This window comes from Erythrobacter sp. JB3-1 (assembly GCF_057364995.1).
The window spans coordinates 1,555,930-1,612,296 of the sequence record NZ_CP200289.1 but is presented as its reverse complement, the minus strand read 5'-3'; the positions used below and the strand labels follow the sequence as shown (position 1 = coordinate 1,612,296).

Sequence of the window (56,367 nt, the reverse complement as noted above, 5' to 3'; positions counted from 1 at the left end):
TGCGAAATTTCCGGCCACAGGAAGCCAAGGGCACCGCGGTCAATGTAGTTGATAACTGTCGCAATAGCGACGAGCACAACGATGACATATCTCAAATTGCCTTTGAGCATGATCAGTTCCCCTCACCCAAAAATCTTCGCGTAGCGGGCTGAATGTGTCGATCAGAACACCCGCATCCAGGCACACTGCACCATGATCGAGATTCGGCGCGATATAGAAGCAGTCACCCGCCTCAAGCACCCGCTTCTCGCCGTCGATGAACACTTCGAACTTACCGCTTTCAACATAGCTCGATTGGCTATGCGGGTGCGCGTGGACCTGGCCCACGGCGCCTTCATCAAACCACACCCGAACGATCATGATCTCTGGACCATAGCCTAGAATCTGACGGGAAATCCCATCTCCCAGATCCTCTTTGGGTGTATCCTTTGCGACTACAAAGGGCGGGCTTGCCGCGTTCATCACACTTGCCATGTCTAGCTTTCCTCTCCCTTGAGAGCGATCACGGCGGCGAACCCGCTCCATGCGATCGTCTCTCCGTCAAGAACGACCGAGTGGGCCGCCTGTGCATCTTCGTTGTGTGAGACAGCGATCGCGAACCGCTGTCCGTTTTTAAGAGTGATCTCGACCACGTCTTTCCCCTCGACGTGAGCATGCTGCATGTCGGCGATGCGGCTGCGACTGGCAACGGTTTGTTCCGCCGCACCGTCATAGCTGCCGTGGCTTTCCAGCAGCGCAGCTATGTTCACAGAACCAGCGGCACGGTTCGCGCGCAGCATGATCAACGGTTCTCGGCGCAGGTTGAAACTGGGGTCATTCGCCCCGCTCTCACCCAGCACCACGTCGAGCGCTCCATCCGCAGCAAAACGGTAAGTGTAGAACCGGCCATCGAGCAACCAAGTCAGCGCGCCCTTGCCATCACGCTCTTCAGCAATCGCATCGGCCCAAATGTGCTGATAGCCATTGGCCCCTCCCAGCACCGGGCGCTCTGCCGTAAAATTGCGCGCCGCAAGATCATGCTCAATAATGTGCCCGCTGTAATGCAGCGGCAGATCATAGAGATGCGGTTCGCTGCTCTCGCCGCGCGTCAAATCGAGCACAATCGGAGCTTCGAGCCCGGGAATATCCGGCATCACAATGGTGCGTGTAAGTGTGACACCATCGTAAGCGGTATCGATACTGGCACTGCTAACCTGCAGGCCGGGCGTATCGGAGAAATAGAGCTGGGTCGGCGCGTTCTGATTGCCGATCTTTACCTTGCCATCAAAATGGCTGCGCTGGTCAACGACCACAGTGTTGTGCGCGACGGTGGATTTCGCCCAGCTGGTGTTTTCCGGCAGATAGCGTCCGCCTTCTTTCGCCTCGATATTGAGGAAGCGCGCCGCGCCGTAATCGCGGATCACTTCATTGCCATTGTCGTAGAGCTGCCAACCGAGCTTGTCGAAATGGCCGTGCCCCAGACCTTGCGAAGTATTCTTCGCGATCAGCACGGTTGATGGCTCGCCATTGGCGTTCATCGGACCTTGGCGCAGGATCGCCAGAGCGCCATCATCGCCCTCTGGCCCATCACCGAACAGCATGGAGCGGAACGGGAATGGCTTGGCCTTACCCGCGGCAAGATCGCGCGCCACCAGACGTCCGTTTTTGCTCAGGATTGTGCGGTTTTGAAACTCGGCAATCGACAGCAGTGATGGATCACCGGTCTGCGCATAAGCAATGGCAACCCCGTGATAGAGTTCATCGGTCTTCAAACTCTTATCGCGGATCGCATCATTGAAGGGGAAGAAGAACCCGCCATAGCTGAGCTGCACAGTCGTACGCAGAGCCTTTAGCAGGATGCCGTCGCGGTGCTCCCAGATGCCTTGCTCGGGGTCATTGCGCTCAATCGCGTCGGCAAAGACCATAAACGGCATCAGCGCATAACGCTGATAATATGGACCCTCATTGTAATAGCCCTCGGGCGAGAACAGCAGCTCTGTCTGACGCAGAAAGCCGACCTTGCCGCTCTTGTCTGAGCCCTTAAGCGCGCGTTCGACCATATCCTGATCGCCGAGCAGATAACCGGTCATGCCGACGCCAGCGGTCGCCCAGGTCGCATGATTATGAATGCGGTCAAAGGTCGCTTGCGATTCAACCGATAGGAAATAGGCTGCGCGCCGGAACACGTCATTATCGATCCGCTCACGATCAGCATCGCTCAGCGTGTCGCGGATATCGCCGTAACCTTGAACCGAGTGCACCAGCCACACAGCGTCGTTGAGCACTTGCCAGAAAATCCGGCCAGGCCCCTGATTTTTCCGCGCTGGATGCTCGCCAAGCGTTGGATAGAGGTCCGCATAACCAAGCAGCATATCGCGGGCGTAATCAGCATAGGCTTGCTCGCCCGTGATCTGAAACAATTGCCCCGCGAGATAGATCGCCTTGTAATTACGCTTGTGCTGTTCGTGGGTGTAGCCGCCGCCGGGATCCTTCGGCTGAGGCAAGACCACGCCTTGCTCCATCATTTGATCGACGAAGCTGCGCGCACGGTCCAGTTCGGCCCTGTAAAGCGGCGGCAAGTCCGAGACCGCCGCAGCTCCCCCAAGCGCGGCGGTCTCGTCGTGGGCAGCCGCAAAAGCCGGCTGCGATAGCGTGGTGCAAGCAACAGCTGCGGCTAGGAAAAGGGCGCGCTTCATTCGCTGCCCCCTGCATCAAAGATATTGCCAGTGAGCGTGGCACGGTGGTCGCCTTCAAAATTGAGTTCTTCCAGAACCAATTGAGGCGTGTTCGAAAACGCGTTCTCAGTGATCGCGGTCTTCGGCGTGCCGACTGTGTGAACCACTCGGAACGGCGCAGATCCATCGACCACGTTTCGGGACACATCGGCAATCTGCACACCGTGCAAATTGACCGCCGCTCCCGAGCCATTGGTGACGGCCCTGCCTACGTTCATCAGGTTGTTGCTGGAGATATTGACGAACGGGCCAAACGTGCTCTCGTCACGGCCACCACGATAGACATCGGCAATCGAGCCGCCAACATTGGCAAAATTGCTGTTCGTAATGTCGAGATATTCGACGTTATACTGCCCGAAATCCTCGGTCTCCGCTGCGGCGGAGACGACCGTACCCGTGATGTCAGCAAAGTTGCTGTTGCGGATCGTCACGCGGTCGGCGAGCGAGCTTTTGCCAAGGGTCAGAACATTGAACGATTTGTTCACCACCAACCCGCGTACAGACACGCCGTCCATCTCAATCCGCATGTTCGATTGGATCGGGAAGGTGGTGGTGCGGATGACAGAATTGCCAACCGAGTCTGGGGCAAGCTCACCATCAATCACAAGATTGCTGAGTTGCAGATTGCCGCCTTCGCGAAGCTCAATCAAAGATGGCCGCGTGAACAGGATACGTGGCGGCTCTGCACCTTCATCAAATGCACCGCGAATGGCGATTGTTTTGCCAACCGGAATAGAGCGATCGACGGTGTAGTCGCCGCTGCTCAGCCGCAAGACATCGCCGTCTTCCGCGGCCATTGCGGCCTCTGCGAGGCTTCCCTCGCCCGGCTGCACCTCGATCACGCGGCCAGAGGAACCAAACGCGAGCTCATCACCCGGCTTTGGATACCATTTCGCGCCAACCTGATCGAGCGCTACGACCTTGAGATCGCGCGGCGCGCCCAGCGCCATCAGCTCTGGATCGGCAGGATAGAGCAAGCCGTTTTCGGCGCGCTTCATTGCAACCGGGGCGCGGTCGAGTTTCTCCGCCAATTGCTCTTCGACTTCGCCTTGGACAACGCGGTTGCCGCTGAACGCAATGCCGGAGATATCGTCGTAGACCTCAAGGAATGACTGCCCATCAAGACCGCTCAGCAGATTGTTTGCAAAGGTGGAATTGCTGGGCGCAGCCGAACGCTCTTCATCCGCCCCGACATTGAAACCAACCCGCGCACTATCGACGATCGTGTTGTTCTCGATCCGTGCGCCCTCGACCTCGACATAGCGATTGACCGGCGAATTGGGCACTCCGTTCATAATCGCGAGCGCGCTGGAAAATGCCGTTCCGCGCAGCCCCTCCATGTAATTGCCGCGCACCGTCTGGCCGCGATTGATCACGCGGATACCGCCGGTGTAATCTTTGCCGCGACCTATGAAGACATTGCCCTCAACGACATTGTTGTCTCCATGCCTGAGCGTCAGCGTGCCGCGCGAGCGCAAAAACAGATTGCCGCGAAAGGTATTACCGCCCGACTTCGACGAGATGATCTCCACCTCTCCATCAGTGCGATCGAACACATTGTAGGCAACCAATGTGTTGGAATTGAACATCGAGTATTTGCTGGTTCCGATGCGCAGCGTTTCACCGCCATTCGATCCAAGAACCGGGCGCGGGCCGAAGTAATTGTATTCGATCCGGTGATCGTTCTCGCGGCTCTCCTCGCTGTCGAGCCTTACCGCCAGGGTCACACCCTTGTTGGTTTTGCCAACCATGTGGTTGTGATCGAAGCGGTTGTTGGAACCGTAAATGCCAACCCAATAATCGGATTCGTACCGGTCCGGCTTACTGAAATTGTCGATCACAACTTCGGTGACGCGGCTGTTGCGGGAGACGTCCTGTTTGGTGCGGCGGAACGAAATCACCTCGCCGCGCGGGCTATAGCCGTCTTTGAAAACGAGGCCAGTGACCAGGATATGCTCGCCGCCAATGCGCAGACTGGATTGGCCGGTGAGGAATACCTTGCCCGCCTCTTCAGAGATCACGGTAATGGGCTTGCCCGGCTTACCCTTTCCGGTGATCACCAGCTCAAAGTCGCGCCATTCGCCATTGGCCAGAATGATGACATCGCCTGCCTCAATATCTTTGAGCGCATGGGCATATTCGTTTTGATTTCGGACAAAGTGGTTTTCTGACAGTGCAGGGACTGATCCCAAGCACACAGCACAAGCCACAAGGCATAGCCTCGACAACATCCCCAATACTCTCCCGTCCTCTTATTGCTAGCGACTATAAGGAGAGTCGAACGCCTGTCAATCAATCTGGCATGTTAGATTTAGATTTTTTGTAATACCAATTGGTTTAGCCGATTTTGGCTGAAGCAAGAAAGCGCTCGCGGCTTTGATTGGCCTGCTGCTGCACTTCTTCCAAGGCCTGCCTTTCGGTGGCTTCAAGCATCGCCTCCAGCAGGCGGTGGAAGTGCTCTCGCATCGCTGCCCGCGCGCGCGCAGAATCGCGATCTTTTAGCGCATCGAACACAGCGCGGTGTTCCTCTGTGCGCGACTCCGCATCGTGCACACATACAGCTTCATAGGTGGATTTAACCGCAGGAATTTCCTGACGCATCCGCCACAATGACGTGATAGTATGGACCATAGCCGCGTTGTTCGAAGCCTCTGCGATGGTCAGGTGGAATTGTTCATCCGCCTCATTCGCTTCGTCTTCGCTGCCATGGCGCATTTGCTCAATGAGCACGCCCAGCTTTGCGATACCCTCGTCCGAAATATTATGCGCAGCGAGCGCGGCAGATTCGGATTCGACCAACAACCGCGCCTCAGTGACCTCAAAGGCACTGGCATTCGGTAGAGCATCCCCCAAAGCGGGTGGATTCTCGCTGACATAGACGCCCGAACCGGTCTTAATCTCCAGCTTGCCAATGGCTTGCAGCGCGATCTCAGCTTCGCGAATGGTCACCCTGCTAACACCAAGCTTTTCAGCCAGTTCACGCTCCCCAGGCAACCGAGTTCCGGGCGGGTATGCGCCCTCGTCAATTAGCTCTGCGATTTGCTCCGCAACGGCTTGAAAAAGTCTTTTGCTGCTCATTGGTGCTGGTTACTCCGCGAATGACGGGACAGTTCTATACCAATTTCCCTAGTCGATATGCCTTCCTAATTGCAATTGGAGTGCCGGCCGCCGAATTATTGCTCCAATTATCGGCGGCCGGCAAAGCTTAGAACTTGAAACGAACGCCCGCGAAATAGCGCGGTCCGTAAACAAGAACCTGACCAAGATCATCCGGTGCACCGCGGAAATCAGTGCGTGGCTCATTGAACAGGTTAAGACCTTCAAGCGTGAAGGTAACATTGCTGTTCAAGTCGAACGATACACGTGCCTCAAAGACTTCGACATCTTCAACGTTACGAATGCGGCCCGGCGTTCCAACAAACTGCTGGAAGTAGCTGCTGCGGTATTTGTACACGCCCTGGAAGTCGAATGGCCCGATCTCATAGTAAGCCTGAGCAGACAGAACATGCTTGGAAAAGCCGAACAGGTTCGTCGGTGGAATGATTCCCGGCTGACTGACAAATGTCTCGCCAGTAACCTCATCTACCGCCAGAATTTCACCAAGCGTATCATCTTCGAACTCAAAATTTGAGTCAGCGTAGTTGTAGCTCAGCTTAAAGCCGAGGCCATCGAACGGCGCTGGAAGATAGCTAAACCTGTGTGCTGCGGTAACCTCCAAGCCAAAGATCCGGCTGGTCTCTTCACTCACATTGTTAGTGGTGACCAAGACGTCGATATTTTCTCCGCTGACGTTGAAAGTCTCAAACTGTCCAACGGTTTCAAAACCACCATCAAAGCTCTTGTAATAGGCATTAAAGGCAAGGATCGTATCGTCGTTTGGATACCATTCCAAGCCCACATCGACATTCCACGAAAGCAGTGGATCGATAAACGGGTTACCTGTTGCGGTTGCCGTACCAACCAATTCCGAAATCGACGTAACATCATCCGTTTCGTCGGTCGCACCAGTAAAGAAGCGGCCAAAACTCAAATCGGATGGATCAGGACGCGACAGCGAACGATAGACCGCAAACCGACCCAGCAAATCTGGCTGAATGTCTGCCACTAGGTTAAAGCTAGGCAGGAACTCAGTGTAAGAATTACCGCCGGTGACAGACAGCAAAGAACTGGTGTCTTCAACAATGGAGATTGTCAGGTCATCCGGATCAGTTACAGCCGTCAATGTCCCGCGGAAACCGGTCGACTGGACGTCTGTGCCGACGATACGCAGGCCGACATTACCGCGAATAGGCAAGCTACCCAGATCACTGTCGAAGTTTGCTTGAGCATAGACAGCCCAACTGCGCTCTTCGACATTGGTATTCTGGATCGAGTCAAAATCGCCCGTTGGGAAAATGACGTTGCCATTCTCATCGAAATTGATGAGGTCCGACGGATCTTCGCGGTCAAGGACCTGCACAATACAACGTGCATCGAACGTAGCAAAGCTGTTCGCAGTCCCGATGACATTACCAGCGTCATCGACATTGGTAATCAGAGCATTGCCGCCAGAAATAGAGCTCAAAAAGCCCGTGGTCGGGAAGCTCGTCCGGCACTCTTGGTTGGCAACAGCCAAAGCGCCCACACCGTCTTCATCATCGAAGTTCACTTCGAAACGGCTGGTGCCATTAGCAGCACCTGGGACATCGCGGTATGTGAGTTGCTGATAGCGCGCGCCAGCCATCAAGTTCGTAAAGAACCCATCCAACGCGTAGTCAACATCACCGCGAACTGCCCAAACTTCGTTGAAGCGGTCCTGCTCCAAATCAGCTCGCACGCGAGGATCATTGGCAAACAGACTATGGTCGGTGACATCAAAGTTCTGAACGATAAAGTTCAAGCCCTGAGACCCGTTTTGGAAAATCTGAGTTAGAGTTTCAACACGGTCATTGTTGATGTCGCCATTATCCTCGGTCACCAGCGGGAAAAATGGATTACCGTCCGCATCGGTGTTGCCGAAGATAGATTCGCCATCCTCGGTACGAAAACGCACCTGCACAGCTTCTTCGATACGCTGCGTACGCGAGTAAGAAGCATCGAGCGAAACCTTCACACGATCAGAGACCTGCGCCTCTACCGACAGACCACCGCCGTAATACTCTTCTTCGCGCTCAAGATACTCACTGACAGCCTCGATACGCGTCTCATTGGTGAACAGACGAAGCGCACCACTATCTGTGGTCACCAGAATATCGCCTAGGCCAAGATCAGCCCCGATGTTGTTGAGGTCCCCGTCCGGCGTAATGCGCCGCCCTTCAGAGAAGTTAAGGTCACTACGCTGCTCGCGGAAAATACGACGCGAATATTGAAAGTCCGCATTAATATCTACGTCAGGCGACGGCTTGAACTGCACCGCGCCAAAGAACGCATCACGATTATCGTCGGTGATATTCGTTCTGAATGCGTAGCTGTTGCGCGCAATCGCGAACGGCTCCTCACCAGCCAAAATAGCACCAAGAGCATTGATACCGCCCGTGTCGGTATCGCAGTTATCCTCGTGGATAATGCCGTCATTTTCAGCATCTAGCGCTGGATCAAACGAGCAAGCACGAATTGTGTTTGAAGCAAACGCCTCTTGCTCAGGATTGTTTGAATCGCGCCGCTCATAGCCGAGTGAAATGCCGAGTTCAGCATCCCCCAGAGTGAACTGGTCGATATAGCTGAGCGAACCACGGTACCCAAATTTATTGAAACGCTGATCCGCATCAATATCGAGGTTATCCGGATTGATCTCCGCCTTGATCTGACCTTGGAAGCGCTGCTTACCAAAATCAAGCGGACGTACGGTCTCGAGAACGATTTGACCGGCCACACCGCCCTCAATGTAGCTTGCCGCCTGCGTTTTATAGATACCAACCTTGCTGAAAAGCTCGGAAGGGAACTGACTGAAGTTAACAGAGCGGTCACCGCTGCCGTTGGTAGCGATGCGGCCATTGATGACAGTAGAACCCAGGAAAGGCCCAAGACCGCGGATAGAGATCTCGGTCGCGCCGCCTTGCTCACGGTGAGAACCAGCGCCGGTCAGCGTTTCAAGCGCCTCACCGATGGAGAGCGCCGGGATGTCACCAATCTCGTCTGCGGAAAGCGCGTCGAACACTTCGATGGAATTGCGTTTTTCCTCAATCGAGCCCTGAATGGTCGCCCGAATGCCGGAAACGATGATCTCACCTTCACCCTCTTCAACCACTTCAGGCTCATCAGCGTCCTGAGCGATTGCCGGAACCGAAGCCAAAGCCGTGCCCGCAAGCAGTGTTGCAACTGTAAATGAAGTGCGCAGTGAGCTGCGCGAGATGTTCTCACGTAGTGCCAAGATACCCCTCCCAAGGTTGTAAGTTGTGCGAAGAAATTAGAACGATGAACCGCTATGTCAACCGTTAGTTCAGACCATTTTGCAATTATCTGTCATACCAGTTGTGTTGCGTTGCATACAGGCCACACCATGCAAATCAGGCGCCACCGGGGAGACGGTGACGCCTGTTGTGCCTAGACCACCTTCTTCAGGTTGATCTGCAAGCTGCCCCCGTTGGCCAGTCCAGATGCCAATAAAGAGTGGCATCTGCGGTCCAGCCCAAAGAAGCTTTGGTAAGCCCAGCCGTTACAGCTTCAGCGTCGCACCAAATGTGATCCGGCGATCTGGCAGACCTTGGAAGCACAGGAGCGCCCCTTCGTTCACGCAGCGCTGCTCGATCTTGGACTTCGTCAAGTTAACGCCCTCTACCCCAATGTTCAGATAGTCGGTCACATCGTATGTAATGCTGGCGTTAAGCTGCCCCCGCGCCTCCGTCACCGTGGGGAAACCGAGCGTCGAGTGAGCGACGCACCACCTGCCGTATCGAGCGTGCGGAAGGCGTCACGCCACATGTGGCGCGCGCGGGCCGAGATGCCATATTTCTCGTAATAGAGCGTCGCGTTGTAAGCATGCCCTGAGAAGTCCAGCAGACCTTGAACCGCTGTGACTGGTACAACGATGTTTGGATTGATCGCCTAGAAGATATCTTCGCCGCGGCCCGAGTTTTCGTTGGTCGCCTCGCCGCCACCAAAGTCTTGGTGGGTGTAGTTGGCAAGGATGCCATAGCCAGATGCGAAGCCCAAGGTGTCCTCAAATTGCGAGAGGTCATATTGGAACGCGATCTCAACGCCGGTTTGCGTGGTGTTTGCCGTATCGTTGATGATAGTTTGTAGCGGCACACACAAGCCGTTGCCAGGCACTGGCGACAGAACGTTGCGATCCGGAACCGGGTTGAAAATACCGCCACCTTCACATGGGTCAGTGATGTCACGGAAGCCGTTTGCATCTTCAACCGCATCCTCCACTTGGGTCACGAACAGGTTCGTGCGGTCCTTATGGAAGAAGCCGAAGTTGATCAGCGATGATGGTGCAAAATACCACGACAGCGAGGCGTCAAACGACTGCACCGTCTCTGGCGCAAGGTTCGGATTGCCCAATGCCGCAGCATTGTTTGGCCCGGTTGGGAATGACACTGAAGGCGATAGATCGCTAAAGTCAGGACGATTGATGTCCTCAGTGTAACTGGCGCGGAACACCAGCTCATCGGTGAGATCAGCGATCACATTCACACGCGGCAGAATCTCATTGTAATTGCCTGAGGATGTAACCGGAGAAGCAACCCCGCCTGCAACCGTATTGCCGAAAGAGTCGATCTGAGTATCGACCCAGCGCAGGCCGACATTGCCGCGAACCACACCAAATTCGAAATTGGCCTGAGCATAGAAGGCATGCGTTTGTTCTTCGATGCGGAACGATGCAGCCAGATTGCTAGAAGCAGCCGGATCAAGATCGCTTAGCAAGCGGCCACCGCCGGCGATTGCCGCTTGCCCGCCCGGGGTCGCATCAAGCGCGGCTTGCAATTGGGCAAACACTGCCTCGCGATCAGAGAACGAGCGATCTGGGTCAATCAACACAAAGTTGCGGAACGCCAGCTCACGGCCGTCGAACGCGCCAAAATTGTTTGGCCCAGGGACGATAATATCCGCGAACGTTGAGCCACTTGGACTGTTAGCAATTGCACCCGTGCCGAAGGTAGAGCGCAGCTGGTCAAACTGGGTTGAGCTGTCATTGTAGCGATAGCCCGCATCCACCGATGCGATGAAGCCGATGACATCTTCCAGATCAAGCGTAGTGTCGATTCGGAATGCGTCTTCTTTATTCTGCGTGCGGTCGTTGCTGTTCGTAACCGCATCGAGAACCGTGTTGGCCGGGTCGAGCAATTGCTCAACGGTCGGCGCAAAGGGAGAAGCAAAATCAATCCCGAATGTCAGCGCTCCATTGCGCAGATCATAGATGAACGGAACGCTGTTATCGTTGCTGCTTCCGTCGAGCGGAGTTAGCGGATTGGGGTTGATGAAGTTGAGCGTGGTGCTCAAACTCGGGCTCGAGGAATCCGAAGTAGAGCGAGACAATTCCACCCGCGTGTTAAGGCGGCCGGTTTCGAACTCGGTGCTGAAGCGATAGAGCTCACTCTTAGTAACCCGTGCGCCGGTATCACTGGAAAAGCGCAGGTTCGGATCATCATCATCTTGCGCGAGGTTTGGCTGAATTGTGCCAAACAGAGCCGCCTCAATGCTACCCGGGGCAACACCATCGAGCGATCCGAAATTGACAGTCTCAAAACCATCGGGGACGTTGACAGTGTCGACCGCGCTCACACCAGAGGCCTGAATACGCGAGCTATCCTGACGACGCTCCTGATCGTTATAGATCGTGTCGAAGAAGAACATCAAATTGTCGCTCGGCCCCCATTCCAGAGAGCCAGCAAAGTTGATTGTCTCAAACTCAAAGTTCTCAAGCTCCTGATTGAGGAACTGAATGTTGAGAAAGGGGAAATCCGGACCAGCAGCACCCGCTGCGGTGACGGCTTGGCCTGCAGTGATCAGGTTATCGCGCTCGACGCGCGGACGGAAGCTCAAGATGCGGTCAGAGATATCGAGCGGGCGGATGGTGCGCAGATTGACCGTACCGCCAACAGAGCCCTCAATCGTGTCTGCGGTTGGAGCCTTGATAGCCTCAACCCAAGCGATGATCGCTGAACCAGCCATCAAACCTGCAAAAGCTGTGATTTTTTTTGAAGACCGCCCCTCGGCGGCAAGCCGATAACCCATAACTCTCTCCCATGAATTCTTCTGGTTATTGGCTTCGAGTTTATATTGACATGAACTGATGCCGCCCGATTGGACAAGCCTTTGGCCGATACTCTGTCACACCAATTTGGTATAGTGACTCGAGCAGGCTTAACTTGGCACAGCGCTTCACAGCCAATAGGCGTGGTTTTAGAGGAATTTGCGAGTGTTTTTGTGGAGATTGGTCGCTAGTCCAGCGTTACTCAACTAAAGATGCAAAGCACACATATTTTGCGCAAACGCATCTTGAATTGTTATAAAACTAAAGTGGTGGTGCCGCTTAGAGGACTCGAACCTCTGACCCCATCATTACGAATGATGTGCTCTACCACCTGAGCTAAAGCGGCGCCGGCGGGTGATAGTGGTGAACCACCCGAATGTGCATCTTTCCAAGAGAAAGATGGAGGCCCGAGCCGGAATCGAACCGGCGTACACGGATTTGCAATCCGCTGCGTCACCACTCCGCCATCGGGCCAACCCTTTTGATCTTACGACCTGCGGAGCGCGCGCACTAGCGATTCGTGGAGGCAAAGGCAATGCGCCTTGTGCCCCTAATGCAAAGCCATCGACTTTCCGTAAGGGCAATCTGGACGCAGCCGCTTTCGCGCGGCACAGATGAGCGCCATGACTATTGCCAGCCTTCTTGAACCGATCACCGGCAAGCCCGGCCCCGCCCGCTTGGAACATGCCAGCGACTGGATGCAGGGGCGTACCCTATATGGCGGCGCATCGGCGCTGGTGGGATACACTATGGCGGTGCGCGCTTTTCCTGATCTGCCACCGCTGAGGGCCGCGCAAATCGGCTTTGTTGCGCCGATTGGCGAAGAGGTTGAGCTAAAGGCGGAAATCGTCCGTCAGGGGCGCAATGTCACTCAGGTGCGCAGCGAGATTTTGAGCGACGGAAAGGTGGCGCTAACGGGGTTCTGGCTGTTCGGCACCAGCCGCGATCCCAATGCCCAGCGCCCCTCCAGCTCGCCCGACAATTGGCCCGGCGCGCCAGAAAAAGCCGCGCAGGCCATGACTGGGCAGGCGCCGGCCTTCATCCAGAACAGTTTCGATGTACGCTTTGGCCAAGCCAAAGGCGAAGACCAAGGCGCGACCGTGCGCCGGTGGGCCCGGCTGACCGAAGACCACAGCCTCGATACGGTCAGTCAATTGGTGCTGATGGGGGATGTGATGCCGCCTGGCGCGATGCGGATTATGCAGCGTATGGGGCCGATCAGCTCGATCAACTGGTCTTTCAATGTGCTGGAGCCAGAGGCGAGCAATTCTGATGGTTGGTATCTGGCCGAAAACGCCAGCCAGCACGCCGACAACGGCTATTCCTCAGAGCGCCTGCGGATGTGGAACAGCGAAGGCCGACAGATGCTCGACGGGCTGCAATGCGTCGCCGTGTTTGGCTAGCGAAGGAGGCGGGTTAAGCCGCCGCCAACCTCAAACGTCATCGAAATTGGCTTTGCGTTTTTCCATGCCGGCCATCACTGCCTCAACCTGATTTTTGGTGCGCATGATCCCGTGCTGCTCGATGCTTTCCTCCATAAGGATCGTATCGGTGTCGCTTTCCAACATGCCCGCTTGCAGACGCTTGGCCGCGCGAATCGCATGGGGATTGCGACCCGCAATCTCGCTCGCGATCAGAGTAGCGCGCGCAACCGGATCCTCGTCAACGTGGGTAGCGAGGCCAAGCTCATGCGCCTCCGCCCCAGAAAACTCGCGATTGGTGTAGATCAGTTCGCGCAGAACATCGTCGCGGACCAGCCCCCGCCACAAGGCATAGCCGCCCATGTCCGGCACCAACCCCCATTTCATCTCCATGATGGCCATGCGCGTATCGGGGTGAACCACGCGCATATCCGCCCCGCTGGCAATTTGCAGGCCGCCGCCAAAGCACACGCCGTGGACCGCCGCGATCACTGGCACCGGCAGCTTGCGCCATTGCATCGCCACCTGCTGAAACTTGTTGGCATTGCCATAGGTCCGCTCGGTCAGCTCCGGCTCATCAGGACTGGGCTTGCGCGAGAAATTGGATAGGTCGAGCCCGGCACAAAACGCGCGGCCTTCGCCCGAAAGAACAACCGCCCGAAGGCCCTTCATCCGCTGCAACTGGCTGCTGGCCTCAATGATCCGCTGAAACATCTCTGGATCAAGCGCATTCATTTTGTCGCCGCGGGTAAAACGCACCTGCGCCACCCCATCATCACCAAGTTCAATCGCAATGCGATCATTGGAAGTCATTACAGCAGCTTCGGACATTGTCTTTTCCCTCATGGCCTTGGACGTGGCTTAGGCAGGGCATTCCGCCTCATCTGTGAAAAGACTGCCGCAAGGCGCCCCTCGAGTCCAGATAAGCCTTAGCGTTTGTCGCTGACTTCGCTTTCGTCCTGGCTTTCGACCTCGGCTTCAGCGGGCTCGGCTGTCTCTTTGGAAAACTTAAACACGCCCGGATCGGCGGGGACATCGAGAAAATAGCCACCGTTATCATCCGTCACCAAAATATGCGCCAGATCGAAGCCAGCCAGTTTAGCCCGGACACGCGCGACGTGAACGGCGACGCTGTTGGTCTCTGGCTCGTACATTATGCGCCAAACATCGGCGAGCAATTGCTCGCGCGATAATGTCACTCGCGGCTCTTCGGCAAGCCGCCAAAGCAGCTCAAATTCACGCGGATGTAGGCCCAGCCAGCGATCCTCTACGCGTCCATCGCGGTGGAATAAGTCCAGCGTGAGGTCACCTGCTTCCCGAAACCGCGGGATCAGCGCGTCGCCATCAGGCACCAAATTATAGGCTGCGATCGAGCTCACGGCCCCCTCCACGATGCAGTAGGATGTATCGCACGGTCACGCGTGGTTGGGTGAGCGCACGGCAAAGGCGAAGTGTAAACGCCATCAACCATTTCCTGATGTGTTCAATTTTATGCATCTAAAAGGAACATGAGATCAATTCGTTCCCACTTTCAATTGATTATTCTTCAAATCCTATTTCATTCAATCACTTAGATATAAATGAATATGCAGTATTCTTCACAAGATAATGACCATTCTACTATAACCGCACAGTGTAGCATGCTCCAAACTAGTCGGAACTTCGAATAGCAATCGAGTAACTCAACATTAGAATCCAACGTCCATGACATCGCTGAGTGCTTGCGCGGCGTTGAGAGCCAAAATTACAGCCAAAAGAACGCCAAAGGCGATCCCCACAACCGCGGCCAGGCGAGCGAGCACACCATAGCGCCCATCGAAAAGCCCGAGTGAAACCTTATACTTGCCAGCTCCGGGAAAACCCAATTGTTCGGGAAATTGAACGGGACCAATAAATGGCCGCATTTCAGGGCTTGCCTTAGCCTGCACCGCTTCAGAGTTCTTAGGCTTTATGGCGCGATACTTCTCAACCAGCTCGTTCAGGCTGCCGGCTTCATAGACGTCTTTCAGCGCCCTGATATGTTGGTTGATCCGGGTCTCCGAAACGCCGAGCTCTTGGGCGATAACCTTGATCGGCACACGCCGATCAATCCGCTCGATCACGTCACGCTGCCGGTCGGTTAATGGCCTTTGGTCGGCGGGTGGCATATGCCCCTCCCTAACTCAGCAGTGCTCATACGAACAACGCTCGCCAAGCCGTTCCGCTCCGAACCAAGCGTAATAATTCTGCTCCGACCCATAATCATTCTTAAGATGCGCCAGTGTTGAGACCAAGTGAGGCAAAATATTTCTTAATGTTTCGAGCCGCTTGCCGCAGCCTCTGCTCATTTTCGACCATCGCAATACGAACGAATCCTTCACCTTCCTCACCGTAACCAACACCTGGTGCGACAGCGACTTCGGCCTCGGTCAGCAGTTTCTTCGAAAACTCAAGACTGCCCATTTCCGCCAGCGCTGGCGGCAAAGGGGCCCAAGCAAACATCGAAGCCGAGGGGGATGGAATATCCCACCCCGCACGGCCAAACGCCTCCACCATCACATCGCGGCGTTTGCGATAGAGGTTGCGATTGCTCTCGACGATGTCCTGCGGGCCATTGAGAGCCGCGCAGGCCGCCGCCTGGATCGGCGTAAAGGCGCCGTAATCAAGATAGGACTTCACCCGGGTCAAAGCGGCGATCAGTTGCTTATTGCCGACCGCAAAGCCCATCCGCCAGCCAGCCATCGAATAGGTCTTGGACATGCTGGTAAATTCTACCGCGACGTCTTTCGCTCCCTTCACCTGCATGATCGAAGGTGTTGGGTTGCCGTCATAATAAAGCTCTGAATAGGCAAGGTCGGACAAGATCCACACCTTGTTCTCGCGCGCCCAGGCGACAAGCCGCTCGTAAAACGCGAGGTCAACGACTTCAGCGGTTGGGTTGGAAGGATAGCTCACCACCAGCACGCTGGGGCGCGGGACGGTGAAGTTCATCGCGCTTTCGAGCGAGCGCCAATAACCCTCGTCCGGCGTCGTCGGGATCGCGCGGATCGTCGCGCCGGCAATGATGAAACCAAAGGTGTGGATTGGATAGGATGGATTGGGCGCCAGCACCACGTCACCCGGCGCAGTGATCGCATTTGCGAGGCTGCCCAGCCCCTCTTTGGAGCCCATGGTGACTACGACTTCGCTCTCTGGATCAAGATCGACCCCAAAGCGGCGGCCATAATAATTCGCCTGAGCCTTGCGCAGGCCCGGAATGCCCTTTGACTGCGAATAGCCATGCGCGTTGGGTTTCGCGGCAACTTCGCACAATTTGTCGATTACGTGCTGGGGCGGAGGCTGATCGGGATTGCCCATGCCCAAATCAATAATGTCTTTACCCGCCGAGCGCGCCTCGTGACGCATCGCGTTAACTTCGGCGATTACGTACGGTGGCAGCCGCTTCATACGGTAAAATTGGTCGTTCATTGCGATTCCTACCCAGTTTTGCGCAATCATCATAGCAAAAGGCGCACGAATCAGTTTAGGCGATTAACAGTCGAAGTGGGAAGGCAATTTCGCTATTCTGCTGGGGAACCTCGAAAAACCCCGTGTATTGGGTAGGGTAAACGGAGCACAAACGGCCATGTCAAAAGATGATCCCACCAACCCATTACTGGGAGGCGGTGAGCCATTCCGCGCCTTTTTCGACATGCAAGGCGAAGCAATGAAAGAGATGTTTTCGCAAGGGGCTGGTGGCGGTGCGCCCGGCGCAGACAGCGATGGCAGTGAGGCAGCCAGCGACTTTTTTGGCAAAGTGCCCTCCGCCGGCGAACTCGCCGAATGGGGCAAAGCCAGTGCAGAGCTGCAAAAGATGTGGCTCGAGTTTGCCGCCTATCAAGCCAGTGAAACTGCAAAGCAGGTGCCCCAAGGCAGCAACCCGCTGGACCCGGCGCAGTGGATGCTGATGACGCAAAGCCTGCTAAAACAAGCGCCGATCAATCCGCTGGAGGCCCCGGCCAAGCTAGCGCAGGAATCGCTGCAATTGTGGCAGGGCGTGCTCGGCCGCTTCGTTGCCCCTATGGCAGGCGACGGCGCGGACGCCTCTGAAGGCGAGCTGCAACTGCCGCGCAAAGACCGCCGCTTTGCCGATCCAGCGTGGAGCGAGCATCCCGCCTTTGCGCTGCTGCACCAAACCTATCTGATGCTGGCGGAGCATTTCCAAACTTCCGTCAAATCAATGAAAGGCGTCGACAAGGAAAAACGCCGCCAATTGGAATTCGCAGTCACCACTTTGGCGGAGGCGATGAGCCCGGACAATTTCCTGCTCACCAACCCCGTTGTGATGAAACGCACGGTTGAGACACGCGGGCAAAATCTGGTGCGCGGGATGAAGCACCTCATCACCGATCTCAAACGCGGCCAGCTCACCCATACCGACGCCAACGCCTTTACTCTGGGCGAGAACTTGGCGGCGAGCCCCGGCAAGGTCGTGCATGAAACCGAACTGTTTCAACTGATTCAATACAGTCCATCAACGAAAGACGTCTATGACGTGCCGCTGGTGATCTTCCCGCCGTGGATCAACCGGTTTTATATCCTCGATCTGACGCCGGAGAAGAGCTTCATCAAATGGGCCGTCGATCAGGGCATCACGGTGTTTGTTGTCAGCTGGAAGTCTGCTGATGAAAGCATGGGCGAGGTTGTGTGGGACGATTACATCCGCTCGCAGATGCAGGCGATTGATTTGGTAAGAGAGCGCCTGTCCGTTCCCGCCGTGCACGCGATCGGTTACTGCGTGGCGGGCACAACGCTGGCCGCGACATTGGCGATGCTGGAACGCCGGGGCGAGGCGGATAAGGTCAAGTCAGCGACATTCTTCACCGCGCAAGTGGACTTTGAGAAAAGCGGTGAGCTTAAGCACTTTATCAAAGAGAGCCATTTGGAGATGATCGATACGCTCTCACCCAAGGGCTATCTTGATGGGCGTTATCTCGCCGCGACGTTCAACGCGCTGCGCGGCAAGGATCTGATCTGGAACTACGTCGTCAACAATTACCTGCTCGGCGAGGACTATCCTGCCTTTGACCTGCTGCATTGGAACGGAGATGTCACCAATCTGCCGTCCAAATGGCACAATGATTACCTGCGCGATCTTTACCGCGACAACAGACTGGTGGTGCCCAACGCCCTATCAGCGGACGGCACGCCGATTGATCTGACGCAGGTAAAAACGCCCAGTTTCGTCCAGGCGGGCAAAGAGGATCACATCGCGCCTGCGGAAAGCGTGTGGCGCCTGACCGAGCATTTCAGCGGCCCGCTGGAATTCCTGCTCGCAGGCTCCGGCCATATCGCGGGCGTGGTGAACCCACCAGCGGCGCGCAAATACCAATATTGGCTGGGCGATAGCAAAGCGGGTTCACTCAAAGCCTTTGTCGAGAGCGCAGAAGAGCATCCGGGCGGCTGGTGGCCGCATTGGCACAACTGGCTGGAGCAGCAGGCGCCGGAAAAAGTACCCGTAAAAGGCAAGCGCAAGCCCGGCGGGCGCGGTGACACGGTCATCGAAGATGCACCGGGACGCTATGTCAAAACCCGCTAAATATCTGTTTTAAAGCCATTTAGTCGCTTATTGTGCACTGCACAAAAAATGCTTGACTTCGCAGTTGCAATCACTATTTTGTGCAGTGCAACATAAAGCGAGGTTATTATGGCTACCAACGCCCCATCTAAGATTGATGCTGCTGCTGAGAAGGCATATGCCGAAGCTGCTACACAGAAAACTGTAAGTGAAAAGGCTGTAGAAAAAGCAGTCGACGCCGACGCGCCGAAGCCTGCCGCAAAGGCAGCCGCCGTGAAAAAAGCGGTCGCAGCTCCTGCTGCTAAGAAGACCGCCGCTAAAAAGGCACCTGCCAAGAAGAAGGCAGTCGCCAAGAAAGCCGCTGCAAAGAAGAAGCCAGCGGCGCGCAAGGCAGCCCCAAAGAAGGTTGCTGCTAAAAAGACCGCTGCGAAGAAGCCTGCTGCAAAGAAGGCACCAACAAAAGCCGCAGCGAAGACCACAGACACCAATCCAGTCATCAAACTGAAGGATACGATCATGGCCACTGCCAAGAACACCGATATCACTGCGACTGCCAAGGAATTGGCTGCTGACGTACAGACCCGCGTGAAGACCGCCGCTGCTAAGGGCACTGAGCTCGCAAGCGAAGTTGGCGATTTCAACAAAGCCAACGTCGATGCCGTCGTTGAATCAGGCAAGATCCTGTTCGCTGGCATGCAAGACATGGGCCGTGAGCAAGTCGAAACCGGCAAGACCGTTGTTGAAACCGTCACCGCAGACGTGAAGAAAATGGTTTCCGTTAAGTCACCAACCGAACTGGTCCAGATGCAAGGCGAATTGGCTCGTCGCAACTTTGACGCGGTTGTGTCTTACGGCTCCAAGAGCACAGAAGCATGGGTGAAGCTTTACAACGAAGCATTCGCACCAATTTCGAACCGCGTTAGCGTAGCTACTGAGAAAGTCTCGAAGGCTGCCTAATCCGAATATTCGAATTTGAATACAGAGCTTTTCAGAGCCGGCCTCTCCACTCTCCCAACTGGCTCTCGAAAACGCGCGAAAGCGCAGGGCCGGATAGACCATTATGGTTTGTCTGGCCCCTTTGTTTTTGGACCAATAATTGGCAAGCCAGCACCGCGAATACGCCGAAACTGCGCTGCAATCAGGCAAATCGCCTTGGTAAAACCTTAAGGTTGCGCATGGCATCTTGCAGATGGGCCAACCTTTCCGATATTGCACACCATGATGACTGACACTCTGCTTCTCACCCACAGCGATGCGACCACACCTTTATGGCTGCCGCCATTGTCGGCTGGCCATGACGGTGCAGACGGCAATGACTGCGATGATGGGTCGGACAGCGAAGTTGGTGTCGCGACCAAGACCCGCACAAAACCGAAAAAGCCCAGTCAGTACAAAGTGCTGTTGCTGAATGATGACTACACCCCGATGGAATTTGTGGTGATGGTGCTGAAGCGGTTCTTCTCGATGGATTTGGAGCAGGCGACGCGCGTGATGCTGCATGTCCATCAAAAGGGCGTCGGCTTGTGCGGGATCTTCCCCTATGAAGTCGCCGAGACGAAGGTCAATCAGGTGATGGATTTTGCCAAGCAGAACCAGCACCCGCTGCAATGCACACTCGAAAAAGCGTGAGTTCTGCGCAGACCTTTAGACGCGCGGCCCGCTAAGCCAGTGCGGCAGCCCCACCATCCGCAGCCCGATCCTGTCGGCGAAAATCAGGAAAGCGTGTGGGATTACCCGCGCCCGGCGATTGCCGAGCCAACCACCCGCCGGATCGCTATCATGCATCGCGGCGTCACATTGGCCGATACGATAACCGCGTTTCGCACGCTCGAGACCAGTCACCCGCCGACCTATTATCTGCCGCAAGCAGACATTGCGATGGAGCATTTCAGCCCCAATCCGCGCCGCTCTCTATGCGAGTGGAAGGGGCAAGCGAACTACTGGGATGTCGCCATCGGCGATGAGCGCTTGGAGGCGGCGGCGTGGTCTTACCCCTCGCCCAGGCCCGCATTTGAGACAATTGCTGGCTACCTTGCATTCTATCCCGACTTCTTCGACCAATGCCTGGTCGATGGCGAACAGATCACGCCGCAGCCCGGCGGATTTTATGGCGGCTGGATCAGTCAATATGAGGCGGGCCCGTTCAAAGGCATCCCCGGTAGCCGCTTTTGGTGAGCCTGCCTTTATTGCAGCAGTCCGCGCAACCGCCACCGTCCAGTCAGAAACCATACATCCACCGCGCTTAGGCATACGGCAGATGACCCGGGTGAAAAACCTCGCTATGGGCCTTGATAAGACACCGCTTCGCCTGGGTGATTGCCCCGGCGAATACGCCGCGCAACCTTTGGATGTGAAAGCCAGCTAAGCTCCCGTGCTCAACGCTTTTCCCAGTATTGACCGATATATCTTCCGGCTAGTGATATTTCCAATGCTGGGCGTGTTTGCCCTCGCCGCCTCGCTGCTGATGCTCGACAAAATGTTGCGCCTGTTCGACTTCGTAGCGGTAGAAGGCGGCCCGATTGGCGTTGTTTTCAAGATGCTGGGCGCGCTGATCCCGGAATATGCCAGCCTTGCCATCCCATTGGGCTTGCTGCTCGGCATTTTGCTCGCTTTCAGAAAGCTCGCGACCTCCAGTGAGCTCGATGTGATGCGCGCTGTCGGCCTCAGCTATTGGCGGCTGCTGCGCGTTCCCTATGCGATCACATGCGTGCTGGTGGCGATCAATGTCGCGCTGGTGTTCTATGTCCAGCCGATCAGTCGGTATTATTACGAGCAGATGGAGTTTGAGCTGCGCTCTGGCGCACTGGGCGCATCGATCAAGGTCGGCGAATTCAACACTCTGGCCGACCGTATGGCCTTGCGAATTGAGGAAAGCGAAGACGAAGGGCGGCGTTTGATCGGCATCTTTGCCCGCGTCTCCAACTCGCAGGATCAAGTTCTGTCGATCAGCGCGCGTGAAGGCGCATTTTTGGCCACCAGCGATGATCCCAACACCATCATATTGCGCCTGTCCGAAGGTACTATCGTGCAAGACACAGGCAACGAGACCCCGCGTGTCCTATCCTTCAGTCGGCATGATCTGCCGATAGACCTGCCCGCGATTGAGGAATTTCGCGCGCGCGGCGATGCGGAGCGAGAGTATATCCTGCCCGAATTGCTCAGGATCGGGTGGTCGGATGACAATGTCGCAGAGCTTGAGCGCGATGCCAGCCAAGCAAGCTTTCACTTCCGATTGGTAGAAGTGGTTATGATGCTGCTAATGCCGCTGTTGGCGGTGGCATTGGCGATCCCGCCCAAACGATCAACCAGCGCACTGGGCGTGTTCGTCTCGATTGTGATGGTGGTCGCTTATCACAAGATCAATCAATATGGCGAAGACATCGCGACATTGGGCCGGATCGATCCCATCATCGCCTTGTGGGGCCCGTTTGTGGTGTTCGCCGCGCTGATCCTATGGATGTATTACCGTGTCGCCCACGTTCCCGGCGGGCAAGCGATTGGCGCGCTGGAAACCGGCACAGCCAAAATCGGCAAGGGACTGCGCAAGCTGTTTGACCGGCGCAAGCCGCACCGGCTGCGCGGGCCCGATCCTGACCCGCAACCATCGCCAGCGGAATAGGCAGGGTATAGCCTCACCATGCAGCTCGACTTTTTCCCTTCGCGCACCCTTACGCTCTATCTGGCGAAGATGTTCATCGTGCGGATCCTTGCGGTCCTAGTGATGCTGGTGCTGGTCCTAATGATGCTCGACCTGCTGTCGAACAGCGGCGACATTCTGGCGGTGCCCGGCAATGGCGATAGCGAGGTTTGGAAATATGCCAGCCTGCGCATTCCTCAGCTCATATCGCGCTTCCTTCCCTATTCGGTGCTGCTCGCGACGCTGATCACCTTGGTCACGCTCAACCAGAACAGCGAGGTCGTGGCGATGAAGGCCGCCGGCCTCTCAGCGCACCAAGTCCTCTCGCCGCTGCTGCTCACAGCCGCACTGGTTTCGCTCATCAGCTTCGGCTTTCACGACCGCGTCGTGACCCGCGCAACCGCAACTCTCAAGGCATGGGAGGCGGCCGATTATGGCCCGGTCCCAGAGGCCTCCAACGTGAAGGCCAACGTCTACCTCACCGACGGCTCCAGCATTTTGTCAGCCGCCAGCCTCAGCGGCACGGGCGAGCAAATCACCATGACCAATGTCACGTGGTATGAACGCGCGCCCGGCGGCATCATCCGCCAGCAGGTCCGCGCACCCCGCGCCGTCTATGCGAGCCCCGGCTGGAAGCTGGAAAACCCGGTTCGTTTTGAAGTCGGAAGCGCAGACAGCCAACCGCTCGACAGCCTGACTGTCGGGGCAGGCATCTCGCCGGAAAGGATTGGCTTGGAATCGGTCGATCCAGAAGCGCTGTCTTTCTTTGAGCTGTCCGAGACAATCGACGCCTATGAGGCCGCTGGTCGGCGCACTTCAGAGATGAAGGCCAAGTGGTGGCACAAATTGTCCGGGCCTTTGTCCGCTTTCCTGATGCCGCTGCTAGGCGCAATCGCCGCCTTTGGTCTCGCCCGGTCAGGGCAATTGTTCGTGCGCGCGATCATCGGCATGGGTCTGGGCTTTGCTTATTTCGTGGTCGACAATGCCGCGCTGGCGATGGGCAGCTTTGGCGGGTACCCCCGTTCCTCGCCGCCTGGGCGCCGTTCTTCCTGTTCTTCCTTGTGGGTGAGACTGTCCTCATTCGGACCGAGGAATGAGCGATTGGTCCTTGCGCCTCGCGCGCGCTGATGACGCCGAGGCAATGCCCCCGATTGAGCTGGCCGCATCCGTTCTGTTCAAAGACGATCCTGATCTGGTTAGCCTCGATTTTGACGACCATTGGCAGCCGAATGAGCTGCGCCGTCTGATCCGCAAGGGACATTGTCTGGTCAGCCATGTCGACGAGGAAATGGTCGGTTTCCTAGTGACCCAGCCTTTTCAGCGCGAACTGCACATTTGGGAAATGGACGTATTGCCGGTGCACCAAGGCAAAGGCATTGGCGCAGGCATGGTCCGCGCGTGCCAGATTGACGCGCGCAATTCCGGCTTCAAGGCCATCACGCTTACCACATTTCGCGATTTGCCATGGAACGCGCCATTCTACGCCCGGCTCGGCTTTGAGCAGGTGACCGCCTTGGACGCGCACCCCCGGCTGGCCGGAGAGCTTGCCAATGAAGCGGATGATGGACTGCCAGCAGAACGCCGCTGCGCGATGATCCATTTCCTCGATTGATTGCCCGCGCAGTGGCGCATGAACCCTCGCAGCAACGCTTTGCCGCAAGCTGGTTTGAACACCTCCGCCTTCGCGCCTAGGCTGCGCGCCTAGGTTTGGGAGGACAAATATGAAGTGCATTCAACTCATCGGCGCATTGGGCGCGGTCGCGCTGCTGTCAGCCTGCGGCAATCGCAGCGATGAAACCGCCGAGGCTTCACGCGAATTGATCCCGCTTGAGGAAATCGATGCACCCACCGATGAAGAGCTGGCCCTCGGCGCCAGCGCAGAGGATGCGGTGGATGGAAGCGAAGGAAGCGGCAATGGCGCGGCCTCTGGCCTCAATATTACCAGCGGACCAGATTACGGCGGGGACGCAGCGAGCGGTTCTGACACAATGATCCGCGGCGAAAGCTCGCAAGCCATCGACCCCAAAGCATCCAAATTGATCAAGGCTGACCCAGCGCAATAGGCTGAGCGAAGTCCGCTCAGTGCATCATAGTGCTGCGCGCGATCCGGCCCACCAGCGGCAGCAGGCCGGGATGGTTGGCGCCGGAATAGGTTGAGCCTGCACCAAACTCAGCGGCCAAACGCCGGTGCGCCTCTGGCAGATCGTGATAGGGCATGGATGGCATCAAGTGGTGCAGCGCGTGATAACGCAGACCAACAGGGGCCCAAACCTCTGCCATTGGACCGGGCGGCGGGACATTCACGCTATCGAGGAACTGGGCGGTCACCGTCATCGGCTCGCCCTCATTCTCCCACAAATGCGCCACCAATGTGCGCAGCTGATTGAGAACTGCCGTCAGCGACAGAATGGCCAGCGCGATCAGCAGTGGTCGCCAGCCCAAAAACTGGGTGCTGGCGAGCAGCGCCCATGACCAGACGAACACGCCCGCCTCTTGCCATTTCACTTGGCGAGACAGCTCACCGTTGGGCGGCTTGCGGCGGAAGTCGGGATTGATCGACAGCGCAGAGAACCGCTCCCACACAAAAGTACGAACCGGCGGGATGATCGCGCCCAATGGCACGAGGATCGCCGCGCGCACGATCAGAGCAATCGGCGCCAGAAACGCGACCAGCACAAAGGCGGGCAAGCTCCACGGCTTCATCAGCGCCAGTGGCAGATATTCGGGATCTTCGATCGTGCCGTAGCGCGTTCGAGTGTGGTGGATTGTATGCACGCCCTCATACATGAAGCTGGGGGTCAGCAGCGGGATGCCGACCAGCAAGTTCCAGCCCTTACGGAAGCCCGGCAGTGCATCGCGGTGAATATGGGTGAGCTCGTGAATGAACATCAGCGAGCGGTAAAGCGCCAAGGCCGCGACCAAGCCGAACACGATTGAAAGCGCCAAATTGCCCGACAGAATAGCGCCCGCAATGCCCGCATATCCGACACCAGTCGAAATCAGCATGTCGGGCCAATAAATCCCGGCGCGTGCTTCGCCCAAATCCTTGGTCAGATCGCGCGCGGCGCGCAGCATATCTTTATCGTCGCTCGTCTGAAACTGTGCACGCGTGGGCACACCAGCGGCTTCGCCGGGCGCGCCCTTTGCAGGGATCAGAGGTTGCTCAATCATCGTCATTACGGTGCTTTCAATTCCGCCATTTAGGCGATCTTACCGGCGAGGACAAACGCATCCTGTTGGCAAGAGTGATCGATTCTCTTGCGCGTTGGCCGCTGCCGGGACAAACAGACGCCTTGGCAATGGGCTGAACAAGGCGACCTGCGTGACCAATGCGCAAATAAGCATCGAAGCGGTAACCGACAAGCGCGGACGCGCGCAATTCGTTGACTTGGGGCGTGAATTTGCCGCATCTGTGGCGCACCATGTCCCGCAATTGCGCTCTGAATTGCTGGAACTGATCAACCCGGACAAGAACCCGTTTTTCAAGCATGGCAAAGCGCAATTGTTCATCGCGCACCGTGATGGAAAAATGGTCGGGCGCATTTCCGCGCAGATCGATGAGCTGGCGCTGGCTATGCCTGCCGAGCAGGGCTTTGGCCCGGGAACCGGCATGTTCGGATATTTCGATGCGGCCGACGAACAGGTCGCACAGGCGCTGCTGGAAAAGGCGCAAAGCTGGCTGGCGGATCAAGGCATGACGCGCGTACTTGGCCCAATCTCTATGGCCATGTGGGAGGAGCCCGGGCTGTTGGTAAGCGGCCATGACCATTCGCCGATGATCATGATGGGCCATCACCCCGCGCATTATCAAAGCTGGATCGAAGGCGCAGGCTACACCCGAGCCAAGACGCTCTACACCTATGATCTCGACATCACGAAAGACTTCCCGCCGCTGGTGCAGCGGATCGTGAAATCGGGCAAGCGCAACGAGCGGATCACTATTCGCCGCGTCGACAAATCCAATTGGGATCGGGATGCAGGGATCGTGCTGTCAATCCTCAATGATGCCTGGTCGGACAATTGGGGCTTCACCCCCTTCACTCCTGAAGAGGTCGCCTATGCGGGCAAGAAGCTGAAGACGATCATCTTTGAGCCGCTGAATATGATTGCGGAGGTCGAGGGCAAACCGGTTGCCTTCATGCTGACCTTCCCAGACATCAACGATGTGCTTGCAAAGATTGATGGCAAGCTGTTGCCGTTTGGCTGGTTCCACATGCTGCGCTGGCTGCGCGGGCCGCGTGGTTCGGGTATGCGAGTTCCGCTGATGGGCGTTTTGAAAGAGGTGCAAAACTCGCGGCTGGCGAGCCAGCTGGCCTTTATGATGATTAACGAGATCCGCGACAGCGCCAACACCACTTTCGCCTCAAAGCGGGCTGAGATCGGCTGGATCCTTGAAGACAATCAGGGAATGGTAGCGATTGCCGACACGATCCAAGCTCAGATCAACCGCGAATATGCGATCTATGAAAAGCCGCTAGCCTAGCTCGCCGCCTCGTCACACCTTGCAGACTGTAACGGATGCACCATTCCATTCGTAAGACCAATTGTCGTTACGTCGTTCAGCGAAGGGGGACGCATGCTCTTATTTAGCAAAGACAAATCCGCGCCTGCCCGCCTGCCCCGTCGGGTTTTGGTGGTTGAAGATCATGCCGAACATGGCCGCGTGCTAGAAGAAGCCTTGATCGACGAAGGCGTGGACGAGGTGAATATTTGCCCTTCGACGGCATGCTCGCTGGAGCGGCTGCGCTCTGGATCGTTCGATGCGATCATCCTCGATGTGCATCTGGCAGACAGCGACATGGGCTGGGAAGTTGCGGAATTGGTCGATGCGGTGGGCGGCGATGCCACCCGCATCATTTTTCAAACCGATGATCCCGCTGAAATCCCGCCAGCGATCCAGAAACTCGGTCCTGTCCTTACCAAACCCTATGGCCCGGACGAGCTCATCGCGATGCTGAAGACGGCGCCGCGCAAAGGCATGTTCGATCGGTTCCGCCGCAAGAGCTGATCCCAGCAAGGCTCTGGCGCGATACGAAAAAAGGCCTCCACTCGGGTGAGTGAAGGCCTTGGGATCGTATCACCAACCGCTTGGACGGGAGGGGGTCTCGGCGGTGATACAGACAAAATGCACCGCCAAAGCTCTGGTTCCCGCTGACTTCAAAATTTTTTCGATTATTTGACTCCATTTCGGAGCAAACCGAGGTTGGCCTTTGCCTGGGCTGCCCTGACAAGGTGCTCAGCATCTGCATGACGCCCGTTGCAACCAAGCATAGACGCGCCGCGTAACTGCAACGAAGCTATAGAATAGGCGCTCCAAATCGTTATAGGGGTGCGCACATCATTGAATGGATGCGAACACATGCCACTTGGCCAAGACATTGCTACCAATCTTCCATACTTACGCCGCTACGCCCGGGCGTTGACCGGCGCGCAGGCCACAGGCGATGCGTTCGTGCGCGCCACATTGGAAGCAGCGCTGGCCGATGAGACCCTGAAGAAATCGCTCGAAGGCGGACGGGTCGCTCTATACGCGGCGTTCAACAAGGTCTGGTCGAGCGCCTATATGGAAGTCGCGAATGACGAAGCGCCTGCTGGCGAGCATGAGGCAGCGGCCAACGCGCGGCTGGATGCGATCACGCCGCTCAACCGTCAGGCCTTGCTGCTCACCACTCTGGAAGATTTCACCCCTGCGCAAGCGGCTCAGATCATGGAGCTGGAGCCAGCCGACGTTGAAAAGCTGGTGCAAGAGGCGGTGAGCGAGATCGACCGCGAGACCAGCACGGACGTGCTGATCATCGAAGACGAGCCGCTGATCTCGATGCAGCTTGAGGATCTCGTCAAATCGCTGGGTCACACAATCTGCGGAACTGCCGCCACGCGCACGCAGGCGCGCGAGATTATAGCGGAAAAGACGCCAGGATTGGTGCTGGCCGATATTCAATTGGCCGATGGCTCATCGGGTCTCGATGCTGTCGATGACATTCTCGCGATTGGCGATGTGCCAGTGATCTTCATCACCGCCTATCCAGAGCGCCTCTTGACCGGCGACCGGCCAGAGCCGACCTATCTGGTGACCAAGCCATTTGAGGAACGAACCGTCAGCGCTGCGGTCAGCCAGGCTTTGTTCTTCGGCTCCAGCAAGCCGCTGGACTGATTTCCTAGAGACGGCAGGCGGGCAATTAGGCCTCTGGTTGATCGCGCAATTGAAACTCGCCCGCGGGGCGCACTGGCACGCGCAGGGCGCAGCGCACCCCAGCGGTGTCGAACTGCAAATCAACCGGATGGCGCAATTCGTGCGCGACGATCTTTTGAATGAGCTCCGTGCCAAATCCGCGCCCGCGCGCCTCGCTCACCTCTGGTCCGCCCGCCTCCAGCCATTCAACCTCGGCCAAGTTCGGCTCAACCAATGACCATGTAATCGACACGCGGCCATTATCAGCGCTGAGCGCGCCATATTTAGCCGCATTGGTGGCAAGCTCGTGAATCGCCTGACCAAACGTCAGCGCATCATTCGGGGCAAGCTCCACATCCGGCCCCTCGATCTCAATTTCGTGCTCTCTCGCCGCACTGACATGAGCCAGCTCAGCTTTGACGACGGAGGCAATCGGCGTGGTTCCCCATTCCGAATTGGTCAGCAAATCATGCGTGGCCGACAGAGCTCTGATCCGGCCAGCCAGCCCTTCCGCAAAATCATCGAGATTGTCCGCCCGGCGCCGCGTCAGCGACAGCAGCGAGAGGACATTTGCAAGCGTGTTTTTGACCCGGTGATTAAGCTCCCGGGTGAGCGAATTGCGGATTGAGTGCTGCTCTTCAAAGAATTCAAGGCGCGCATTGTCCTTGGCCATTTGCCGGGTCAGGATCCCGGCGAGCGCAGCCAACAAAGCAGCCACGGATAGGCCAAGCAGCAGAGTGACCACAGATAATGGGGTCATTAAGGCAGGTGTCGGCGCGGCCACCTCCAAACGCATGGTGCGGCGGACGATCTGGACCGGGTACTGGGTCGTATTGGCGGTTGAAACGATGGACGGCCGCTCTGCCAGCAAGGCGGCCTGATCACCCATTCCATCGAACAGTCGAACAGTCAGATCATTTTCAACCGCCGGATCCAGTGCCGATGAAAGAAACATTTTCGCGTCAAACGCGCGGTGGAGGAAGCCATTGAGCGCATCCCCATCCATCACTGGCATGGCAATTAGAAAGGCGGGAACTTTACCGCCCTCAGAGCCAGCGATCATCAACCTGCCAGAGACCGAAGGGGCCCCATTGGCCTGGACCGCCGCCAGTGTTTCTCGAAGCATCGGGCTGGCTTTCTCATCGCCATCTTCGGCGCCAGTCAGCGGCATCCAACCCATCGGCCCCGCCCCCGGCACTTCGAAATCGCCCTCCATCTCCGCGCTGAATTGCTGAAGCAGATCCGGCGTGGCCCGCCTACTACTCGACAGCACCACCGCACCTGCGTGCATGTAAGACACGGCAATATTGGCCTCATGGCTCAGTTCAGAGGCGATGGACGAGGCGATCTTACGAGTTTTTATGCTCTCGCTATTGCGCGCGCCCGCCTCAATCGCGAACACGCTGAGCAAGGTGACCGTAGAAATAGCAATAAAAATAAATGCAGGCACGGCGCTCGGATAGGCAATCAGCCATTGCCGAATTCCTCCGAGTGATACCGTGTCTTTTTGTTTAGATGCCTTTGCGTGCATCAGTCCAAGCTCTTATGTGTCAGTGGCAAGGGAACAATACATAGGCCGTATCGTTCCCAAATTGATACGTAGTAATGCCGCCGATATGGCGGAACATGCCGGTGCCTTTCGCCTGCTGTGGAGTATATCAAGATCAATTATGGCCTCGGGTAAAGAAACATTGCCGACTGACGCAGCGGCGCAAAAATCAAAAAGCGCGAAAGCCGCGGACCAGCCGCAATGGGCCGACGGGCTGAAGCGAGCTGTACGATTCCGTGGTCGAAGAACCGCTGCCTGACAGCTTTAAAGACCTGCTGTCTCAGCCGGACGACGTCGGCACGGACGACGCCAACCAAAATGGGGATGGCTGATGTCGGCTGAGACCCGCAGCGCGTCTGAAAAAGCCGACTTTAAGCGCGAGCTAACCGAAGTTGTGCCGCATTTGCGCGCCTTTGCGCGCGGCCTTTGCGGCCGTCCCGACATGGCGGATGATCTGGTTCAGGAAACGCTGTTGAAGGCATGGGCCGCGCAGGAACGGTTTGAGCCGGGCACATCCATGCGCGCCTGGACTTTTGTGATCCTGCGCAATGCCTATCTCACCGATATGCGTCGCAACCGTTTTCGCGGTGACTATGATGAGACGGTGGCAGAACGGATTTTAACAGCGCCAGCCGGGCAGGAGGAACCGATCCACCTGTCTGACATGCACCGCGCGTTGCTGACGCTGCCGCCGGAACGGCGCGAGGCCTTGCTATTGGTCGGCGCGGGCGGGTTCTCTTACGAGGAAGCTGCGCAAATATGCGGCTGCGCCGTCGGCACGATTAAGAGCCGGGTGGGCCGCGCCCGCTCAACGCTTAATGACATGCTGGCGGAGGGCAATATTCCGCAACGCTCGATCGAAGATGAGACAGCACACCGCGCCATCCTAGAAGAATTGGACGATGTCGCCGCTGGCAACGGCGAGACCGCGAAGGTCGACTGATTCAGGCATATTGCTTGCGCTTGCCTCACGCGTGTCTTGCCGCCTAAAATCTCAAGTTCGCGCGTCAGCCGCTTGGCGCGGCTTTGCAGTCCTGCAATAAGGCCAGCCTCCAGCTAGAATTGCCTGACATGACGAGCGAAACACCCGACCCAAACGCGAGCGAGCCAAGCGCCATCCCCGCCTCCAGCAGGCGGCTGGCATTTGCTGAGCAGGAAGTGCGTCTGGTGTCGGCGCTGGTCTTGCTAATCGGGATCGGCCTGTTCCTCGCCCTGCCGTTTGTTCTGTCGATTGGGTCGGTGGTGTTCCTGCCGCTGGTCACAGCGATCTTGCTCACCATCCTGCTGTCACCGCTAGCCGATAGACTGGCGCGGATCGGGCTGCCCAATGTGCTCGCATCTTTGGGCTCATTGTTAGCGTTTTTGGCAGTCGTGCTGCTCGCGCTTGCGTTGGTGCTTCAGCCTGCCCTCGCCCTGTTCGACACTCTGCCTGCCATTACCCAGCAAGTGGGCGCGCGCTTTGCGGAGCTGCGCGATCAGTTCGAATGGCTCGCCATCATCAACCGCGAGCTGGGCGAAATATTGGGCGAATCCGGCACCCGCGAAGTTGTGCTCGCCACCCCGAGCCTGCTCGAACAGATCGCTTGGTCGACGCCGAGCGTCCTGATCGAGGTCTTGATCACGCTGCTGATGACGTTCTTCATGATCGAGGCGCGCGTGCGGCTGAGGCGGCATTTGCTGTTTGATCGCTCCAGCTTCGGCTCCAGCGTGAAGGCCGCGCGAGTGCTACGCGAGGTGCAGGACCGGGTCGCCGCCTATATTCTCACCGTCGGCTTCATCAACGCCTGTGTCGGCGTGGTGGTCGCGCTCGGTGCATGGGCGCTGGGTGTGGAGGCGCCGATCATGTGGGGCGGGCTCGCCGCGATCCTCAATTTCGTGCCCTATATCGGGCCAATCGCCATGGCCGCCCTGCTCGGCATGTTCGGCATCGGGACGGCGGACACAGTGTTCCTCGGACTGGTCCCGGTCACGGCTTACATCGTGCTGCACACGGTTGAAGCGAATGTTGTCACCCCATCAATTCTGGGCGCGCGCTTCACGATGAACCCGGTGATGATCTTGATCGCCCTGTCCTATTTCACATGGATCTGGGGTGTGCCGGGCGCGCTGCTATCGGTGCCAATCCTACTGACGCTCACCGCTCTGTTCGACCATATCGGTCGCCCCAATCTGATCGGCTTTGTGTTTGGTGAGCCCCTGTTTGCCAGCGAGCTGTTCAACCGCGGCCTCGAAGAGGAAGCCGGCCCAGCGGGCTAGCCTCGCAAGCCCTCAATCCTTGGAACGGTCCACCGTGCTGGTCACCGCCACATTCATTGTGACATTCGCCAATGTGCGCATGATATCGGGCAGCATTTCCACCGCCACCAGCAAGGCCAGCGGCTCTATCGGCACGCCCATAGCCAGCGCAATCGGACCGATCGACACCACAAAGCTGATTGATCCCGGCAGGCTGACCGAACCTATCGAGATAATCACCGCCACGCCAATACCGATTAGCATCAGCGGCCAGGACACCTCGATTCCCGCAAGGCTCGCGACATACAGCGCCACCGCCATGTTCATCGCCACACTAGTCGCGCGAAAAATCGCCACCGCCAGCGGCAGCACAAACTCGCTGGTTTCCTCGCGCAGGTTAAGCCGCGCTGCGCTGTCGAGCATGGCTGGCAGGCTGGCGAGCGAGCTTTGCGTTGAGACCGCAACCGCCTGGGCAGGCAGCACCGCTTTCGCAAAGCGCAGCGGGCTGACCCCGACCAGCGCCCACGCCATCAGATAGGCGAGCACCAGGATGAAACCGCCCATTGCGGAGACGACCAGAATGTAATGTGCCAGCGTCGCAAACGCGCCGCCGCCGCTTTTCAGGCCCACGCCAAAAGCGAGCGCAAACACGCCAAGCGGCGCGATCCACAGCACCCAACCGATGATCATCAGCATGGTGTTGGCCAGCGCATGGAAAAAGCCGAGCATCCGCTCGCTCTGATCCTTGGGCAGGCGCGTCACTGCGACCGCAAACAGAGCGAAGAATATGGTGAGCGGCAACATCGCCGTTTCCGCCGCGGCGGCGATGATATTAGGCGCGATGAGCGAGGCGAGGAAATCGAGCACGCCGGGCACTTGCTGTTCGCCATCCGGGACAGCGGCCAGAAACCCGCTCGCGCTATCGGGAATCGGCAAGGCGCCAAGCACTACCGGCATCATCAGGGCGGTGAACAATCCGCCCGCAATCAGCACCGCGAAGACAAGGGCCAAGAACCGCCGCGCCGCCGCGCCAGCCCGCGCCGCCTCGGCCATTTGCGCAATGCCCAGCACCAGTAATGCCGCGACCAGCGGGATGATCGTCATCTGCAGCGCCCGCAGCCACAAGCTGCCGGTCAGCGCGATAATCTGCTGAAGCCAGTCAGCGATCCCGCCGCCCGCCAGCACCATGCCCAGCAGCAAGCCTGCGACCAGCCCGGCAAATGTCAGCGCCACTGGCAGACGGATAGAGGCCAGCTCGTAACGCTGCCCGCTCGTGGCTGCTGCGCTTTGGCCTTCAACTTCGCTCAAATTCTGTCCCCTTTGGGCCTTGCGCCCTTCCATTCGTGCGATAACCGCGCCAGAAGCGCCTGACAAATCGGCTTTTGCCCCGCGCACATTCGCAGCGGCGCTTTCATGGAGAGAACAGAAACAGCCATGGCACGCAAATTCTTTGGCACAGACGGCATCCGTGGCCGCACGAACAGCGATGTGATGACATCGCAAATGGCGATGAAAGTGGGACAGGCAGCGGGCGCTCACTTCATGCGCGGGAAGCACCGCCACCGGGTCGTAATCGGCAAGGACACGCGCCTGTCCGGCTATATGATTGAAAGCGCGCTGGTCGCAGGCTTCACCAGTGTCGGCATGGATGTGATCATGACCGGCCCGATCCCGACCCCGGCGATTGCGCTGCTCACGCGCGAAATGCGCGCCGATCTGGGTGTGATGATTTCCGCTAGCCACAACCCTTACGAAGACAATGGCGTCAAACTGTTCGGCCCAGACGGCTTTAAGCTGTCCGATGAAGACGAAATGCAGATTGAAGAGTTGCTGGATATGGAACCGGCGCTGGTCGATGCCCCCCAAATTGGGCGCGCGCGGCGGATCGAGGATGCGCGCGGGCGCTATATCCACGCGGTCAAGCAATCGGTCTCTGACGAGGTCAGCTTTGACGGACTGAAGGTTGTGGTCGATTGCGCCAATGGCGCGGCGTATGAAGTGGCTCCATCGGCGATTTGGGAACTCGGCGCGCAGGTCATCACGGTCGGCGTTGACCCCAATGGCACCAATATCAATGACGGCGTTGGCTCCACCGCAATCGAAGCGTTGCAAGCCAAGGTCGTTGAAGAGCAAGCGCATATCGGCATTGCTTTGGATGGCGATGCAGACCGGCTGATCATCGTTGATGAGAAAGGCCGCGCGGTCGATGGCGACCAGATTATGGCTCTCATCGCAACCCGCATGCACGAAAAAGGCGCGCTGACCGGCGGCGGCGTGGTCGCCACGGTGATGTCCAACCTAGGACTGGAGCGGCACCTCCGGTCACATGGCCTCACGCTGGAGCGGACCAAGGTCGGCGATCGCTATGTGCTGGAGCGTATGAAACAGGGCGGCTTTAACGTCGGCGGGGAGCAATCAGGGCATATGATCCTGCTCGATCACGCCACCACCGGCGATGGCACGGTGGCCGCGCTGCGCGTGCTTTCCAGTCTGGTACGCTCTGATAAACCCGCCAGCGAGTTGCTGCATGTGTTCGATCCAGTCCCGCAATTGCTCAAGAATGTGCGCTATTCCGGCGGAAAGCCGTTGGAGAACGACGCCGTCAAACAGGTGATCAGCGACGCTGAAGCAGAGCTGGAAGGCAAAGGTCGCTTGGTCATCCGCCCATCCGGCACCGAGCCGGTGATCCGCGTGATGGCTGAGGGCGATGACAGCGCCCAAGTTGAGGCAGTGGTGGACCGCATTTGCGACGCCGTGCGCGCCGCCGCATAGGCCTCAGCCGAGAGGGAAAAGACCATGCTGGAAATGCGCCCCGATTGCGAAAAATGCGGCACCGATCTGCCCGCCGAGGCACCCGGCGCGTTTATCTGCAGCTTTGAATGCACATTCTGCGCCGAATGCGCGGACGCGCAGGATGACCAATGCCCCAATTGCGGCGGCGAATTGATGGACCGCCCTACCCGCTCCAAGGCTCTGCAAGAGAAATTTCCGCCCAGCACGCAGCGTAATTTTAAAGGATGAGTGAGAACACACCGCCTGCTCCGCCGCGCATTCTGGCGATTGCCGGGTCCGATTCCTCCGGCGGCGCTGGCATTCAGGCCGACATCAAAACCATCACCATGCTGGGCGGCTATGCGATGACCGCCATCACCGCCGCGACCGCGCAGAACAGCCAAGGTGTGCAGGCAATCACGCCGCTGTCTGGGGACTTCGTCGCCAAGCAGATCACCGGCTGCATCAACGACATTGGCGTCGATGCGATCAAGATCGGCATGCTGCATGATGCCGATATTATCGCCCATGTGGCGGACGCGTTGGAACTGGTCGACAGCTTGGTTCCCGTGGTGCTGGACCCGGTGATGGTCGCGACGTCGGGGGCGACTCTGATCGCGGATGAGGCGATTGAGATCATGCGTGAACGGCTGTTCCCGCGTGCGGCGATAATCACTCCGAACCTGCCGGAGCTAGAGCATCTGGTCCGCCGTAACCTTGGCGACACGCGCCTGATCGAAGGTGCCGCCGAGGAGCTGATCCGGGCCCATGGCTGCGATGTGCTGGCCAAAGGTGGACACACAGAGGATGCGCGCATCATCGATATTCTGGTGCGACCTGGCGAAGTGCCCAAACACTTTGCTCAAGCCAAGATCGACACGCGCCACACGCACGGCACCGGCTGCACCCTCTCATCCGCCATTGCAGTGCTGCTAGGCCACGGTCAGCCGCTCGAAAACGCAGTCCGACTCGGCCAGAGCTTTGTCCGTCAAGCAATCGCAGCGGCGCCGGGGTACGGCCTTGGCAATGGGCCGCTCGGCCATCAGGCGGTACGCAGCCTATGATGGAGCCGGTCATCCGAGTGGATGGCCGCGAAGCCGACCCAATGCGGGGCCGCGTGCGGATCGATTGGCCAAAGGCTCTTTGGAACACTGGCATGCTTGGCGGAACATTGGCTGCGCTCTTTGTTGCTAGCTTACCCGCCATCGCACTGTTCCTTGCGCTCACCTATTTTACGCTGCTGATCGGCCACAGCGTTGGCATGCACCGAATGATGATCCATCGGACGTTTAAAACGCCCAAATGGCTCGCCAGAGCTCTGATTTACATCGGCACAATCGTCGGCGTTTCTGGCCCATCCGGGATCATCCGCATTCATGACACCAGAGATTGGGCGCAGCGCGAGCCGCGCTGCCACGACTTCTTCGCGCATCGCCGCTCTCTGGTTCAGGATCTCGCGTGGAACCTGTTTTGCAAGTTTGAATTTGAGCGCCCACCCAAGGTAACAATCGAGCCGGTAATCGCTGAAGATCGCTTCTACAAAATGCTCGATGCGACGTGGCGATGGCACCAAATTCCGCTCGCTATCGCCCTCTATTGGATTGGCGGCTGGGCCTTCGTTCTCTGGGGTGTTTGCGCCCGCGTGTTCGTGAGCACGGCAGGTCATTGGACGATTACCCACTTTTGCCACAACCCCGGCCCCGGAAGCTGGCTGGTCCGCGATGCGGGCATTCAAGCCTCCAACCTGCCGGGCCTTGGCCTGCTCACCTATGGCGAGTGCTGGCACAACAATCATCACGCCTTTCCCGAATCCGCGCGCATCGGCATTGAGCCAGGACAGGCCGATCCGGGCTGGTGGGTGATCGCCAGTTTGGAGCGCATGGGCCTAGCCCACGAAGTTGGAGCCCCGCGCGAGCACGACCGCCGGGAGGACTTGGTTGAGCGAAATAGTGCGTGATGCGCTGGTTGAAAGCGGCTTAACCACCCGCGCCCTCCCCCTTCCACCCGGAGCCTACCGGGACATCATCCGGGTGGAAGGGTGGAGGGAGCGGGTGGTTACGGGCATGCTCTAACGCTTAAGCTCGTAAAAGTCCGAAATATGCGACCAGGCCTCATCGGCGGTTTCGCACCAATGGAACAGCTCTAGGTCTTTCTTTGAAATCGTGCCTTCCTCGGCAATCGCTTCAAAATTGACCACCCGGTTCCAGAAATCCTTGCCGAACAGCAGGATTGGAATGGGCTGCATCTTGCCGGTCTGGATCAGGGTCAGCAGTTCAAAGAACTCATCAAATGTGCCGAACCCGCCCGGGAACACCGCAACGGCGCGGGCGCGCATGAGGAAGTGCATTTTGCGTAGCGCGAAATAGTGAAAATTGAGGCTGAGATAAGGCGTCACATAGGAATTGGGCGCTTGCTCATGTGGCAAAATGATATTCAACCCAATCGATTCAGCCCCGGCATCCGAAGCGCCGCGATTGGCCGCTTCCATAATCGACGGGCCGCCGCCAGAGCACACGACAAACTGCCGCTTGCCGTCTTCAACGATCCCTTTTTCAGAGACCATTTTCGCCAGCTTGTGAGCCTCGGCATAATATTTCGACTTCGCCGCCAGGCTGGCTGCGACCTTCTGTTCGTATTCGCTGCCATTCTTGGCCGCTTCAACCTTTGCATCCGCTTCTTCAGGTGAAGGAATTCGGGCCGATCCATACATCACCAGAGTGGAGCCAACGCGCGCCTCGTCCAGCAGCATTTCCGGTTTCAAGAGTTCCAGCTGGAAACGCACCGGGCGCAGCTCATCACGCAGCATGAAATCAACATCGCGAAACGCCAGCTTATAGGCGGGATGCTCGGTCTGAGGTGTATGTTCAGGCGCTTCTTCGGCGAAGCGGGTTTCCTGCTCGGCGCGGTAAAACTTGCGATCTGTGAGGTCTTTTTCAGTCATATCCACGCCCTTAGGCGCACAGCCAAGCGCGGGCAAGGACCAGGCCGGTCCGATCTGGGTTATGCACCCCACGCCGCGCCGCTTGCCCTAAGGCGCGCTATCCGTTAGCTTTCTGCTCAGGTCCTCGCGAGAACACGCGCGCGAGAGGAAAAGAAAGAGTTGAGTATGGCGGATCTGTCTCCGCCGGACGGTTTTAAAAAGGCTGGCAGAAAAAGGGGACGCAAGTCCGGTAAAGTAGCTGATTTTCGCTACAAACGCGCCCACCAGCCCAATGAAAGCAGTCACCCCGCCCATGGTCGGCCGGGTGCACATCCACGCGGTAAAAACGCGGGCGGACGCTCGCATCGCCCCAATGAGGCGTACGCTGCGCTCGATCTTGGCACCAACAATTGTCGGCTGCTGATTGCGCGCCCTTCGGGCAAGGATTTCACCGTCATTGACGCGTTCAGCCGGGTGGTGAAGCTGGGCGAGGATCTCGCCAGCACTGGCCGCCTGTCGGATGAGGCGATGGACCGTGCTCTAGGCGCGCTGTCGATTTGCGCGGATAAGCTGCGCCGCCGCAAAGTGCGGCTGGCGCGGTCTGTGGCAACCGAGGCTTGCCGCAGGGCCAGCAATGGCGCAGATTTTATCGAGCGCGTGCGGCAGGAAACCGGGATCGTGCTCGACATTATCAGCGCCGAAGAAGAGGCGCGCCTCGCGGTGCTGGGTTGCCATATCCTGCTGGAGCAAGGCCATGGCCCTGCGGTCATTTTCGACATTGGCGGCGGTTCAACCGAACTCGTCCTGCTGGAGCCGGGCGGCAAAGTCCCGCGCATCATTGACTGGCAAAGCGTGCCCTGGGGCGTTGTCTCGCTGACCGATACGGTCGGGCGCGGCGCCAACACTGACGAGGGTAGAGCAGAGCGTTATGCCGAGATGCGCCGCCGCGTATCCGAAAGTTTCGCCCCTTTTGCCAAGCGCGTCAGCGAGGCGGCCGCGCATGAGGACATCCGCCTGCTGGGCACCAGCGGCACGGTGACAACGCTCGCCAGCCTGCATCTTGAGTTGCCGCATTATGATCGCAAGGCGGTCGACGGGCTGATCGTGCCTTCGCGTTCGATGCGCGACATCAGTACGCGCCTTTCCACCATGTCGCCCGAGGAGCGCAGCGAGCTGCCCTGCATCGGCAATGACCGGGCCGATCTGGTGGTTGCGGGATGCGCGATTTTGGAATCAATCCTCGACCTATGGCCGGCCAGCTGCCTTGGCGTGGCAGATCGGGGCATTCGCGAGGGCATTTTGCGCAGCCTGATGGCGGCCGAACGAGACGGAGAACGCTGTATGCGCGCGCTGCAAAAACTGCGCGCGGGCGAAGTGCCTGCTGCTGGCGGCGACACCAAAAGCGGCGAGCAATAGGCGATGACACGCTCTGGCCGCGACCCTGAAAAACGGGTCCGAAAATCGCGCAAACGCACCGCATCCTCGACCCGCTGGCTCGAGCGTCAGCTGAACGATCCCTATGTCAAAAAAGCCAAGGCCGACGGCTATCGCAGCCGCGCGGCCTATAAGCTGATAGAGCTGGACGAGCGCTTTGGCCTGATCCGGGGCGCGAAGCGCGTTGTCGATTTGGGAATCGCGCCGGGCGGCTGGGCGCAGGTGGTGCGCAAGCAAGCGCCGCGCGCCGCGATTGTCGGAATTGATCTGCTGCCGACTGAGCCGATTGAAGGAGTCGCGATCCTAGAGATGGATTTCATGGCCGATCACGCGCCCGCTGCTTTGCAGGCGGAGCTCGACGGCAAGCCCGATTTGGTTATGTCGGATATGGCCGCAAACACTGTGGGTCACAAACAGACCGACCATTTGCGCACCATGGGTCTGGTCGAGGCGGCGGCGTGGTTTGCCACGGAAAATCTAGAAGAAGGCGGGACCTTCATTTCCAAGGTGCTGGCGGGCGGCACGGACACCGATTTGCTCAACCTGCTCAAGAAGCATTTCAAGAGCGTCAAGCACGCCAAACCCCCGGCCAGCCGTAAGGGTTCATCGGAATGGTATGTGGTGGCTCAGGGATTTAAGCCCGGCGTAGAGGCCGACTAGCGTTTTATAAGACAGGACGGCACCGCGCCGCCCCGCATTCCACTAGGCGCTTATTCCGCGGTCGCTTCTTCGACTTCAGCAGCAGCGTCTTGCTCAGCTTCCGCTTCCGCCACTTCGCCTGCTTCGCCTTCGGCCGCATCTTCTGCTTCTTCTTCGCCGCTGTCTTCAGCAACCGCTTCAACATAGGTCGGCACTTCGAGGTTTGAGCCGAGCGAGTTCATGTAGACCGCAACAGCAGCGCGATCTTCAATCTTCGACAGGCCAGCAAAGCTCATCTTGGTGCCATCAGCGAAACCGCGCGGGCTCTTTAGCCAGGCATCCATTGCGTCCCAGTCCCAAACGCCGCCTTTGCCAGACAGAGCCGAGCTATAAGCGAAACCAGCAACGCTAGTCCCGATTGGTTTGCCCATGATGTTGTAGAGGTTCGGGCCAACGCCGTTCGCGCCGCCTTGGTCAACCGTGTGACAGGCAGAGCATTTGGCGAACACTTGCGCGCCCTTTTCGACCGTGGTCTCCGCCATGTTGAGCGCTTCAGCCATGGTCATTTCAGCCTCAGCGGTATCTTCCACGACGCCTTTGATCTCATAGCCCAATTGCTCAGGACGCTCTGGGTTGTCGGCGTGGAAATACTTCCCACTCAATATAGAGAAGCCCAGCGCGATAATGCCTGCAAACAGCACCCAGCCAGCGGCGGTGTTAAAACGATCATCCATGGTGAATTGAGATCCGGTAATCTTGCTATTGTCAAAGTTGGGGCCGCTCTAATGGCCGATGCCCTTTGGTGCAAGAGTGATCGCAGCATTACGCATTGCACCAAATGCAAGCGCGCCAAAGAGCGAGCTTGCGACAGGGCCACTCCCTCTTTAGCAGGCTTGGCTCTATGCACAGTTTTCCCGCCCCTGCCCTCGCCATTGTTGAAACCATGCGCGCCGCCGCCGCCAAGCAGCCTGAGCGGGCGATCGCGTTTACAGGATCGCCAGGGGCCAATTCGCACCGCGCCGCGACCGAGGCAGCAGGCGACTATCTGCCGCTGCCCTGTTTCAGCTTTGAAGACGCGCTGGATGCGGTGAAAGATGGGCGAGCTGCTCGCGCGATCATTCCAATTGAAAACTCCCAGCATGGCCGGGTTGCTGACATCCATTTCCTGCTGCCGGAAAGCGGGCTGTCAATTGTTGGCGAATATTTCATGCCGATCAATCACGCGCTGATGGGTCTTGGCACCGGGCCGTTTGAGGCCGCCTACAGCCACCCGCAAGCGCTTGGCCAATCACGCTTTTTCCTGCGTGAGCGCGGTATTGTCCCCCTGAGCTATGCCGATACGGCGGGCGCGGCTGCCTTTGTTTCAGAGCGCGGCGATCCTAAGCTGGGAGCGATTGCTCCAGCCATTGCAGCCGAGCTTTACGGTCTCGAAATCGCTCAGCACAATGTCGAAGACAGCGCGGATAATATGACCCGCTTTGTGATTTTGGCCGAGGCTCCGGAAAGCGAAGAAGCGCTAGAGGGCAGTGCGGCAGTCACGACCTTCGTGTTTGAGGTCAAAAACATCCCGGCCGCGCTGTATAAAGCGATGGGCGGGTTTGCGACCAACGGCGTTAATATGACCAAGCTGGAAAGCTATCAAAAGGGGACGAGCTTTTCTGCAACCGCCTTTTACGCCGACATTCTGGGTGCGCCGGGCGATCCGGCGGTGGACCGGGCGCTGGAAGAACTTGCGTTTCATTCCAAAGAATTGCGGATTCTGGGCACCTATAAACAAGGCCGCGCGCGCCAGATTACTTAGGCGATTCGCTGAATTCGCGCGCCAGGGGCAAAACACTCACCCAATTGTTTAATGATCGGGTGTTGCGCCCTGCTGCGCTCCGTGCCACGAACATCCCCGCATGACGAGCGTAACAGGGACCAATTCAGGGCCAGTGGAGGCCCAAGGCGATGGCTCTGCTGCTGGCGGGGACGATGCGGCGCTTGATCCCATTAGCAATGCGAATGCGCCGGAAAGTTGGCGCGAACTACGCGGCAATGATGATATCCAATTTGAACAAATTGAAGTGCCGCCGATTCCGCCTCGAGAGCCGGGTTGGTTCGAAGAGTTCATGCAAGCCCTTGCGGAATTCTTTGCCCCGCTGGGCGAAATGTTTGGCGGCGCCTGGCCAATCCTGCGCTGGGTTTTCCTAGCCCTGCTCGTCGCAGCAGTGCTGTTCATCCTGTGGCGCATGTTCGGCCCGCTGACGGGACTGAGCGCGCGAACGGCGGAGGCAGAAGAAGACATTGAATGGCAGCCGGACCGGGCACAATCGCTGGCTCTGCTGGAGGATGCCGACAAGCTCGCCGCTGATGGCCGTTATGACGAGGCGGTGCGCTTGCTGCTGCAGCGCAGTGTGGGGCAGATCGCATCCGCGCGGCCTGATTGGGTGGTCCCATCCAGTACAGCGCGCGAGCTGGCGGCACTGCCCGCCCTGTCAGACGCGGCCCGCACGGCCTTTCGCACAATTGCAGAGCGGGTGGAGCAAAGCCTGTTTGCGCTGCGCTCGCTCGATGCCGGTGATTGGGAGGCGGCCCGCAAGGCCTATGCCGATTTCGCTTTGGCCAAGATCGAAGGCAGCCGCCAAAAGCGCAACTTGATTGACCGCGACGCGGCAGCAGAGGCGAGCGCATGAGCGGCGCGCTGCAACAGGCAAACAATCGGCGCGGCGGCGGCAGCTTCAGCCGCCGCACGGTGCTGGGCCTTGTACTGTTTGGCTTCCTCGCCTTTATAACGATGCTCTATTTCATCGGTGCCGGCGACACGCAAGGGCGCGGCAATAATGGCGCGGCTCACGCCGAAGCCAATGGCCTCAATGGCTATTCGGGCTTGGTCGAGCTGTTGGAGCTGGAGGGCGAGGACGTTCGCACCTCACGCTCGCCAAGTGGTCTAGAGACGCCAGACCTGCTGGTGCTGGCTCTGCCGCAATATTTTGACAAGGATGAACTCGGAGAGATCCTGCAGAAACGCGCCTATGTCGGACCGACTATGGTGATCCTGCCCAAATGGTTCGCCAGCGGTTTCCCACCTGGAACCAGGGGCCGGGTTGAGGAAGATATTGAGGATGACTGGGTCCAGTTGAATGGCGCGATCCCCTTCAATTGGAGCGAAAGCCTACCTGATCATTATTCAATCGAAACAGAGCTAAAAGACACAAAAGGCGGGGCGAACAGACTGGGCTGGTCTTGGCCTTCAGGGCAAATTGCCGACGGATACGAACATTGTGGTGACCGACCGCGGCAATGGCGCGGCATTGGTGGTCAACCAAAGCGGGGAGCCGCTCGCGCTGTCGTTCCCAATCGAGGATGAATATGGCAACACAGGCGACAATGAAGAGGTGGTCTTTGTTGTCGAGCCTGATCTGGTCAACAATTACGGCCTGGCGGATGCCAACCGCGCGGCGCTCGCTCTGACGCTGATTGACGAGGCGAGCTATGGCTATGAATATCCCATCGTATTTGACCTGACGCTCAATGGCTTTGGCGGTTCGACCAACCTGCTAACTCTGGCATTTCGCCCGCCATTTCTGGCCGCGACCCTGTGCCTGATCCTGGCCATGCTGATCGTTGGCTGGCGCGCGTTCAAGCGCTTTGGCCCGGCGGCGGCGAGCGGGCCTGACATCGCATTTGGTAAGCGCCGCTTGGTCGCCAACGGCGCCGGGCTGATCGTCAAAGCGCGCCGTTTGCGCTTGCTCGCGGACCCTTATGTCGCGCTGTCCGCCCGGCGGCTGGCGAGCAGGCTGGGCCTGACCAAGCCAGACGAAGAGGCGATTGACGACGCGGTTCGCCGGATATTGCCCGAAGACGCACCATTTTCTGTAAGGGCGCAGCAATTGCGCACCGCACAATCACCATCCGATATTTTGCGCGCCGCGCGCGCGCTCAATGAGCTGACAAGGAAACTCGAGAAATGAGCATGAGCCTCGAAGAACTGCGCGAATTGGCGGATGCGATCCGCGCCGAAGTGGCGAAAGCGATCGCCGGCCAAGACGAAATGATCGACCAATTGCTGATCGCGATGATCAGCGAAGGCCACGTCCTCTTGGAGGGGCCTCCGGGCACAGCCAAAACCTTCCTGGCGCAGAGCTTCGCCACTGCGCTCGGCCTCGATTTTGGCCGTATCCAGTTCACGCCAGACCTGCTGCCAGGCGATATTCTGGGCTCCAACCTGTTCAACTTCCAAACCAGCGAGTTCACGCTGACGCGCGGGCCGATCTTCTGTGAGCTGCTGCTCGCAGATGAGATCAATCGCACGCCGCCGAAGACGCAGGCCGCGCTGCTGGAGGCGATGCAGGAACGCCGCGTCACGCTGGACGGGGAAACCCACCAGCTAGCCGAACGCTTCATGGTGGTGGCGACCCAGAACCCGATTGAGAACCAAGGGGTCTATCCTTTGCCCGAGGCACAGCTCGACCGCTTCTTGTTCAAGCTCTTGGTGCAATATCCCAATGAGGCGGAAGAGACCAAGATCGTCACCAGCTATGGCCAGAAACAGGGGCCAATCCGGCCCGCCACCCTGGGCGTAACGGCGGTGGCTGATGCGGCGAAACTGGTCGCGGCCAGCGGCGCGCTGGACCATGTGACGGTTGCCGAAGAGGTCACCGGCTATGTCGTGCGGCTGGTGCGGGCAACGCGCGAACACGCAGAGCTGTCTGTTGGCGCCTCTCCGCGCGCCGCTGTGATGCTCGCCAATGCCGCCCGAGCGCGCGCCGCTCTGCATGGCCGCGCCTATGCCATCCCCGACGATGTGAAGGCGCTGGCCGTACCCGTGCTGCGCCACCGTTTAACGCTAAGCCCCGCAGCCGAAATCGAAGGCCGCGATGTCGAGGCGTTGGTCGCAGAACTCATCGAAAGCACAGAGGCGCCGCGCTAAACCTATGGCTCTCGCTTTGCCCAAACTGGCCAATATACCCAGCCTGCCAATCGTGCCGACAGAGCGCGCCGCATGGCTGGCGGCTGGTTTCGCGCCCGTCGCTCTGGTGATCGCAGCGATGGCGCCGGGCACTTGGATCGCGGCTCCGGCGGCAGCGGTTGCTTTATTGCTGCTGATCGTGCTCGACGCAGGCCTCGCCGGGCGCGCTGGCGAGTGGGACGTTCGCGCCCCGCGCGATGCCGAGGTGGGCCAACCTGCCGCGCTCACCATGCTGGCCGAATTTACCGGCGGGCAGATTTCGCGGGTCGAAGGCGCGCTGGAATTTGACCCGCGCCTTGGCGGCGGCGGCCGCGCAGAACTAAGCCTCATCCCGCATTCGACAGAGGACTACTACGCCGGCACCTATCAGACCAAGCCGGAGCGGCGCGGCACCGCTAAGGTTCCGCGTGCATGGCTGCGCTGGGCCGGACCGCTGGGCCTAGGCGCGCGCCAGCAAAGCCGCGAGCTGAACACCGAGCTCAGGATTTGGCCCGACCTCTCGCCCGTGCGCAGCCGCGAGCTTCAGACCTTTCTGCGCGATGCCCAGACCGGCCTGATCGCACGGCGCATTCGCGGCGAAGGCACGCAATTTGAGGCTTTGTCAGAATATGAGCCCGGCATGGACCGCCGCCGGATCGACTGGAAAGCCAGCGCCCGCCACACCAAGCTTTACGCCCGCGAAAATGAAAGCGAGCGCAACAATCAGATCGTCTTCGCCTTCGATTGCGGACAGGCGATGTGCGAGCCAGTGGACGGCATGCCGCGTATTGACCGGGCCGTATCCGCCGCCCTCACCGCATCCTATGTCGCGCTCAAAAGCGGAGACCGCGTGTCGCTGTTCGGCTTTGACCAGCGCCCGCAAGTGATGACGCCCTTCGTTGGCGATGCCCGCGCATTCCACCGCTTGCAAAGCGCAGCCGCCTCGCTCGATTACACCAGCACAGAGCCGAACTTTACGCTCGCGCTCGCAACCCTGACCGCCAAGCTTCAGCGCCGCTCTCTGATTATCCTGTTTTCCGATTTCACCGATCCAACCGCAGCGGAATTGATGATCGAAAGCCTTGGCAGGCTCGTCGACAAACATCTCGTACTGTTCGTCACCATCGCGGATAGCGAGCTGGAGGAATTCATCGCCGAGGAGCCGTCAGACATCGCCGTGCTTGCGCGCAGCGTCACCGCCGACACCCTCGCCAACCAGCGCCGCGTTGTGCTGCAGCGGCTGCGCCGCATGGGGGTCGATGTGATCGAGGCCCCTTGGGATCAGATCGGCTATCAGCTGATTGACCGTTATTTCATGATCAAGAACAGCGAGGCGATCGGATGAAGGCCCCTGTTATTTCCAGTTGGTTTGGCAAAACCCAGATTGAAGCGCCCGCCGATATTGAGAGCGCTGCACTGCGTTCCGACCGTTTCCGCCTAGAGCGCGAGGGCGATTGGCGGCGGCTTGAGGAGATTCTGAAACGCATGGAGCGCGGCGGATTGCGGCGCGTCAGCGATGAGGATTTGCTCGCCCTGCCCACCCTCTACCGCACAGCGGCCTCCAGCCTCTCCGTCGCGCGCGAGACCTCGCTCGATGCGGCGACTTTGCAATATCTTGAAAGCCTGGTGCAGCGCGCCTGGTTTCAGGTTTACGGCCCGCGCCAAGGATTTGGCGGCTGGCTACGTTCCTTCCTGTTTGGCGGGTGGAGCCGCGCAGTGCGCGAGATCTGGCTAGAGATCTGCATCGCCTTGGCGGTGATGGTCGCAGGCACAGTGGTTGGCTGGCTGCTCGTAGTACAAGACCGCGAATGGTATTTCCGCCTAGTGCCCACCCAATTCCTAGACACCCGCGTGCCGGGCGCGAGCCGCGAGGTTTTGCAAGAATCGCTCGCGGTGGAGCAGGATGCGAGCGGCCTATCCGTGTTCGCCGCCAGCCTGTTCAGCAACAATGCCGGGGTCGCAATCCTGGCCTTCGCGCTTGGCTTTGCCTTTGGCATCCCATCGCTGATGCTGCTGGTGCACAATATGGCGGTGCTGGGCGCGATGATGTGGCTGTTTGCGGGCCAAGGGCTATCAGTGGAATTCGCCGCATGGCTCAGCGTTCACGGCACCACAGAGCTGTTTGCGATCCTGCTGTCTGGCGCGGCGGGTTTGCACATCGGGCGCTCCATGGCGTTTCCCGGCCAACGCTCGGTCCTCACCGCAGCGGCGGAAAGCGGGCGGCGCGGCGCCGCTGTGATGGCAGGCGTGGTGCTGATGATGGTGGTCGCCGCGATCCTAGAGGCGTTCCCGCGCCAATTGGTCGGCGGAATGGAAGACCGCTTCTTGATCGGCGGGACGATGCTGGCGCTGTGGCTGGCCTATTTCTTTGCCTATCGGCCCAAGAATATTGAGGACACCGCATGAGCGCGGCGGCCGGCAGCTACGAATATGTCAACAAGAGGCAGCGCACTCTGGTCACGCCAGAGGGCATCACTGTGCCGATCGTGGTGGCATCACGCGGGTCGCGGGTGGGCGCATTGGTGCTCGATTTCGTGCTGCTTTATGTCGGGCTGACAATCTTCATCCTGCTGATGGGCTGGATTGCAGGAGGCCTCTTCGAAGAAGTAACGAGCGAGATGGAAGAGAGCGTCTCTGGCGCTGGAGAATTCATCGTCATCGTCTTCATCCTGATCCTGTTCCTCGCTCGCTATGGCTATTTCCTGGCCTTTGAGCTTGGCCCGCGCGGGGCGACCTTAGGCAAGCGCGCGACCGGGATACGGATCGCCGCGCGCGATGGCGGACGCCTTACCGCGGAGGCCGTGCTCGCGCGCAACCTGCTACGCGATATTGAGCTGTTCATGCCGCTCGTCTTCCTGATCTTCGCCCCATCTGGCGATATGGGCAATGCTGGGCTAGCCGGGCTAGCCTGGTTCATGGTGTTCATGGCCTTTCCATTCTTCAACAAAGACGCTTTGCGCGCTGGCGATGTGATCGCTGGCACTTGGGTGGTCGAGGCTCCGCGCACGAAGCTGGCCGAGGCACTTTCCACGCAAGGCGCCGCGCGCGGAGAAAGCGGCGTTACCGGCGCGCGCTATGAATTCGGCGATGAAGAGCTGTCGGTCTACGGCGAGCATGAATTGCAGACGCTGGAACGGGTGCTGCGCGATGGGCGCGGCGAGGCGATTTCAGCGGTCCACGCGACCATTTGCGGCAAAATCGGATGGGATCCGGGCGCCGGTGATGAGCAGGCTTTCCTAGAGGCGTTTTATGCGCAGCTGAGGGCGAAGCTAGAAAACGATATGCGCTTTGGCAAACGCAAACAGAACAAGTTCGCATGAGCAAACTCGGCGATCCTAAGAGAATGCCCAAGGCACAGCGGCGCGCGGTCCTATCCGGAATGCTGGCAAGCGCGGCGGCGGCCTGCGTGCCGATTGATCAAAGCGCGCTCGGGCGGCTTTCGGCCCGTCTGCGTATTCTTGAGGCGGCAAGCGCAGGCGGCGCATTGGGCGCGGCCATCATCGATACTGAAACTGGCCAGTCGATCAGCCATAATGGCTCCATGCGGTTTGGCCATTGCTCGTCCTTCAAGACCTCGCTCGCCGCGCTGGTGCTGACTCGCCATGCCTCTGGCGCCATCGACGCCGACCGGGTCGTGCGCTGGAGCGAAGAGGAGCTGCTATCCTACGCGCCCTTCACCACACCGCGCCTTAAGCAAGGGGCGAGCCTGCGCGAACTCGCAAAGGCGACGCAGATTACCTCCGACAACACCGCGGCTAACGTATTGCTCAGAGAACTTGGCGGACCAGAGGCGCTCAACCAGTTTTGGCGCGAAATTGGCGATGATGTCAGCCGTCTGGACCGGATCGAGCCCGCACTCAATCTCGCGCCAGCGGGCGAGGTCCGCGACAGCTCAACCCCGCTTGCCATGGCCAGGACCGTGGCCAAACTGATTTATGGCGATGTCCTGCCGCCGCAGGAACGCGGGCAATTGCGCAGCCGGATGGCAGAGACCCAGACCGGGCTCAATCGCGTACGAGCGGGCTTGCCAGAGAGTTGGCCCTCTGGCGACAAGACCGGCACATCGTTTTGGTCAGGCATGAACAGCCTGTATGTCGATATTGGCTTTGCCGAGCCGCCGGGCAGAGCGCCAATAGTCTTCGCCGCATATTTCCGCGCAGCGGACACGCACCAGAAGATAGAGCCAGCCGCCGAAGCATTGCTGGCAGAGGTAGGCAAAGTGCTGGTCAATTTTGCGCGCGGCTAGGGCGTTTGCGACCGAGCGCTATTCACCCGCAAAGATCGCCACTTCATTCACGCCGTCGCTGGTCGCCCTGCCCCGGTACATGCCGGTGGTGTTGAAGCTGTAGAGCGCATAGCCATCCGGCGTCACCAGAATCACGCCGCCGCTCCCACCCAAATCCTTGACCTCGGCCATCACCGCATCGGCTTCTTCCTGCACGATCGCCTCGTCGAACATAAATTCAGAGGCATGAACGATGTAGGTCGGGTTGCCTTCGGCATCGACCGGCACGGTCGCTTGCGCCGCGTCGATTTCCTTGCGGAAGCGGAAACGGAGCCGCGAGCATATCTCTTTCGCCACGCCGACCCGGATGAAATACTCGCCTGAGCCCGTGGCCGAGACTGCGCAGGAGCGGTTGTCGGCATAATTGCCCGCGCCAATCATAGGAGAGTCCCCGATCCGGCCCCACCGCTTGCCAGTCATCCCGCCGGTCGAGGTCCCTGCGGCCAAATTGCCCGATAGATCGAGCGCCACTGCGCCGACCGTGCCGAATTTGTGATCAACATCAATCGCCGAAAGCTCACGCGCTTTCATCCGCACCAAAGCCTCACGGCGATGCTCTGTCGCGAACCATTCCGGTCCCGCCGTCTCCAGCCCTTTGTCACCTGCGAATTTCTCCGCGCCCGCTCCGCTCAGGAACACATGGCGGCTGTCCGTGCGCACTTTATCGGCGAGCAGAATTGGGTTCTTGATCGCTTTGACGCCGGTGACCGCGCCTGCGCTGCGGTCGTCCCCGGCCATGATCGAGGCATCGAGCTCGTTCTCACCCTCCCAGGTGAACACCGCACCGCGGCCAGCGTTGAACAGCGGATTATCCTCTAGCGGAACAATCGCCGCCTTCACCGCATCCACCGCGCTGCCGCCGTCTTTCAAAATCTGCGTGCCGCGATCGAGTGCGTTTTGCAGCGCCGCCTCATACTCAGCGCGCAACTCTGGCGTGATCCGCTCTGGATCAAGCGTCCCCGCCCCGCCATGGATCGCCAGCGACCAGCGCGGCTCGTTCGGGTCCTGCGCCGCAGCCGGCGTATGAAGGGAGCCCGCCAGCAACATCGCTGAAAGCAGACCAAAAGCGGATCGTGTGAGCATGTTTTCCATGGCTGAACCATAACCCGCTGATTTGATTAGACCAGAGCGAAATGGCAGGCCCCGCGTAACGAGAGTTTACATTTCATCCCTGTTCGTATGGCGCAGGAACCTATAGTCTTGCGCCAGCAAACTAGGGGATTTCTTATGCAAATTGGCAATTATCAATTTGACCAAGCACTTGCGATGGAGCTGCTTGAAAAAGCAGCTTTCGCAGTTGCAATTTTGGTCGTCACATGGCTGCTCGCAAAAGCGGCCAAATGGGCTTTCGCGGCGCTCATCGACAAAGTCGGCATCTTTCAGCGCACCTCCGGCAGCGGCGAAAGCATCGGCGCTTCGCTCGGCAAAATTGTCTCTTTGCTGATCTGGCTGTTCGGCCTGCTCGGCATCTTGCAAGTGCTTGAGCTAGATGGGGTCGCAGGCCCAATCAACGAACTGCTGAACACTGTTATGGGCTATATCCCGAACTTGGTCGGCGCTGGCTTGCTGCTGTTCATCGGCCTGATGATTGCGGGTATTGTTCGCGATATTGCGATCACTGCGATGCAAACTCTCAACCTCGACAAGTGGGCCAACAAAGGCGGCGTCGACGAGGTCACCGGCAACAATGCGATCAGCAAGACGCTGGGGACGATCATCTATGCATTGATCGCCATCCCGGTTGTTATCGGCGCTCTTGGCGTGCTCGACATTCAATCGATCTCTGGCCCGGCCACTGATATGCTGGCGATGTTCCTGAGCGCTATTCCGAACATTCTTGGCGCCTGCATCTTGCTCGGCATTGGCTTTATGATCAGCAAGTTTGTTGTCGGCATCCTGTCCGAAGTGTTGTCAGGACTGGGCATTGATCGTCCGGTTGCAGCGATTGGCCTGCTGCCAGAAGGCACCAGCGCCAGCGCGGTTATCGCCCGCGTTGCGCAAGTTGCCATCATGCTGTTCGTGGCCATCATGGCGACCCGCCTCCTGAACTTCCCAGAGGTGAATGAAATCCTCAGCGAAGTGCTCGCGCTCGGCGGCAAGGTCGTGTTTGGCGGCATCGTGATCGCCGCTGGCTTCATGATCGCTAATCTGATCGGCAAGCTGGTTGGCAGCACCGGTGGCAGCGAGACAGCGGGCACTGTGATCCGCTATGCCGCTATGCTGCTCTTCACCTTCATGGGCCTGCGCTTCATGGGTGTCGGGAATGAGATCGTTGAAATGGCCTTTGGCGCATTGGTGATCGGCGGCGCAGTCGCTGCATCGCTGGCCTTCGGTCTTGGTGGGCGCGAATGGGCCGCCAAGAAGCTGGAGCAATTCGACAAGTAAACTCTCCCAATAGTCGCTTGATTGAGCGGCTATGCACATGACGGGGCGCGGTGGCTATGTTACCGCGCCCCTCTTGTATGTGACGAAGGGATAGATCGGACATGAGCGAATTTGGCGCGCAATCGACCACGGACGAAGTGCTGTCCGGCGTAGATCTATCGGGCAAAACCGTGTTCATCACCGGCGCCAATTCGGGTCTGGGCCGAGAGACCGCGCGGGCGATGGCGGCCAAGGGCGCGCATATTGTGCTGGCCGGACGCAATCAGTCGAAGCTCGACGAAGCTAAGCAAAGCATTGCAGCGGAAACGCCCGGCGCTCAGCCGGAGACGATCATTTGCGATCTCGGCTCGCTGGACAGCGTACGCGCCTGCAGCGCAGAGGCAAATGAGCGCTTTGCCAAGATTGATCTGCTGATCAACAATGCAGGCGTCATGGCCTGCCCCAAGGAAGCGACAGCCGACGGGTTTGAGCGGCAATTTGGCACCAATCACTTGGGCCATTTCCTGCTAACCAAAGGCCTGATGCCGCTGGTTGAGGCAGGCGCGAACAAGCGCATCGTCAATCTGTCCAGCCGCGGCCATCACATCGGCCCGGTTGATCTGGACGATCCCAATTTTGAAAGCCGCGATTACAATGAATGGCTAAGCTACGGCCAATCCAAGACCGCCAATGTGCTGTTCACCGTGGGTCTGGAAGACCGCTTTGCTGAGCGCGGGGTTCACGCCCTTGCCGTGCATCCGGGCGGGATCAACACCAATCTTAGCCGGCATTTAAGCAAAGAGCAGGAGCAAGCGCTAATCGAGCGAGTGACCAGCAGCGATCCCGACTTCGCCTTCAAGAGCATTCCCCAAGGCGCAGCAACGCAAACCTGGGCCGCAACCACGCCGGAACTGGATGGCAAAGGCGGGCTTTATTGCGAGGATTGCCACATCGCGGAGATTGACGACCAATCCACCAAAGGCGGCGTGCGCAGCTATGCCCTCGACAAGGGCAATGCGGACCGCCTGTGGGCGCTGAGCGAGCAGATGGTGGGCGAGAGCTTCAGCGGCTGATCCCGCGCCGGAGCTGCACTAAGCCTCGGCCAAAAACTGCCGGACCAAAGCGAACACGTCCTTAGCCTCACGCGTTGGCGTGACCGCCATGAAGACATGCGGCGCGCCCTCATATTCATAGAGCTTTGTATCAACGCCCGCATCGCGCAGCTTATGCGTGAAAGTGCGGCTGTCGATGATGAACAGATCGTGCCGCCCCGTGAAAATGCGCGTCGGCGGCAATTGCGCCAGCGCCTCTGGCGCAGTGTATAGCGGGCTGCATTCCGCGCTGGTTGGATCGCGCTCATCAGCGAACATCGCGCCGCAGCTGCGCAAAGTGCCGATTTTCAGCATGATGTCATGCGGCTCCACCGCCTGCATCGCCGGATCGGCCATGGTCATATCGAGCCACGGCGCGAACAAAGCGAGCTTGCCAGCCTGCGGTCCGCCTGCCTTCGCCAGCCTAAGCGCAAGGCTGAGCGCCATATGACCACCTGCGCTGTCGCCGCAGATCACGATGCGCTGCGGATCATGCGTTTCGGCCAGCTTAGCGAACGCCGCATCCGCTAGCCTATCAGCGCGCGAATAGTGGCTTTCCGGCACGACCTCATACATCGGCAAAGTGATGCTGATGCCCGCCTGGCCGACCAGCTCTGCGGCGAGCGGCCAATGTTCCTTGAACATCGGCAGGATAAATCCCCCGCCGTGGAAATAGAGCATATGCCAGTCCGCTGGACCGGATTTGGGGTGCAGAGTGACGAGCTTTTGGCCTTCCGCCTCCCAATGCTCGACGCGAAATTGCTGCTCAAACTTAGGCGGCATTGGCGCATCTTTGGGCGGCTTGCGCGAGGCCATGTAAGCGGCAAAATCGTCTGCATCATGCGGAAAAACCGGGGTTTTGCGCGACATGATCCATTTGACCAGCCGCATGGTCAGGCTCGCCTTGGCGCTGCGCAGTTCAATCGAGGTTTCGCTAAGCATGGTCTCTCCCTTTGAGTGAGAGACTGAAGCAGCGGCGCTCGAAGTCAAGTCGGCGAACGCCAAGACCGGGTTAGGCGAGCCCAATGATTAGCCCATCATTCAGCCAACCGCCCAGCATTGCGCCAGCGCGCATCGCCGCATCGGCGATGTCTTGCTCACCCGCATTGTCGCCCGCCAGCAGCATGCAGATCTCGCCGTAACTTGCCCCGCTTTGGACTGCGCGGAATGCGCGCGATTGCTCGGCCTCGACCATGATAAACACCGGCTGTTCGCCTTCGCGCCACACCAGGCATCCCCCCGGGCTCTCCAGCGTAAATTCGCCCAGCTCGGCGCCGCCCTCGCCCAGACTGGTCCAGATCGCAGTGAGATCATGCGCGACCTCGCGCGCGGCGGCCCGCGGGGCTAGCACCAGCTTCATCGCGCCCCAGTCTTCATCGCCAAACTCCGCCGTGGCCGCGCCAAAGCCCGCGCCATCGAGCGGCTGAACATCCGGCGCAGTCGCCAGACCCAGCATGGTCCATTCCAGCCAAGCGAGCTCAGCCACTTCGGGATTGTTGCCGAACAGCTGAGCGCAGCTCTCATCAAAGCCCGCCCCCGCATCATCAATTGTCCAGCTGGCCGGGGGATTAGCAATCGCGTGGTGCGCCGCGACCTGAGCAAAAGGCGCATCGCCGACATATTGCTTCACCCGCTCAAACGTATCGCCCAGCGCGTCCATCAAGGCGGAGCGGTAATTGCCGCGATAAACCTGCATTCCGGCCGCCTGCGAATTGCCCCAGCCCGCTGGCAGAGGCGCGTTTTCATCAAGCACCTGCGCCATAAAGGCGGCTTGCTGCGACGCGAGATCGGCGGCGCTCATGCGGGGACAGGCTCGCGCACGTCATCGGCGAGCCCGCGCGCGCGCTCCAGCTCTGCCAGCAGCTCACCCAGAGGCGGGATATTGTCATCCCGCTCAATCATGGTCGCGACCGGTCGGGGCAGCATGCGCAAGGCCTTGGCATAAAGCGCCCACACCTCATCGCACACTGCGCGGTCATGCGTGTCGATAATGATGTCGCGTTGCTCGGTCGCTGGATCGTGCCCGGCCAAATGAATCTGGCGAACGCGGTCCAATGGCAGGCCAGCAAGATAGTCATCCGCGCTAAAGCCGTGGTTTTGGCTGCTGACGTAGATATTGTTCACATCGAGCAGCAGATAGCAGCCGGTGCGCCGCGCCATTTCCGACAGGAATTCCCATTCGGTCAGCTCGTCTTCGGGGAATGTGAGATAGCTGGAGGGATTTTCAAACAGCATTGGCCGCCCGAGGTGATCCTGCGCGCGGTCAATATTGGCGCACACCGCATCCAGCGCTTCGCCGGTGAGCGGCAGAGGCAGCAAATCATGGCTGTTATGCGCGCTGGTGCGGGTCCAGCACAGATGGTCAGAGACCCATAGAGGATCGATCCGGCTCTCCAACACTTTGAGCTTATCGAGATACTCCGCATCCAATCCGCCGGCTGAGCCGATCGACATCGACACACCGTGGATGATCACAGGGTGCTTTTCACGCACCGCCTCTAGAATGCGCAGCCGCCGCCCGCCTTCGATCATGTAGTTTTCCGAGATCACCTCGACAAAGTCGACCGGCACATCCGGCCCGTCCCCCCGCTCGAGGAAGTCTTCGTAATGCGTGCGCCTGAGACCCAGGCCGAAGCCACCAAAAGGGGCGATTGTGTCTTGTGGGGTTTGCATATCTTTTCCAGCCATAGCAGAAATTTAGCGGCCCGGTACGCCCACATTGCTCGTCCATTTGAAGGGTCGATTAATGGGCAGACGTGCAGGTGCACCAGGCCGCTTGGCAATAAAAACGCTCATGCTAGGTGTGAACGCTTCTTCGCCAGTTTGTGAAACATCATTGAGCAGCGTGATTTTGCGCTGCGCTGTCATGCTTGCTTCATGGGGAGTGTTCGCGCGTAAGGGTCCGCGCGTTACAGCTCGGCGCAAACAAACATTTGTCACACCTAAAAATCACAAAAAAACTCGTGGCTGTAACCAATCCTTCGAGGCCTGCGAACTCATGGTCAGTTCCGGCATTAAGCTGGACCAACACAGTGATTTTAAATTTTGGAGAAACATCATGAACGCTAAGTCAATCGCTACCTTCGCCGGCCTCGCCATGACCGCCGGTATCGCAGCCGGACTTGCAAGCACGCCAGTTGCTGCGCAAGGTGCAAAAGAGAAGTGCTACGGAGTTTCAAAAGCAGGCAAGAATGATTGCGCCGCTGGTCCAGGCACCAGCTGTGCAGGCACATCGACCCGTGACTACCAAGGCAACGCATGGACTTATGTCGACAAAGGCAGCTGCGTTAAGATCAGCACACCAAAAGGCAAAGGTTCGCTGAAGCCGGTTAAGCGCTGATCGGCGCGCCGAACTCTAGGAGGAATATATGAGCAGCGTAATCTCTTTATACGACCGATTGGTCGGACTGCTATCTGGCCGGTTTTTCGAAGGGCTTGCGCTGCTCTTCACCCGCATCGCGCTCGCTGGAGTATTCTGGCGATCATACAA

The 56,367-nt window shown here is 58.6% G+C and carries 54 protein-coding genes, 2 tRNA genes and 1 pseudogene (2 of these 57 cut by a window edge); 34 read left to right on the top strand and 23 right to left on the bottom strand.

What is annotated here, in order from left to right; genetic code table 11:
- The 9 genes from AC0V6M_RS07700 to AC0V6M_RS07660 all read right to left on the bottom strand — a co-directional run.
- Positions 1-110 carry the 5' end (the start) of an MFS transporter gene (locus tag AC0V6M_RS07700; protein ID WP_486138235.1) on the bottom strand. 1,165 nt of this gene lie to the left of the window's left edge, so the window shows 110 of its 1,275 coding nt (coding positions 1-110); its start codon is at positions 108-110; its stop codon lies beyond the left edge, outside the window.
- Positions 40-462, bottom strand: a complete 423-nt coding sequence (locus tag AC0V6M_RS07695; RefSeq protein WP_486138234.1) for a cupin domain-containing protein — start codon at positions 460-462, stop codon at positions 40-42. Before AC0V6M_RS07695 ends, AC0V6M_RS07700 begins: the two co-directional genes overlap by 71 nt.
- A 14-nt stretch (positions 463-476) precedes the next feature.
- Positions 477-2,675 (bottom strand): alginate lyase family protein, encoded by a 2,199-nt coding sequence (locus tag AC0V6M_RS07690; protein WP_486138233.1) that lies wholly within the window; start codon positions 2,673-2,675, stop codon positions 477-479.
- The gene (locus AC0V6M_RS07685) at positions 2,672-4,912 is read right to left on the bottom strand and encodes a polysaccharide lyase 6 family protein (protein WP_486138232.1); all 2,241 of its coding nucleotides are present in this window, start codon (positions 4,910-4,912) and stop codon (positions 2,672-2,674) included. Before AC0V6M_RS07685 ends, AC0V6M_RS07690 begins: the two co-directional genes overlap by 4 nt.
- A 139-nt stretch (positions 4,913-5,051) precedes the next feature.
- Entirely contained in the window at positions 5,052-5,792 is a 741-nt protein-coding gene (locus AC0V6M_RS07680) for a FadR/GntR family transcriptional regulator (RefSeq protein ID WP_486138231.1), read from the bottom strand.
- 127 nt (positions 5,793-5,919) lie between these two features.
- Complete coding sequence (locus tag AC0V6M_RS07675) at positions 5,920-9,063, bottom strand: TonB-dependent receptor (protein ID WP_486138230.1); 3,144 nt, start codon at positions 9,061-9,063, stop codon at positions 5,920-5,922.
- Between the two features lie 674 nt (positions 9,064-9,737).
- Positions 9,738-11,810, bottom strand: coding sequence for a TonB-dependent receptor domain-containing protein (locus AC0V6M_RS07670; RefSeq protein ID WP_486138229.1), 2,073 nt, complete (start codon positions 11,808-11,810; stop codon positions 9,738-9,740).
- Positions 11,811-12,162: 352 nt separating this feature from the next.
- Positions 12,163-12,238: transfer RNA gene (locus AC0V6M_RS07665), tRNA-Thr, on the bottom strand.
- 54 nt (positions 12,239-12,292) lie between these two features.
- Positions 12,293-12,366: transfer RNA gene (locus tag AC0V6M_RS07660), tRNA-Cys, on the bottom strand.
- Positions 12,367-12,515: 149 nt separating this feature from the next.
- Here AC0V6M_RS07660 and AC0V6M_RS07655 point away from each other — a divergent pair.
- Positions 12,516-13,295 carry a thioesterase family protein gene (locus AC0V6M_RS07655; protein ID WP_486138228.1) on the top strand — a complete coding sequence of 260 codons (780 nt, stop codon included), beginning with the start codon at positions 12,516-12,518 and terminating at the stop codon, positions 13,293-13,295.
- A gap of 30 nt (positions 13,296-13,325) precedes the next feature.
- Here the strand turns inward: AC0V6M_RS07655 and AC0V6M_RS07650 are convergent, their stop codons facing one another.
- From AC0V6M_RS07650 to AC0V6M_RS07635, 4 genes are all read right to left on the bottom strand, one after another.
- Positions 13,326-14,144, bottom strand: coding sequence for a crotonase/enoyl-CoA hydratase family protein (locus AC0V6M_RS07650; RefSeq protein ID WP_486138227.1), 819 nt, complete (start codon positions 14,142-14,144; stop codon positions 13,326-13,328).
- A gap of 98 nt (positions 14,145-14,242) precedes the next feature.
- Entirely contained in the window at positions 14,243-14,692 is a 450-nt protein-coding gene (locus AC0V6M_RS07645) for a winged helix-turn-helix domain-containing protein (RefSeq protein ID WP_486138226.1), read from the bottom strand.
- Between the two features lie 309 nt (positions 14,693-15,001).
- Positions 15,002-15,460 (bottom strand): helix-turn-helix domain-containing protein, encoded by a 459-nt coding sequence (locus AC0V6M_RS07640; RefSeq protein ID WP_486138225.1) that lies wholly within the window; start codon positions 15,458-15,460, stop codon positions 15,002-15,004.
- A 100-nt stretch (positions 15,461-15,560) separates the two neighbouring features.
- Positions 15,561-16,760 carry an LL-diaminopimelate aminotransferase gene (locus AC0V6M_RS07635; RefSeq protein ID WP_486138224.1) on the bottom strand — a complete coding sequence of 400 codons (1,200 nt, stop codon included), beginning with the start codon at positions 16,758-16,760 and terminating at the stop codon, positions 15,561-15,563.
- Between the two features lie 157 nt (positions 16,761-16,917).
- Between AC0V6M_RS07635 and AC0V6M_RS07630 the strand changes: the two genes are divergently transcribed.
- A complete protein-coding gene (locus tag AC0V6M_RS07630; protein ID WP_486138223.1) occupies positions 16,918-18,870 on the top strand; it encodes a PHA/PHB synthase family protein in 1,953 nt (650 codons plus the stop codon).
- Here AC0V6M_RS07630 and AC0V6M_RS07625 read toward each other — a convergent pair.
- Entirely contained in the window at positions 18,867-19,367 is a 501-nt protein-coding gene (locus AC0V6M_RS07625) for a hypothetical protein (RefSeq protein ID WP_486138222.1), read from the bottom strand. The genes AC0V6M_RS07630 and AC0V6M_RS07625 overlap by 4 nt on opposite strands.
- Between AC0V6M_RS07625 and AC0V6M_RS07620 the strand changes: the two genes are divergently transcribed.
- From AC0V6M_RS07620 to AC0V6M_RS07590, 7 genes and pseudogenes are all read left to right on the top strand, one after another.
- Positions 19,366-19,806, top strand: coding sequence for a phasin family protein (locus AC0V6M_RS07620; protein ID WP_486138221.1), 441 nt, complete (start codon positions 19,366-19,368; stop codon positions 19,804-19,806). The two genes, AC0V6M_RS07625 and AC0V6M_RS07620, sit on opposite strands and share 2 nt — an antisense overlap.
- A gap of 264 nt (positions 19,807-20,070) precedes the next feature.
- Entirely contained in the window at positions 20,071-20,478 is a 408-nt protein-coding gene (gene clpS, locus AC0V6M_RS07615) for an ATP-dependent Clp protease adapter ClpS (RefSeq protein WP_486138219.1), read from the top strand.
- 39 nt (positions 20,479-20,517) lie between these two features.
- Positions 20,518-21,024 carry a DUF427 domain-containing protein gene (locus tag AC0V6M_RS07610; RefSeq protein ID WP_486138218.1) on the top strand — a complete coding sequence of 169 codons (507 nt, stop codon included), beginning with the start codon at positions 20,518-20,520 and terminating at the stop codon, positions 21,022-21,024.
- Positions 21,025-21,277: 253 nt separating this feature from the next.
- Positions 21,278-22,468 (top strand): LptF/LptG family permease, encoded by a 1,191-nt coding sequence (locus AC0V6M_RS07605; protein WP_486138217.1) that lies wholly within the window; start codon positions 21,278-21,280, stop codon positions 22,466-22,468.
- A gap of 18 nt (positions 22,469-22,486) precedes the next feature.
- A pseudogene (gene lptG, locus AC0V6M_RS07600) lies at positions 22,487-23,583 on the top strand (LPS export ABC transporter permease LptG).
- Entirely contained in the window at positions 23,580-24,098 is a 519-nt protein-coding gene (locus AC0V6M_RS07595; protein WP_486138216.1) for a GNAT family N-acetyltransferase, read from the top strand. The pseudogene lptG and the gene AC0V6M_RS07595 overlap by 4 nt, the downstream one beginning before the upstream one ends.
- A 109-nt stretch (positions 24,099-24,207) precedes the next feature.
- Positions 24,208-24,549, top strand: a complete 342-nt coding sequence (locus AC0V6M_RS07590) for a hypothetical protein (RefSeq protein ID WP_486138215.1) — start codon at positions 24,208-24,210, stop codon at positions 24,547-24,549.
- A 16-nt stretch (positions 24,550-24,565) separates the two neighbouring features.
- Here AC0V6M_RS07590 and AC0V6M_RS07585 read toward each other — a convergent pair whose 3' ends face one another.
- Positions 24,566-25,657: a fatty acid desaturase family protein gene (locus tag AC0V6M_RS07585; RefSeq protein WP_486138214.1), complete on the bottom strand. Its 1,092-nt coding sequence runs from the start codon at positions 25,655-25,657 to the stop codon at positions 24,566-24,568.
- Positions 25,658-25,808: 151 nt separating this feature from the next.
- On the opposite strand from AC0V6M_RS07585, the gene AC0V6M_RS07580 reads away from it, so the two are divergent.
- The 3 genes from AC0V6M_RS07580 to AC0V6M_RS07570 all read left to right on the top strand — a co-directional run bounded on the left by AC0V6M_RS07580 (position 25,809) and on the right by AC0V6M_RS07570 (position 28,640).
- Positions 25,809-26,969, top strand: coding sequence for an N-acetyltransferase (locus tag AC0V6M_RS07580; protein WP_486138213.1), 1,161 nt, complete (start codon positions 25,809-25,811; stop codon positions 26,967-26,969).
- A 93-nt stretch (positions 26,970-27,062) separates the two neighbouring features.
- On the top strand, positions 27,063-27,494 hold the full coding sequence (locus tag AC0V6M_RS07575) for a response regulator transcription factor (RefSeq protein WP_486138212.1): 432 nt from the start codon (positions 27,063-27,065) through the stop codon (positions 27,492-27,494).
- A 351-nt stretch (positions 27,495-27,845) separates the two neighbouring features.
- A complete protein-coding gene (locus AC0V6M_RS07570; protein ID WP_486138211.1) occupies positions 27,846-28,640 on the top strand; it encodes a response regulator in 795 nt (264 codons plus the stop codon).
- A 25-nt stretch (positions 28,641-28,665) separates the two neighbouring features.
- On the opposite strand, the gene AC0V6M_RS07565 is transcribed toward AC0V6M_RS07570, so the two are convergent.
- Complete coding sequence (locus tag AC0V6M_RS07565) at positions 28,666-30,108, bottom strand: HWE histidine kinase domain-containing protein (RefSeq protein WP_486138210.1); 1,443 nt, start codon at positions 30,106-30,108, stop codon at positions 28,666-28,668.
- A gap of 335 nt (positions 30,109-30,443) precedes the next feature.
- Here AC0V6M_RS07565 and AC0V6M_RS07560 point away from each other — a divergent pair, with 335 nt between their 5' ends.
- The 3 genes from AC0V6M_RS07560 (at position 30,444) to AC0V6M_RS07550 (ending at position 32,463) form a co-directional block, all read left to right on the top strand.
- A complete protein-coding gene (locus AC0V6M_RS07560; protein WP_486138209.1) occupies positions 30,444-30,539 on the top strand; it encodes a NepR family anti-sigma factor in 96 nt (31 codons plus the stop codon).
- Entirely contained in the window at positions 30,539-31,150 is a 612-nt protein-coding gene (locus AC0V6M_RS07555; RefSeq protein ID WP_486138208.1) for a sigma-70 family RNA polymerase sigma factor, read from the top strand. The genes AC0V6M_RS07560 and AC0V6M_RS07555 overlap by 1 nt, the downstream gene beginning before the upstream one ends.
- A gap of 128 nt (positions 31,151-31,278) precedes the next feature.
- On the top strand, positions 31,279-32,463 hold the full coding sequence (locus tag AC0V6M_RS07550; protein WP_486138207.1) for an AI-2E family transporter: 1,185 nt from the start codon (positions 31,279-31,281) through the stop codon (positions 32,461-32,463).
- A 12-nt stretch (positions 32,464-32,475) separates the two neighbouring features.
- Here the strand turns inward: AC0V6M_RS07550 and AC0V6M_RS07545 are convergent, their stop codons facing one another.
- On the bottom strand, positions 32,476-33,750 hold the full coding sequence (locus AC0V6M_RS07545; protein ID WP_486138206.1) for a dicarboxylate/amino acid:cation symporter: 1,275 nt from the start codon (positions 33,748-33,750) through the stop codon (positions 32,476-32,478).
- A 126-nt stretch (positions 33,751-33,876) separates the two neighbouring features.
- On the opposite strand from AC0V6M_RS07545, the gene glmM reads away from it, so the two are divergent.
- Genes glmM through AC0V6M_RS07525 form a run of 4 tightly spaced genes read left to right on the top strand, consistent with a single transcriptional unit; the run spans position 33,877 to position 37,171 of the window.
- Positions 33,877-35,214: a phosphoglucosamine mutase gene (gene glmM / locus AC0V6M_RS07540; protein ID WP_486138205.1), complete on the top strand. Its 1,338-nt coding sequence runs from the start codon at positions 33,877-33,879 to the stop codon at positions 35,212-35,214.
- A gap of 24 nt (positions 35,215-35,238) precedes the next feature.
- Positions 35,239-35,463, top strand: coding sequence for a DUF1272 domain-containing protein (locus AC0V6M_RS07535; protein ID WP_486138204.1), 225 nt, complete (start codon positions 35,239-35,241; stop codon positions 35,461-35,463).
- Positions 35,460-36,278 (top strand): bifunctional hydroxymethylpyrimidine kinase/phosphomethylpyrimidine kinase, encoded by an 819-nt coding sequence (gene thiD / locus AC0V6M_RS07530; protein WP_486138203.1) that lies wholly within the window; start codon positions 35,460-35,462, stop codon positions 36,276-36,278. Before AC0V6M_RS07535 ends, thiD begins: the two co-directional genes overlap by 4 nt.
- Positions 36,275-37,171: an acyl-CoA desaturase gene (locus tag AC0V6M_RS07525; protein WP_486138202.1), complete on the top strand. Its 897-nt coding sequence runs from the start codon at positions 36,275-36,277 to the stop codon at positions 37,169-37,171. The genes thiD and AC0V6M_RS07525 overlap by 4 nt, the downstream gene beginning before the upstream one ends.
- 111 nt (positions 37,172-37,282) lie before the next feature.
- Here the strand turns inward: AC0V6M_RS07525 and AC0V6M_RS07520 are convergent, their stop codons facing one another.
- Complete coding sequence (locus AC0V6M_RS07520; RefSeq protein ID WP_486138201.1) at positions 37,283-38,155, bottom strand: LOG family protein; 873 nt, start codon at positions 38,153-38,155, stop codon at positions 37,283-37,285.
- A 165-nt stretch (positions 38,156-38,320) separates the two neighbouring features.
- Between AC0V6M_RS07520 and AC0V6M_RS07515 the strand changes: the two genes are divergently transcribed.
- Positions 38,321-39,550: a Ppx/GppA phosphatase family protein gene (locus AC0V6M_RS07515; protein ID WP_486138200.1), complete on the top strand. Its 1,230-nt coding sequence runs from the start codon at positions 38,321-38,323 to the stop codon at positions 39,548-39,550.
- 3 nt (positions 39,551-39,553) lie between these two features.
- Positions 39,554-40,228 (top strand): RlmE family RNA methyltransferase, encoded by a 675-nt coding sequence (locus AC0V6M_RS07510; protein WP_486138199.1) that lies wholly within the window; start codon positions 39,554-39,556, stop codon positions 40,226-40,228.
- 50 nt (positions 40,229-40,278) lie between these two features.
- Here AC0V6M_RS07510 and AC0V6M_RS07505 read toward each other — a convergent pair whose 3' ends face one another.
- Positions 40,279-40,941 (bottom strand): c-type cytochrome, encoded by a 663-nt coding sequence (locus tag AC0V6M_RS07505; protein ID WP_486138198.1) that lies wholly within the window; start codon positions 40,939-40,941, stop codon positions 40,279-40,281.
- A 167-nt stretch (positions 40,942-41,108) separates the two neighbouring features.
- Between AC0V6M_RS07505 and AC0V6M_RS07500 the strand changes: the two genes are divergently transcribed.
- From AC0V6M_RS07500 to bla, 9 genes are all read left to right on the top strand, one after another.
- Entirely contained in the window at positions 41,109-42,008 is a 900-nt protein-coding gene (locus AC0V6M_RS07500; RefSeq protein ID WP_486138197.1) for a prephenate dehydratase, read from the top strand.
- Positions 42,009-42,108: 100 nt separating this feature from the next.
- Positions 42,109-42,882 (top strand): hypothetical protein, encoded by a 774-nt coding sequence (locus tag AC0V6M_RS07495; protein WP_486138196.1) that lies wholly within the window; start codon positions 42,109-42,111, stop codon positions 42,880-42,882.
- A complete protein-coding gene (locus AC0V6M_RS07490; RefSeq protein ID WP_486138195.1) occupies positions 42,879-43,556 on the top strand; it encodes a hypothetical protein in 678 nt (225 codons plus the stop codon). The genes AC0V6M_RS07495 and AC0V6M_RS07490 overlap by 4 nt, the downstream gene beginning before the upstream one ends.
- Positions 43,471-44,160, top strand: coding sequence for a hypothetical protein (locus tag AC0V6M_RS07485; protein ID WP_486138194.1), 690 nt, complete (start codon positions 43,471-43,473; stop codon positions 44,158-44,160). The genes AC0V6M_RS07490 and AC0V6M_RS07485 overlap by 86 nt, the downstream gene beginning before the upstream one ends.
- Positions 44,161-44,162: 2 nt before the next feature.
- A complete protein-coding gene (locus AC0V6M_RS07480; RefSeq protein ID WP_486139587.1) occupies positions 44,163-45,119 on the top strand; it encodes an AAA family ATPase in 957 nt (318 codons plus the stop codon).
- Positions 45,120-45,123: 4 nt separating this feature from the next.
- Complete coding sequence (locus AC0V6M_RS07475; RefSeq protein WP_486138193.1) at positions 45,124-46,482, top strand: DUF58 domain-containing protein; 1,359 nt, start codon at positions 45,124-45,126, stop codon at positions 46,480-46,482.
- Positions 46,479-47,543, top strand: a complete 1,065-nt coding sequence (locus AC0V6M_RS07470; RefSeq protein ID WP_486138192.1) for a stage II sporulation protein M — start codon at positions 46,479-46,481, stop codon at positions 47,541-47,543. Before AC0V6M_RS07475 ends, AC0V6M_RS07470 begins: the two co-directional genes overlap by 4 nt.
- The gene (locus AC0V6M_RS07465; RefSeq protein ID WP_486138191.1) at positions 47,540-48,457 is read left to right on the top strand and encodes an RDD family protein; all 918 of its coding nucleotides are present in this window, start codon (positions 47,540-47,542) and stop codon (positions 48,455-48,457) included. Before AC0V6M_RS07470 ends, AC0V6M_RS07465 begins: the two co-directional genes overlap by 4 nt.
- Entirely contained in the window at positions 48,454-49,383 is a 930-nt protein-coding gene (bla, locus tag AC0V6M_RS07460) for a class A beta-lactamase (protein WP_486138190.1), read from the top strand. Before AC0V6M_RS07465 ends, bla begins: the two co-directional genes overlap by 4 nt.
- Positions 49,384-49,401: 18 nt before the next feature.
- On the opposite strand, the gene AC0V6M_RS07455 is transcribed toward bla, so the two are convergent.
- Complete coding sequence (locus tag AC0V6M_RS07455; RefSeq protein ID WP_486138189.1) at positions 49,402-50,514, bottom strand: isoaspartyl peptidase/L-asparaginase family protein; 1,113 nt, start codon at positions 50,512-50,514, stop codon at positions 49,402-49,404.
- A gap of 135 nt (positions 50,515-50,649) precedes the next feature.
- Here AC0V6M_RS07455 and AC0V6M_RS07450 point away from each other — a divergent pair, with 135 nt between their 5' ends.
- Together AC0V6M_RS07450 and AC0V6M_RS07445 are read left to right on the top strand one after the other, a co-directional pair.
- Positions 50,650-51,807 carry a mechanosensitive ion channel gene (locus tag AC0V6M_RS07450; RefSeq protein WP_486138188.1) on the top strand — a complete coding sequence of 386 codons (1,158 nt, stop codon included), beginning with the start codon at positions 50,650-50,652 and terminating at the stop codon, positions 51,805-51,807.
- Positions 51,808-51,908: 101 nt separating this feature from the next.
- Positions 51,909-52,859, top strand: coding sequence for an SDR family NAD(P)-dependent oxidoreductase (locus AC0V6M_RS07445; protein ID WP_486138187.1), 951 nt, complete (start codon positions 51,909-51,911; stop codon positions 52,857-52,859).
- An 18-nt stretch (positions 52,860-52,877) separates the two neighbouring features.
- Here AC0V6M_RS07445 and AC0V6M_RS07440 read toward each other — a convergent pair whose 3' ends face one another.
- The 3 genes from AC0V6M_RS07440 to bufB all read right to left on the bottom strand — a co-directional run bounded on the left by AC0V6M_RS07440 (position 52,878) and on the right by bufB (position 55,550).
- Entirely contained in the window at positions 52,878-53,819 is a 942-nt protein-coding gene (locus tag AC0V6M_RS07440) for an alpha/beta hydrolase fold domain-containing protein (RefSeq protein ID WP_486138186.1), read from the bottom strand.
- A 70-nt stretch (positions 53,820-53,889) separates the two neighbouring features.
- A complete protein-coding gene (locus AC0V6M_RS07435; protein ID WP_486138185.1) occupies positions 53,890-54,678 on the bottom strand; it encodes an HvfC/BufC family peptide modification chaperone in 789 nt (262 codons plus the stop codon).
- Positions 54,675-55,550: an MNIO family bufferin maturase gene (gene bufB / locus AC0V6M_RS07430; RefSeq protein ID WP_486138184.1), complete on the bottom strand. Its 876-nt coding sequence runs from the start codon at positions 55,548-55,550 to the stop codon at positions 54,675-54,677. Before bufB ends, AC0V6M_RS07435 begins: the two co-directional genes overlap by 4 nt.
- A 385-nt stretch (positions 55,551-55,935) precedes the next feature.
- Between bufB and AC0V6M_RS07425 the strand changes: the two genes are divergently transcribed.
- Positions 55,936-56,217, top strand: a complete 282-nt coding sequence (locus tag AC0V6M_RS07425; protein WP_472639753.1) for a BufA1 family periplasmic bufferin-type metallophore — start codon at positions 55,936-55,938, stop codon at positions 56,215-56,217.
- A 28-nt stretch (positions 56,218-56,245) separates the two neighbouring features.
- A protein-coding gene (locus AC0V6M_RS07420) for a DoxX family protein (RefSeq protein WP_486138183.1) crosses the window boundary here: on the top strand, positions 56,246-56,367 show its 5' end (the start). 343 nt of this gene lie beyond the right edge of the window; 122 of the gene's 465 nt are visible here — the first part of the coding sequence; it begins with the start codon at positions 56,246-56,248; its stop codon lies off the right edge, out of view.

What these genes read in the sequence shown, in the direction of transcription:
- AC0V6M_RS07525 (WP_486138202.1), top strand. Translation starts at nt 36,275, where the DNA reads ATGATGGAGCCGGTCATCCGAGTGGATGGCCGCGAAGCCGACCCAATG.
- AC0V6M_RS07625 (WP_486138222.1), bottom strand. Translation starts at nt 19,367, where the DNA reads ATGATCGTATCCTTCAGTTTGATGACTGGATTGGTGTCTGTGGTCTTC.
- AC0V6M_RS07455 (WP_486138189.1), bottom strand. Translation starts at nt 50,514, where the DNA reads ATGGAAAACATGCTCACACGATCCGCTTTTGGTCTGCTTTCAGCGATG.
- AC0V6M_RS07655 (WP_486138228.1), top strand. Translation starts at nt 12,516, where the DNA reads ATGACTATTGCCAGCCTTCTTGAACCGATCACCGGCAAGCCCGGCCCC.
- AC0V6M_RS07450 (WP_486138188.1), top strand. Translation starts at nt 50,650, where the DNA reads ATGCAAATTGGCAATTATCAATTTGACCAAGCACTTGCGATGGAGCTG.
- bla (WP_486138190.1), top strand. Translation starts at nt 48,454, where the DNA reads ATGAGCAAACTCGGCGATCCTAAGAGAATGCCCAAGGCACAGCGGCGC.
- bufB (WP_486138184.1), bottom strand. Translation starts at nt 55,550, where the DNA reads ATGCAAACCCCACAAGACACAATCGCCCCTTTTGGTGGCTTCGGCCTG.
- AC0V6M_RS07495 (WP_486138196.1), top strand. Translation starts at nt 42,109, where the DNA reads ATGACGAGCGTAACAGGGACCAATTCAGGGCCAGTGGAGGCCCAAGGC.
- AC0V6M_RS07630 (WP_486138223.1), top strand. Translation starts at nt 16,918, where the DNA reads ATGTCAAAAGATGATCCCACCAACCCATTACTGGGAGGCGGTGAGCCA.
- AC0V6M_RS07585 (WP_486138214.1), bottom strand. Translation starts at nt 25,657, where the DNA reads ATGATTGAGCAACCTCTGATCCCTGCAAAGGGCGCGCCCGGCGAAGCC.
- AC0V6M_RS07620 (WP_486138221.1), top strand. Translation starts at nt 19,366, where the DNA reads ATGGCCACTGCCAAGAACACCGATATCACTGCGACTGCCAAGGAATTG.
- clpS (WP_486138219.1), top strand. Translation starts at nt 20,071, where the DNA reads ATGACTGACACTCTGCTTCTCACCCACAGCGATGCGACCACACCTTTA.
- AC0V6M_RS07490 (WP_486138195.1), top strand. Translation starts at nt 42,879, where the DNA reads ATGAGCGGCGCGCTGCAACAGGCAAACAATCGGCGCGGCGGCGGCAGC.
- AC0V6M_RS07505 (WP_486138198.1), bottom strand. Translation starts at nt 40,941, where the DNA reads ATGGATGATCGTTTTAACACCGCCGCTGGCTGGGTGCTGTTTGCAGGC.
- AC0V6M_RS07640 (WP_486138225.1), bottom strand. Translation starts at nt 15,460, where the DNA reads ATGCCACCCGCCGACCAAAGGCCATTAACCGACCGGCAGCGTGACGTG.
- thiD (WP_486138203.1), top strand. Translation starts at nt 35,460, where the DNA reads ATGAGTGAGAACACACCGCCTGCTCCGCCGCGCATTCTGGCGATTGCC.
- AC0V6M_RS07435 (WP_486138185.1), bottom strand. Translation starts at nt 54,678, where the DNA reads ATGAGCGCCGCCGATCTCGCGTCGCAGCAAGCCGCCTTTATGGCGCAG.
- AC0V6M_RS07550 (WP_486138207.1), top strand. Translation starts at nt 31,279, where the DNA reads ATGACGAGCGAAACACCCGACCCAAACGCGAGCGAGCCAAGCGCCATC.
- glmM (WP_486138205.1), top strand. Translation starts at nt 33,877, where the DNA reads ATGGCACGCAAATTCTTTGGCACAGACGGCATCCGTGGCCGCACGAAC.
- AC0V6M_RS07605 (WP_486138217.1), top strand. Translation starts at nt 21,278, where the DNA reads ATGCTGGGCGTGTTTGCCCTCGCCGCCTCGCTGCTGATGCTCGACAAA.
- AC0V6M_RS07575 (WP_486138212.1), top strand. Translation starts at nt 27,063, where the DNA reads ATGCTCTTATTTAGCAAAGACAAATCCGCGCCTGCCCGCCTGCCCCGT.
- AC0V6M_RS07465 (WP_486138191.1), top strand. Translation starts at nt 47,540, where the DNA reads ATGAGCGCGGCGGCCGGCAGCTACGAATATGTCAACAAGAGGCAGCGC.
- AC0V6M_RS07425 (WP_472639753.1), top strand. Translation starts at nt 55,936, where the DNA reads ATGAACGCTAAGTCAATCGCTACCTTCGCCGGCCTCGCCATGACCGCC.
- AC0V6M_RS07595 (WP_486138216.1), top strand. Translation starts at nt 23,580, where the DNA reads ATGAGCGATTGGTCCTTGCGCCTCGCGCGCGCTGATGACGCCGAGGCA.
- AC0V6M_RS07555 (WP_486138208.1), top strand. Translation starts at nt 30,539, where the DNA reads ATGTCGGCTGAGACCCGCAGCGCGTCTGAAAAAGCCGACTTTAAGCGC.
- AC0V6M_RS07690 (WP_486138233.1), bottom strand. Translation starts at nt 2,675, where the DNA reads ATGAAGCGCGCCCTTTTCCTAGCCGCAGCTGTTGCTTGCACCACGCTA.
- AC0V6M_RS07500 (WP_486138197.1), top strand. Translation starts at nt 41,109, where the DNA reads ATGCACAGTTTTCCCGCCCCTGCCCTCGCCATTGTTGAAACCATGCGC.
- AC0V6M_RS07650 (WP_486138227.1), bottom strand. Translation starts at nt 14,144, where the DNA reads ATGTCCGAAGCTGCTGTAATGACTTCCAATGATCGCATTGCGATTGAA.
- AC0V6M_RS07590 (WP_486138215.1), top strand. Translation starts at nt 24,208, where the DNA reads ATGAAGTGCATTCAACTCATCGGCGCATTGGGCGCGGTCGCGCTGCTG.
- AC0V6M_RS07510 (WP_486138199.1), top strand. Translation starts at nt 39,554, where the DNA reads ATGACACGCTCTGGCCGCGACCCTGAAAAACGGGTCCGAAAATCGCGC.
- AC0V6M_RS07535 (WP_486138204.1), top strand. Translation starts at nt 35,239, where the DNA reads ATGCTGGAAATGCGCCCCGATTGCGAAAAATGCGGCACCGATCTGCCC.
- AC0V6M_RS07635 (WP_486138224.1), bottom strand. Translation starts at nt 16,760, where the DNA reads ATGAACGACCAATTTTACCGTATGAAGCGGCTGCCACCGTACGTAATC.
- AC0V6M_RS07570 (WP_486138211.1), top strand. Translation starts at nt 27,846, where the DNA reads ATGCCACTTGGCCAAGACATTGCTACCAATCTTCCATACTTACGCCGC.
- AC0V6M_RS07695 (WP_486138234.1), bottom strand. Translation starts at nt 462, where the DNA reads ATGAACGCGGCAAGCCCGCCCTTTGTAGTCGCAAAGGATACACCCAAA.
- AC0V6M_RS07440 (WP_486138186.1), bottom strand. Translation starts at nt 53,819, where the DNA reads ATGCTTAGCGAAACCTCGATTGAACTGCGCAGCGCCAAGGCGAGCCTG.
- AC0V6M_RS07680 (WP_486138231.1), bottom strand. Translation starts at nt 5,792, where the DNA reads ATGAGCAGCAAAAGACTTTTTCAAGCCGTTGCGGAGCAAATCGCAGAG.
- AC0V6M_RS07670 (WP_486138229.1), bottom strand. Translation starts at nt 11,810, where the DNA reads ATGGCTGGTTCAGCGATCATCGCTTGGGTTGAGGCTATCAAGGCTCCA.
- AC0V6M_RS07515 (WP_486138200.1), top strand. Translation starts at nt 38,321, where the DNA reads ATGGCGGATCTGTCTCCGCCGGACGGTTTTAAAAAGGCTGGCAGAAAA.
- AC0V6M_RS07520 (WP_486138201.1), bottom strand. Translation starts at nt 38,155, where the DNA reads ATGACTGAAAAAGACCTCACAGATCGCAAGTTTTACCGCGCCGAGCAG.
- AC0V6M_RS07475 (WP_486138193.1), top strand. Translation starts at nt 45,124, where the DNA reads ATGGCTCTCGCTTTGCCCAAACTGGCCAATATACCCAGCCTGCCAATC.
- AC0V6M_RS07445 (WP_486138187.1), top strand. Translation starts at nt 51,909, where the DNA reads ATGAGCGAATTTGGCGCGCAATCGACCACGGACGAAGTGCTGTCCGGC.
- AC0V6M_RS07480 (WP_486139587.1), top strand. Translation starts at nt 44,163, where the DNA reads ATGAGCCTCGAAGAACTGCGCGAATTGGCGGATGCGATCCGCGCCGAA.
- AC0V6M_RS07470 (WP_486138192.1), top strand. Translation starts at nt 46,479, where the DNA reads ATGAAGGCCCCTGTTATTTCCAGTTGGTTTGGCAAAACCCAGATTGAA.